This is a genomic window from Sphingobacterium sp. UBA7855 (assembly GCA_002500745.1).
GTDB lineage: Bacteria > Bacteroidota > Bacteroidia > Sphingobacteriales > Sphingobacteriaceae > Sphingobacterium.
In genome coordinates this window covers 1-57,671 of sequence record DLST01000021.1, presented here as the reverse complement: position 1 = coordinate 57,671, position 57,671 = coordinate 1, and the positions used below count along the sequence as shown (strand labels likewise).

Annotated in this window: 49 protein-coding genes and 5 tRNA genes; 23 read left to right on the top strand and 31 right to left on the bottom strand. The window is 37.9% G+C overall.

From position 1 onward, the window contains the following. The first annotated feature begins 23 nt into the window (after positions 1-23). The 3 genes from rpsF to rplI are packed head-to-tail and all read left to right on the top strand — an operon-like array spanning position 24 to position 1,114. Complete coding sequence (gene rpsF / locus B2107_RS21325) at positions 24-392, top strand: 30S ribosomal protein S6 (RefSeq protein ID WP_046671750.1); 369 nt, start codon at positions 24-26, stop codon at positions 390-392. Beyond that, positions 392-655 (top strand): 30S ribosomal protein S18, encoded by a 264-nt coding sequence (gene rpsR / locus B2107_RS21320; RefSeq protein WP_028071347.1) that lies wholly within the window; start codon positions 392-394, stop codon positions 653-655. The genes rpsF and rpsR overlap by 1 nt, the downstream gene beginning before the upstream one ends. Before the next feature lie 15 nt (positions 656-670). Beyond that, positions 671-1,114, top strand: a complete 444-nt coding sequence (gene rplI / locus B2107_RS21315) for a 50S ribosomal protein L9 (RefSeq protein WP_293957770.1) — start codon at positions 671-673, stop codon at positions 1,112-1,114. Between the two features lie 579 nt (positions 1,115-1,693). On the opposite strand, the gene trxA (B2107_RS21310) is transcribed toward rplI, so the two are convergent. Both trxA (B2107_RS21310) and dnaE read right to left on the bottom strand, forming a co-directional pair. Beyond that, positions 1,694-2,014 carry a thioredoxin gene (gene trxA / locus B2107_RS21310; RefSeq protein ID WP_104385830.1) on the bottom strand — a complete coding sequence of 107 codons (321 nt, stop codon included), beginning with the start codon at positions 2,012-2,014 and terminating at the stop codon, positions 1,694-1,696. Positions 2,015-2,136: 122 nt separating this feature from the next. Then, a complete protein-coding gene (dnaE, locus tag B2107_RS21305; RefSeq protein ID WP_293957769.1) occupies positions 2,137-6,555 on the bottom strand; it encodes a DNA polymerase III subunit alpha in 4,419 nt (1,472 codons plus the stop codon). Positions 6,556-6,882: 327 nt separating this feature from the next. Here dnaE and B2107_RS21300 point away from each other — a divergent pair, with 327 nt between their 5' ends. Further along, positions 6,883-7,701 carry a Cof-type HAD-IIB family hydrolase gene (locus B2107_RS21300; protein ID WP_293957768.1) on the top strand — a complete coding sequence of 273 codons (819 nt, stop codon included), beginning with the start codon at positions 6,883-6,885 and terminating at the stop codon, positions 7,699-7,701. Here the strand turns inward: B2107_RS21300 and B2107_RS21295 are convergent. Continuing rightward, entirely contained in the window at positions 7,698-8,300 is a 603-nt protein-coding gene (locus B2107_RS21295) for a hypothetical protein (protein WP_293957767.1), read from the bottom strand. The two genes, B2107_RS21300 and B2107_RS21295, sit on opposite strands and share 4 nt — an antisense overlap. Positions 8,301-8,345: 45 nt before the next feature. Between B2107_RS21295 and B2107_RS21290 the strand changes: the two genes are divergently transcribed. Continuing rightward, positions 8,346-9,248: a pirin family protein gene (locus B2107_RS21290; RefSeq protein WP_293957766.1), complete on the top strand. Its 903-nt coding sequence runs from the start codon at positions 8,346-8,348 to the stop codon at positions 9,246-9,248. Positions 9,249-9,393: 145 nt separating this feature from the next. Here B2107_RS21290 and B2107_RS21285 read toward each other — a convergent pair whose 3' ends face one another. Together B2107_RS21285 and B2107_RS21280 are read right to left on the bottom strand one after the other, a co-directional pair. After that, positions 9,394-9,993, bottom strand: a complete 600-nt coding sequence (locus B2107_RS21285) for a DUF502 domain-containing protein (protein WP_293957765.1) — start codon at positions 9,991-9,993, stop codon at positions 9,394-9,396. Between the two features lie 44 nt (positions 9,994-10,037). Beyond that, the gene (locus tag B2107_RS21280; RefSeq protein ID WP_293957764.1) at positions 10,038-12,479 is read right to left on the bottom strand and encodes a bifunctional UDP-N-acetylmuramoyl-tripeptide:D-alanyl-D-alanine ligase/alanine racemase; all 2,442 of its coding nucleotides are present in this window, start codon (positions 12,477-12,479) and stop codon (positions 10,038-10,040) included. A 78-nt stretch (positions 12,480-12,557) separates the two neighbouring features. Here B2107_RS21280 and B2107_RS21275 point away from each other — a divergent pair, with 78 nt between their 5' ends. The 3 genes from B2107_RS21275 (at position 12,558) to B2107_RS21265 (ending at position 13,321) form a co-directional block, all read left to right on the top strand. Then, positions 12,558-13,046 (top strand): regulatory protein RecX, encoded by a 489-nt coding sequence (locus B2107_RS21275; protein WP_293957763.1) that lies wholly within the window; start codon positions 12,558-12,560, stop codon positions 13,044-13,046. Positions 13,047-13,158: 112 nt separating this feature from the next. Beyond that, positions 13,159-13,231: transfer RNA gene (locus tag B2107_RS21270), tRNA-Gly, on the top strand. A 5-nt stretch (positions 13,232-13,236) separates the two neighbouring features. Continuing rightward, positions 13,237-13,321 (top strand) — tRNA-Leu (locus B2107_RS21265). A 222-nt stretch (positions 13,322-13,543) separates the two neighbouring features. Here B2107_RS21265 and B2107_RS21260 read toward each other — a convergent pair. Continuing rightward, the gene (locus B2107_RS21260) at positions 13,544-14,065 is read right to left on the bottom strand and encodes an OmpA family protein (protein WP_293957762.1); all 522 of its coding nucleotides are present in this window, start codon (positions 14,063-14,065) and stop codon (positions 13,544-13,546) included. Between the two features lie 96 nt (positions 14,066-14,161). Next, the gene (locus B2107_RS21255) at positions 14,162-16,348 is read right to left on the bottom strand and encodes a glucoamylase family protein (protein WP_293957761.1); all 2,187 of its coding nucleotides are present in this window, start codon (positions 16,346-16,348) and stop codon (positions 14,162-14,164) included. 160 nt (positions 16,349-16,508) lie between these two features. Between B2107_RS21255 and B2107_RS21250 the strand changes: the two genes are divergently transcribed. Then, the gene (locus B2107_RS21250; RefSeq protein WP_293957760.1) at positions 16,509-17,462 is read left to right on the top strand and encodes an acetyl-CoA carboxylase carboxyltransferase subunit alpha; all 954 of its coding nucleotides are present in this window, start codon (positions 16,509-16,511) and stop codon (positions 17,460-17,462) included. Between the two features lie 266 nt (positions 17,463-17,728). Beyond that, a tRNA-Lys gene (locus tag B2107_RS21245) sits at positions 17,729-17,801 on the top strand. A 773-nt stretch (positions 17,802-18,574) separates the two neighbouring features. Here B2107_RS21245 and B2107_RS21240 read toward each other — a convergent pair. Beyond that, positions 18,575-18,994, bottom strand: a complete 420-nt coding sequence (locus B2107_RS21240; RefSeq protein ID WP_286777194.1) for a SufE family protein — start codon at positions 18,992-18,994, stop codon at positions 18,575-18,577. A 13-nt stretch (positions 18,995-19,007) separates the two neighbouring features. Further along, complete coding sequence (locus tag B2107_RS21235; RefSeq protein ID WP_293957759.1) at positions 19,008-20,231, bottom strand: cysteine desulfurase; 1,224 nt, start codon at positions 20,229-20,231, stop codon at positions 19,008-19,010. Between the two features lie 185 nt (positions 20,232-20,416). Between B2107_RS21235 and B2107_RS21230 the strand changes: the two genes are divergently transcribed. Next, the gene (locus B2107_RS21230; RefSeq protein ID WP_293957758.1) at positions 20,417-21,412 is read left to right on the top strand and encodes an acyl-ACP desaturase; all 996 of its coding nucleotides are present in this window, start codon (positions 20,417-20,419) and stop codon (positions 21,410-21,412) included. Positions 21,413-21,470: 58 nt separating this feature from the next. Here the strand turns inward: B2107_RS21230 and B2107_RS21225 are convergent, their stop codons facing one another. The 10 genes from B2107_RS21225 to B2107_RS21180 all read right to left on the bottom strand — a co-directional run bounded on the left by B2107_RS21225 (position 21,471) and on the right by B2107_RS21180 (position 32,109). Next, complete coding sequence (locus B2107_RS21225; protein ID WP_293957757.1) at positions 21,471-22,958, bottom strand: peptide MFS transporter; 1,488 nt, start codon at positions 22,956-22,958, stop codon at positions 21,471-21,473. A gap of 54 nt (positions 22,959-23,012) precedes the next feature. Next, positions 23,013-24,785: a peptide MFS transporter gene (locus B2107_RS21220; protein ID WP_293957756.1), complete on the bottom strand. Its 1,773-nt coding sequence runs from the start codon at positions 24,783-24,785 to the stop codon at positions 23,013-23,015. Positions 24,786-24,921: 136 nt separating this feature from the next. Next, a complete protein-coding gene (locus B2107_RS21215; RefSeq protein WP_070566095.1) occupies positions 24,922-25,251 on the bottom strand; it encodes a helix-turn-helix domain-containing protein in 330 nt (109 codons plus the stop codon). Positions 25,252-25,317: 66 nt separating this feature from the next. Beyond that, positions 25,318-26,688 carry a Mur ligase family protein gene (locus B2107_RS21210; protein WP_293957755.1) on the bottom strand — a complete coding sequence of 457 codons (1,371 nt, stop codon included), beginning with the start codon at positions 26,686-26,688 and terminating at the stop codon, positions 25,318-25,320. A gap of 6 nt (positions 26,689-26,694) precedes the next feature. Continuing rightward, positions 26,695-27,534, bottom strand: a complete 840-nt coding sequence (gene prmA / locus B2107_RS21205) for a 50S ribosomal protein L11 methyltransferase (protein WP_293957754.1) — start codon at positions 27,532-27,534, stop codon at positions 26,695-26,697. Positions 27,535-27,543: 9 nt separating this feature from the next. After that, positions 27,544-28,311 (bottom strand): triose-phosphate isomerase, encoded by a 768-nt coding sequence (gene tpiA, locus B2107_RS21200; RefSeq protein WP_293957753.1) that lies wholly within the window; start codon positions 28,309-28,311, stop codon positions 27,544-27,546. Between the two features lie 11 nt (positions 28,312-28,322). Next, complete coding sequence (locus B2107_RS21195; protein WP_293957752.1) at positions 28,323-29,489, bottom strand: putative sugar nucleotidyl transferase; 1,167 nt, start codon at positions 29,487-29,489, stop codon at positions 28,323-28,325. 78 nt (positions 29,490-29,567) lie between these two features. Next, the gene (locus tag B2107_RS21190; RefSeq protein WP_209578846.1) at positions 29,568-29,816 is read right to left on the bottom strand and encodes a type B 50S ribosomal protein L31; all 249 of its coding nucleotides are present in this window, start codon (positions 29,814-29,816) and stop codon (positions 29,568-29,570) included. A gap of 463 nt (positions 29,817-30,279) precedes the next feature. After that, a complete protein-coding gene (locus B2107_RS21185) occupies positions 30,280-30,924 on the bottom strand; it encodes a carbohydrate-binding family 9-like protein (RefSeq protein ID WP_293957751.1) in 645 nt (214 codons plus the stop codon). A 78-nt stretch (positions 30,925-31,002) separates the two neighbouring features. Then, positions 31,003-32,109 (bottom strand): phosphotransferase enzyme family protein, encoded by a 1,107-nt coding sequence (locus B2107_RS21180; protein WP_293957750.1) that lies wholly within the window; start codon positions 32,107-32,109, stop codon positions 31,003-31,005. A 226-nt stretch (positions 32,110-32,335) separates the two neighbouring features. On the opposite strand from B2107_RS21180, the gene B2107_RS21175 reads away from it, so the two are divergent. Together B2107_RS21175 and B2107_RS21170 are read left to right on the top strand one after the other, a co-directional pair. After that, positions 32,336-33,682 carry a Gfo/Idh/MocA family protein gene (locus tag B2107_RS21175; RefSeq protein ID WP_293957749.1) on the top strand — a complete coding sequence of 449 codons (1,347 nt, stop codon included), beginning with the start codon at positions 32,336-32,338 and terminating at the stop codon, positions 33,680-33,682. A 142-nt stretch (positions 33,683-33,824) separates the two neighbouring features. Beyond that, the gene (locus tag B2107_RS21170) at positions 33,825-35,123 is read left to right on the top strand and encodes a hemolysin family protein (protein ID WP_293957748.1); all 1,299 of its coding nucleotides are present in this window, start codon (positions 33,825-33,827) and stop codon (positions 35,121-35,123) included. 92 nt (positions 35,124-35,215) lie between these two features. Here the strand turns inward: B2107_RS21170 and B2107_RS21165 are convergent, their stop codons facing one another. From B2107_RS21165 to B2107_RS21130, 8 genes are all read right to left on the bottom strand, one after another. After that, positions 35,216-36,805 (bottom strand): peptide MFS transporter, encoded by a 1,590-nt coding sequence (locus B2107_RS21165; protein WP_293957747.1) that lies wholly within the window; start codon positions 36,803-36,805, stop codon positions 35,216-35,218. An 83-nt stretch (positions 36,806-36,888) separates the two neighbouring features. Beyond that, the gene (locus B2107_RS21160; protein WP_293957746.1) at positions 36,889-38,463 is read right to left on the bottom strand and encodes a peptide MFS transporter; all 1,575 of its coding nucleotides are present in this window, start codon (positions 38,461-38,463) and stop codon (positions 36,889-36,891) included. Positions 38,464-38,700: 237 nt separating this feature from the next. Beyond that, positions 38,701-39,591: a sugar phosphate isomerase/epimerase family protein gene (locus B2107_RS21155; protein ID WP_293957745.1), complete on the bottom strand. Its 891-nt coding sequence runs from the start codon at positions 39,589-39,591 to the stop codon at positions 38,701-38,703. Between the two features lie 21 nt (positions 39,592-39,612). Next, positions 39,613-40,341, bottom strand: coding sequence for a (Fe-S)-binding protein (locus B2107_RS21150; RefSeq protein ID WP_293957744.1), 729 nt, complete (start codon positions 40,339-40,341; stop codon positions 39,613-39,615). 20 nt (positions 40,342-40,361) lie between these two features. Further along, complete coding sequence (locus B2107_RS21145) at positions 40,362-41,660, bottom strand: MFS transporter (RefSeq protein WP_293957743.1); 1,299 nt, start codon at positions 41,658-41,660, stop codon at positions 40,362-40,364. Positions 41,661-41,670: 10 nt separating this feature from the next. After that, positions 41,671-43,002 (bottom strand): D-alanyl-D-alanine carboxypeptidase, encoded by a 1,332-nt coding sequence (locus B2107_RS21140; RefSeq protein ID WP_293957742.1) that lies wholly within the window; start codon positions 43,000-43,002, stop codon positions 41,671-41,673. 111 nt (positions 43,003-43,113) lie between these two features. Further along, complete coding sequence (locus B2107_RS21135) at positions 43,114-44,850, bottom strand: RagB/SusD family nutrient uptake outer membrane protein (protein ID WP_293957741.1); 1,737 nt, start codon at positions 44,848-44,850, stop codon at positions 43,114-43,116. A 21-nt stretch (positions 44,851-44,871) separates the two neighbouring features. Continuing rightward, complete coding sequence (locus B2107_RS21130; RefSeq protein ID WP_293957740.1) at positions 44,872-48,066, bottom strand: SusC/RagA family TonB-linked outer membrane protein; 3,195 nt, start codon at positions 48,064-48,066, stop codon at positions 44,872-44,874. A 497-nt stretch (positions 48,067-48,563) separates the two neighbouring features. On the opposite strand from B2107_RS21130, the gene mqnC reads away from it, so the two are divergent. The 3 genes from mqnC (at position 48,564) to B2107_RS21115 (ending at position 50,573) form a co-directional block, all read left to right on the top strand. Next, positions 48,564-49,688 carry a cyclic dehypoxanthinyl futalosine synthase gene (gene mqnC / locus B2107_RS21125; RefSeq protein ID WP_293957739.1) on the top strand — a complete coding sequence of 375 codons (1,125 nt, stop codon included), beginning with the start codon at positions 48,564-48,566 and terminating at the stop codon, positions 49,686-49,688. A 9-nt stretch (positions 49,689-49,697) separates the two neighbouring features. Further along, on the top strand, positions 49,698-50,258 hold the full coding sequence (gene scpB / locus B2107_RS21120; protein ID WP_293957738.1) for an SMC-Scp complex subunit ScpB: 561 nt from the start codon (positions 49,698-49,700) through the stop codon (positions 50,256-50,258). Positions 50,259-50,411: 153 nt separating this feature from the next. After that, complete coding sequence (locus tag B2107_RS21115; RefSeq protein WP_293957737.1) at positions 50,412-50,573, top strand: hypothetical protein; 162 nt, start codon at positions 50,412-50,414, stop codon at positions 50,571-50,573. Positions 50,574-50,666: 93 nt separating this feature from the next. Here B2107_RS21115 and trxA (B2107_RS21110) read toward each other — a convergent pair whose 3' ends face one another. Genes trxA (B2107_RS21110) through B2107_RS21100 form a run of 4 tightly spaced genes read right to left on the bottom strand, consistent with a single transcriptional unit; the run spans position 50,667 to position 52,552 of the window. After that, complete coding sequence (gene trxA / locus B2107_RS21110; protein WP_209578861.1) at positions 50,667-50,963, bottom strand: thioredoxin; 297 nt, start codon at positions 50,961-50,963, stop codon at positions 50,667-50,669. Further along, on the bottom strand, positions 50,963-51,379 hold the full coding sequence (locus tag B2107_RS21105; protein WP_293957736.1) for a rhodanese-like domain-containing protein: 417 nt from the start codon (positions 51,377-51,379) through the stop codon (positions 50,963-50,965). Before B2107_RS21105 ends, trxA (B2107_RS21110) begins: the two co-directional genes overlap by 1 nt. A gap of 1 nt (position 51,380) precedes the next feature. Further along, positions 51,381-51,695: a rhodanese-like domain-containing protein gene (locus B2107_RS21990; RefSeq protein WP_409529658.1), complete on the bottom strand. Its 315-nt coding sequence runs from the start codon at positions 51,693-51,695 to the stop codon at positions 51,381-51,383. Between the two features lie 8 nt (positions 51,696-51,703). Then, positions 51,704-52,552 carry a glycoside hydrolase family 25 protein gene (locus tag B2107_RS21100; RefSeq protein WP_293957735.1) on the bottom strand — a complete coding sequence of 283 codons (849 nt, stop codon included), beginning with the start codon at positions 52,550-52,552 and terminating at the stop codon, positions 51,704-51,706. Between the two features lie 67 nt (positions 52,553-52,619). Between B2107_RS21100 and B2107_RS21095 the strand changes: the two genes are divergently transcribed. From B2107_RS21095 to B2107_RS21065, 7 genes are all read left to right on the top strand, one after another. After that, positions 52,620-53,504: a bestrophin family protein gene (locus B2107_RS21095; RefSeq protein ID WP_293957734.1), complete on the top strand. Its 885-nt coding sequence runs from the start codon at positions 52,620-52,622 to the stop codon at positions 53,502-53,504. A 95-nt stretch (positions 53,505-53,599) separates the two neighbouring features. Further along, positions 53,600-53,684 (top strand) — tRNA-Ser (locus B2107_RS21090). 264 nt (positions 53,685-53,948) lie between these two features. Beyond that, a complete protein-coding gene (locus tag B2107_RS21085; protein ID WP_293957733.1) occupies positions 53,949-54,845 on the top strand; it encodes an alpha/beta fold hydrolase in 897 nt (298 codons plus the stop codon). 4 nt (positions 54,846-54,849) lie between these two features. After that, positions 54,850-55,344: an RNA polymerase sigma factor gene (locus B2107_RS21080; protein ID WP_293957732.1), complete on the top strand. Its 495-nt coding sequence runs from the start codon at positions 54,850-54,852 to the stop codon at positions 55,342-55,344. Next, on the top strand, positions 55,331-55,927 hold the full coding sequence (locus B2107_RS21075; protein ID WP_293957731.1) for a hypothetical protein: 597 nt from the start codon (positions 55,331-55,333) through the stop codon (positions 55,925-55,927). Before B2107_RS21080 ends, B2107_RS21075 begins: the two co-directional genes overlap by 14 nt. A 279-nt stretch (positions 55,928-56,206) precedes the next feature. Next, positions 56,207-56,291: transfer RNA gene (locus B2107_RS21070), tRNA-Ser, on the top strand. A gap of 651 nt (positions 56,292-56,942) precedes the next feature. After that, positions 56,943-57,479, top strand: a complete 537-nt coding sequence (locus tag B2107_RS21065) for an ExbD/TolR family protein (RefSeq protein ID WP_293957730.1) — start codon at positions 56,943-56,945, stop codon at positions 57,477-57,479. The last annotated feature ends 192 nt before the right edge of the window (positions 57,480-57,671 follow it).

Sequence of the window (57,671 nt, the reverse complement as noted above, 5' to 3'; positions counted from 1 at the left end):
AAATAACAAAATTAATTAACACAATGCAACAGTACGAATCTGTAATCGTTCTTACCCCGTTGCTTTCTGATGATGCTGCGAAAGAAGTAATCGCAAAATTCAAAAACATCTTAACAGAAGGCGGAGCCGAGATTGTCGCTGAAGACAATTGGGGTTTGAAAAAATTAGCGTATCCAATCCAGAAAAAAACTACTGGATTTTATCACTTAACTGAATTCAAGGCTCCAGGTGAATTAATCAATAAATTAGAGGTTGAATACAAACGTGATGAGCGCATTATGCGTTTCTTGACTGTAAGTTTAGACAAACATGCCAAAGCTTACAACGAGAAAAAACGTAGCGGTGCATTCAACAAAAAAGCTGAAACTAAAACTGAGGAGGGCGCAAACTAATGGCTAACGAAAATATCCAATACGTAACTGCTCCTAAAGTAGAGGACAATCGTAAAAAATACTGTCGTTTCAAAAAGAATGGTATCAAATATATCGATTATAAAGATGCTAACTTCTTGATGAAATTTGTAAATGATCAAGGTAAAATCTTGCCTCGTCGTTTGACTGGTACATCTTTGAAATTTCAACGTAAAGTAGCTCAAGCTGTTAAACGTGCTCGTCACATCGGCTTGTTACCTTACTTAGCTGATGCAATTAAATAAGGAGGACGATAGAAAATGGAAGTAATTTTAAAACAAGATATCAAAGGCTTAGGTGAGCAAAACGATATCGTTAATGTAAAACCAGGTTTCGGTCGTAACTACTTAATCCCTCAAGGATTTGCAATCCAAGCGACTGAATCTGCAAAAAAAGTTTTAGCTGAGAACATTAAACAAGCTCAGTTTAAACAAGACAAAATCAAAAAAGACGCAACTGAATTAGCTGGTAAATTAGAAACTATCAAACTTTCAATTGGTGCTAAAGCAGGTGAATCTGGTAAAATCTTTGGTAAAGTAAATAGTATTCAAATTGCTGATGCATTGAAAGCGAAAGGTTTTGACGTTGATCGTCGTCGTATCACTTTCGAAGTAGAACCTAAAGAAGTAGGTGAATATATCGCTAACTTAAACTTACACAAAGAAGTGAAAGTTCAAGTTCCTTTCGAAGTAATTGCTGAGTAATCCTATTTATTTAGTAAACAATATAAAAACGGCTATCCTTTGGGATAGCCGTTTTTTTGTTTCTAACCTTATGCATACCTCAAAAAAAACTCGCGTTACGGAGAGTAACGCGAGGCATAATCTAGGGTATTTGAAAGGGAAAATCTTTATCTAATTACGTTTTTATGTAAAAAACACTCAAAAATAGAGTTAAAAAACTAAAAAAAAGTAAGTAATACCGATGAAATCAATTTTTTACTCATTTTTCATACTCAAAGAAAGTAAAAAATATGCATTTTCACAAATAAAATTGATTTTTTTTATAAAAAAAACATAAAAATCAATAAAAAGCAAAAACATAAGGCTAATTATAAATAATTATATAAAAATCAAGATAAAAAGAGTGATGAAATCATATAAAACCAAAAAAATACTAATAAAAAAAGTGGAATCACATTTTATTAGGAATTAACAGGATAAAATTCAAAAAAACAAAAGAAAAAAACACATACATCTTCAAAAAAAACAATTAAAACGAACTGATCAAACAAAAAAAAGCCCGAAATATGAATTTCAGGCTTTTTTGGTCTTTATAGTTCGTTAAGCCAGTTGCTTTTCTAATTTCTCGTTCAAAACAGACTTTGGAACAGCACCGATTTGCTTATCAACAATTTCTCCATTTTTGAAGAATAACAAAGCAGGGATATTACGAATTCCATAACGTACTGAAATCTCTGGATTCTCATCCACGTTGACTTTCCCAATAACCGCTTTTCCTTCATAATCCTTCGCCAATTCCTCCACTACAGGACCTACCATACGACATGGTCCACACCACTCTGCCCAAAAATCGATTAATACTGGTTTGTCTGCTTTTAAAACAACTTCTTCAAAGTTGCTATCTGTAATTTCTAATGCCATAATCTTTTAATTTTTATAAACCGAAGTTAGATGTATATTTTTTAATTGCTAAAATCTATAAACAAAGATAATAACAACTATTAATGAATTTGTAATCTTAATTACACAAATTCCAATCCAAACTAGTTCAGTCGATAATTTACACCTTCAAACTTATCGATGCAATCCAAAAATTCATTTGTAAGGTTTATTTTCAAACTTTTAGCTGGCATTTCGACAGATATCTCATCCTGCGGATCCCAAATTTTAAACTTCAATTGACAACTTGGCACAACACCCTCAATCTCGTTTTGCGCAAGTATATCCTTAATTCCATCTAAAAATGCTTCGTTCAATTTAGGCAATGGAATATTAATCGTAAAACTTTTAGCCATCTTTTCGCGAAGATCAGAAAGCAATTGTACACTGCGTAGTTCAAAGCCCCAATTTCCGACTTGTCTAAAGCGCTCCTGTACTAAGCCTCTTAACTGCACAAAGTATCCCTCCTGCAAATATCCCTTTAACTTCACATATTCTTCGCCAAATACCGCCATATCATAGGAATCACTATAATCTTCAATGATAAAAGAAGCAAAGGGCTTACCATTCTTTGTCAATCGATGATTCGCAGAAGCTATAATACCCCCTATTACCAATTCCTTGTTTTTGATTCGATTGAACTCAAGTAAAGTCTCTTCATCAACCTCTGTCGCCTTAACCTTATTGATCAATGCTAAGTCTGAAACTGAATTCTGACAAAAATGCTCGATCTCAAAACGATAGGTATCCAACGGATGACTAGTTAGATAAATACCAATGACCTCTTTTTCATATTTAAGCTTTTCAATTAACCCCCATTGTGGACATGGCGCCAACACGGGCTCCGGCAATTCAGCTCCACCATCACCACCAAAAAGACTTGCCTGGGCTGAACTTTCATTTTCCTTATAGCGCTGTCCGAAACGTATCGCCTTTTCCATGCCGGTTGAATTTTCGTCGGAGTGGAAATATTGTGCACGATGTGTATTTTCGAAGCTATCAAATCCCCCAGCATAAGCTAAGCTCTCAAATGCCTTTTTATTGACAGCACGTAAATCAATACGCTTCGCCATATCAAAAACGGATTTATATAAACCCGATTGCCTTGTCTGAACAATAGCATCCACGGCCCCTGCTCCAACACCCTTTACAGCGCCTATTCCAAAACGAATAGCGCCTCGCTCATTCACTGTAAATTTATAATAGGATTCATTCACATCAGGTCCAAGTACTTCTAACCCCATACGCTTACATTCTTCCATAAAGAATGTTACTTGCTTGATATCATTCATATTGTTAGAAAGTACAGCCGCCATATATTCAGCAGGAAAATGTGCTTTCAAATAAGCTGTCTGATAGGCTACCCATGCATAACATGTAGAATGGGATTTATTAAATGCATAACTCGCAAAAGCTTCCCAATCGGTCCATATCTTCTCCAAGACCTTGGCATTATGCCCCTTCTCCTCGGCCTGCGAAATAAACTTAGGTTTCATCTTGTCAAGTACAGCCTTTTGCTTCTTACCCATAGCCTTCCGCAGAACATCGGCATCACCTTTCGAAAATCCAGCTAACTTTTGAGATAAAAGCATTACCTGTTCTTGATATACTGTAATACCATAGGTTTCTTTTAAATACTCCTCACAGGCATCCAAATCGTAAATAATCGGATCTATGCCATGCTTACGCTTAATGAAACTGGGGATATATTCAATTGGCCCTGGACGATAGAGTGCATTCATCGCAATCAAATCTGCGAATACCGTAGGTTTAAGGTCACGCATGTACTTCTGCATCCCTGGAGATTCATACTGGAATACACCAATCGTTTCTCCACGTTGGAAGAGCTCATACGTAAGCTCATCATCAATTGGAAACTGATCTGGATCCAGTATAATACCATGGCTTAATTTGACATTCTCGACGGTATCTTTGATCAACGTCAGCGTCTTTAAACCTAAGAAGTCCATTTTTAGCAAACCAGCACTTTCCACCACGTGATTATCAAACTGCGTTACATAAAGATCAGAGTCTTTTGCTAAAGAAACAGGAACAAAGTTAGTAATATCGTCGGGTGTGATAATAACGCCGCAGGCATGAATACCTGTATTCCGCACAGAACCTTCTAATACCCGGGCTTGCCGGATTGTTTCGGCTTCCAGCCCCGCACCATCGGCAATAGATTTCAATCTATTGACGGCTTCAATTTCCTCTGTCCTAAGCTTCTCCTTTAAACCAGCGTCATCTAGCGTAAAAATTTTGGATAATTTAAGATTTGGAATCAGCTTAGCAATTTCATTAGCATCACCTAAAGGTAAATCAAGTACACGGGCTGTATCTTTAATGGATGATTTAGCAGCCATTGTACCGTAGGTAATAATCTGGGCAACTTGACTTGCACCATATTTATTGATTACATATTGCATGACGCGTCCACGCCCCTCGTCATCAAAATCGATATCAATATCGGGCATAGATACACGGTCGGGATTTAGGAAACGCTCAAAAAGCAAATCATACTTAATCGGATCGATATTTGTAATCCCAAGACAATAGGCCACAGCTGAACCAGCAGCAGATCCCCGTCCAGGCCCCACCGACACCCCCATCGCTCGTGCGGCTGCAATAAAATCCTGCACAATCAAAAAGTAACCAGGATAGCCGGTTTTCTCGATAGTAGCCAACTCAAAATCTAGCCGCTCACGAATATCATGCGTGATTTCTTCGTAACGTTTTTTAGCACCTTCATAACAGAGGTGTGCGAGGTATTTATTCTCGCCTCGTTTTCCGCCATCTTCAAGATCCGCTTCTACCTGAAACTCTTCAGGTATATCAAATTTAGGCAGAAGAACATCGCGATTTAGTTTAAAAATCTCAACTTTGTCAACTATCTCCTGAATATTCAAAATTGCTTCGGGAAGATCCTTAAACAGCGCCTTCATTTCGTCAGAAGACTTGAAATAATATTCCTGATTCGGCAAACCAAAACGGAATCCCCGGCCCCTACCTTTTGGAGTCGAAAGCTTCTCCCCATCTTTCACACACAATAAAATATCGTGCGCATGGGCGTCACCTTTCTTTTCGTAATATGTATTGTTGGTCGCAACAATTTTAATCTGATATTTGCGGGAAAATTTAAGCAAGGTTTGGTTCACACGGTCCTCATCTTCCTGGCCATGGCGCATCAACTCGAGATAAAAATCATCACTAAAATGCTCTTTCCACCATAGCAATGCCTCCTCGGCCTGGCTCTCCCCTATATTCAGTACTTTATTAGGAACTTCTCCTTGCAGGCTTCCTGACAAAGCGATAACATCCTCCTTATATTGAAGAATAAGATCTTTATCAATCCGGGGTACATAATAAAATCCTGCAGTGTAGGCGTAAGAAGCGAGCTTCGCCAGATTATGATAACCGCGCTTATTTTTTGCCAACAACACAATCTGATAACCATTATCTTTTCTGGACTTATCTTTGTGGTTTTCACAGACAAAAAACTCACACCCCACAATGGGCTTTAAGAGCTGACCAGTAGGTTCTTGTCCATTCTCAATAGCTTCCGCATTTTGAGCTTCAATTTCCTTGTTATGACCTATAACGCGAGAAACAAACTCAAAAGCTCCCATCATATTGCCATGATCCGTTAATGCAACAGCCGGCATATTATCCTTGATCGCTGCCGAAACCAATCTATCGTACGACATCGTTGACTGAAGGATTGAAAACTGAGAATGGTTATGTAAATGGGCAAATTTAGCATCCTTTAAGGCTGCCAATGCTTCAGCATCCACAACAACTCTATTCTCTTCAGGCTCGGATTGCCTTCTAATTTCATCAGAGGCGGCTTTTAAGTTTACATGCTTTAGCCCCACCGTAGGTATAGGACCCGGATTATTGATTTTAAAATCAACGAAGTAACCCGTGTCCACCTGAAGATCTTCGGCCGTAAACACTTGTCTTCTCACCAGCTCCAAAAAACAACGTGCTGTCGCCTCTACGTCGGCAGTGGCATTATGTGCTTCGGCAAATGGTACTCCAAATAAATAGGAATGTAACTCGGTCAAATTGGGCAACTTAAACCGCCCGCCACGACCACCAGGAATCTTCAGTAGTTCAGCGGTTACTTCCGTACAGGTATCTAAAACAGGCATATTCGCCATATCGGTTGTGATACCATAGCGATAAAATTCGCAGCCCATGATATTCAAATCAAAACCAATATTCTGACCAACGACAAACTTGGCTTTATTTAATGCGATATTGAATTTCTCCAGAACCTGCTGAATTGGTACCCCTTGCTCTTCCGCCAAGGCAGTGGATATACCGTGTATTTTTTCAGAGTCATAGGGTATATCAAATCCATCTGGCTTAATTAAGAAATCTTGATGTTCGACCAGATTCCCCATCTCATCGTGAATCTGCCAAGCTAATTGAATACAGCGAGGCCAATTGTCGGTATCCGTAATTGGCGCGTCCCAACGCTTAGGTAAACCCGTCGTCTCCGTATCGAAAATAATATACATAAAATTATAACTCCTTTTAATCCAACACATTAAACACAATACAATTTGCATTTTTTTGGATTTGAAATTTACGAAATTATTAGAGAAGATTGTGTCAGATTTTTGCGAAAATAAACTATCAAGATAGCGCATTACACAAGAAGGCTTCTTAAACTAAACATTAACAAAAAGCTGAATTTAGATCTATCTATCGCAAATAATCAGTCTGTCATCGTATTTTTTTTCTAAGTGGGAATGCAAACATATCCTTGCTCAAACCTTCTTAAAAACAATCTTCCTATAGGGATAAATACATCAAATTCAATACTGTAATAGTTACACTATCCTATGGATTTAGTATATTTGACTTTGACCCATAAGTTCATGATTAAAGCTATCTTTTTTGACATCGATGGAACTTTGCTAAGTTTCAAAACACATCAAGTTCCCGAATCTACTCAACGTGCATTTCAATTATTAAAAGAAAAAAATATCAAGGTATTTGTATCAACAGGAAGATCCTACAATCAGCTCGAGCATATTCATTATCTTAATTTTGACGGTTACATAACCTTCAATGGCGGATATTGCGTTACAAAGGAACAGGAAGTTATCTATAAAAATAATATTCCTGAAAATGATATCCGCTCCTTATTGCACTATGCCAAAAAACATGAAGACTTGACTTTTTCATTTATGTCAGAAAAAGAAATTTCATTAAATCGGGCTACACCTGAGGTGTTAGCGATGTACAAGCAGGTTAATGTCCCTACTCCACCTATTCGCGATTACGAACGGGATTTTGATCTAGACACGGTGATGCAGATTAATGTTTTCATCAGTCCGGAAGAAGAAGCCGAATTTATGAGAAACGTGATGCCGAACTCAATCGCATCAAGGTGGACACCAATTTTCGCCGATATTAATCCGATGGGGCAGAGCAAAAAGATAGGAATAGATGTTTTTTTAGATCATTTCAACTTCACCCGGGAAGAAACCATGTCGTTTGGCGATGGAGGCAATGATATCACCATGCTAGCACACACACATATTGGAGTTGCTATGGGCAATGCAAATCCCGAGGTCAAAGAAATTGCAGATTATATAACTGACAGCGTCGATGAGAATGGTATCTGGAATGCACTAAAACACTTCGACATCATCTAAAATAGCTGGACCGACAATGTCATTCGAGCGGTATTGCTGTTACTGTTAAATAATAAATTATATTTTTGAGGAAACAGATAGGCTAGTCGCTTTTGGAAATCGCCTAATAATGTGCCACTAAACTGATCTTCGAAATAATGGTTTACGCGATAGCTAACTTCCAGTGTGAGCACCGTTGATGAACCCGATAGTCGAATACGGACAGGATGGGAGGACATCGTATTATAACCATTTTTGATAGCATGCTGTATCATAGGAAAAAAAATGAGTGGTGGCAGCCTAATCTCCTCGTCGCATGGAAGTTTATTTTCCCATTTCACGGAAAAACCTTCCGCGACAACATGTTCTATTAGCTTCAAATACTTCTTCAACAAGTCAAGCTCGATGTGGATCGATTCAAACCGATCGACCTGTAGCTCAAGCATCTGTTTTTGAAAAGCAAAATATTCATCCAAACTTGTTTTATCACCTTTAAAAAAATGCTCCATCAAAAAACTATCGAACTGACTATTCCTAAAAGATAAGCGATCCGCAAGCGGCAAAAGTTCCTCATTTATTAAGACTTTTTTGCCAAAAAAACGATTTATTATACCAGACATTTGTTAAATTGCTGTAGATTCCAAATACAAAAATAAAAAAACATTATGTCAAATATTGCAATAGTTATTGAAGAAAGGGCTGCCGATATAGGCAATTTCCTGGTTGGACGCCTTCTTCCCTTCCGGCAAAAACGCATGGTGGGCCCTTTTATCTTTATTGATCATATGGGACCCGACACGATTACCGAACCGCACTTCATGGACATTGCCCCACATCCACATATCGGCTTATCAACGCTGACTTATCTGTTCGAAGGCAATATTATGCACCGTGACAGTCTGGGAAATGCCGTGGAAATCAAACCTGGCGCGGTAAACTGGATGACAGCAGGAAAAGGTGTTACACACTCCGAAAGAACGCCGCAACAATTGCGATCCACATCCCATAATTTGCATGGACTCCAAATTTGGGTTGCTCTACCTAAAGAGCTCGAAAAAATGGAGCCTAATTTTGTACACATCGAACAACCTCAGCTTCCCCAATGGACTGAAGATGGGGTGTCCTATCGGTTAATTGCCGGAGAAATTAAAGAACATCACTCCGAAGTGCCCGTTTACAGTCCGTTGTATCTGATCGAAATGAAAGCGGAAGAAGACGCGACGATTAAACTAGGGGATAATCTCTACGGCGAAAGTGGTTTATACATCTTGGATGGAACTGTAAAAGCAGAAGGTCAGGAATTCGGACCAAAACAAATTTTGGTCGCCAAAGATGCAAAACTATGCGAATTCCAAATGAAAGCAGGTACTTCGGTATATATTTTTGGCGGAACCCCATTTCCGGAGCAACGTTATATCGACTGGAACTTTGTCGCCTCGGATTTAGAAACGCTGCGGGAGGCAAGAGCTAAATGGGAAAACCATGAATTCCCAAAGGTTCCGGGCGACAATGGCTATATTCCCATCCCACCGGCAAATCCTAGCTTGGGCAAAAAAAAAGATCAGTAAAATCATACTGAAAATAAAAATATCGTTAAATTCAACGAGATCAGCTCAACATGCTGAAACAACAAATATTTACCCGAAAAGGCTTGAACTCATGAATCAATTCCAGCCTTTTCTGGCGTGGATCCCAAATAAACTGAAAAGACAGCTAATGGTCGATCCCACTCACACCGCCAGAAACGACCAACTTCATCGCATCTGTGGGAGACATCTCCAATTTTTTCACCTTATCCGCACTGATAATGACCACCTGGCCTGCAAAAGAATACGAGTATGGAAAATAGACCATCACTTCGTCTTTAAGACCTATACTTTTCAAATCATGCTGCGTCAAAAATCCGATCTTCTTCAGACCAAATTCATTGACAGTCACCAATACAGGCTCATTAAATTTCTTTGCATCGCCAACAAATGCCTCAGTAAAGTCTTTTATGGAGGTGTACAACGTATTTAAGAGTGGTATCCGTTTGATTTGGTGGTTAATCCAAACTTTAATTGGATCGGTAACAAAATTTGTAAATATAACACCGGCCAAAACCAGTACCAAAATGACAGTCAAAATACCTATACCCGGAATATAGAGCGGATGTCCCTTTTCATCCTCCAAAAAATGCTCGGTCAGATTTAACGAAGAATCAATTGATGCCACAATCCAGACAATTAGAAAGATCGCACCGGCCAATGGAACAACAACCAAAATCCCGCGAATCAAATAATTAATGAATCCCCTAATCAATTTACTAAACATGATCTCAAAATAAAATACTATTCAAAAATGCAGAATATCCTTTACTATTCATAAAAATATACTCTTTTTACCCGCTGAGAAATACTCGTGAGCAATTCATAGGGGATAGTCCCGATTGCCTTGGCCGACGATTTGATATCGGGATATACGATAACTTCGTCTTCCTCACCTACCTCGACATCGGTTACATCAAGCATACACATATCCATACATATATCTCCTATCGTAGGAACCAAAACACCGTTAACCATCATTTGACCTACGCCATTCCCAAAACGCCTATCGTACCCGTCTGCATAACCGATTTTTATCGTGGCAATCTTACTATCTCTATGCAGGACGCCATGACGATTATACCCAACGGTCTCACTGGCTGCAAGGTATTTTATTTGTGTTACATTGGTTTTTAGTATGCTTGCCTCACGGATTGGCAAATCATGGCGCTCAATATCAACTCCATAGAGACCGATCCCCAACCTGACCATATCAAAATAAGCATTTGGCCACAATTCGATACCTGAAGTGGCAGCAATATGACGGAGAAAAGAATATCCTATACCATCCTGCAGACGTTTTGTGCACTCATTAAGCAGATCAATTTGTCGCTGAGTAAATTCGTTATCCCTTTCATTTCCTGCAGACGCTAAATGGGAAAATGCCGATTTTACTTTTAAAATGGATGCCGTGTTGAGAAAAGTTATCAATTGATCGACCTCATCAGGCATAAATCCGAGGCGGTGCATCCCTGTATCAATCTTAATATGAATTGGGAAGGAGTTTACCTGTTTACCCTTCAAAAAATTCAAAAAGGAGAACAAAATTCTAAAACTATAGATTTCCGGTTCAAGATTATATTGCACGATGGACTCGAAAGAGCTTTCGTCGGGACTCATCACAACAATCGGTAGTGTGATGCCAGCGCCCCGCAAATCAACTCCTTCATCGGCAAAAGCTACGGTAAGATAATCCACACGGTTAAATTGCAAAAGATTGGCAATTTCAAAACTGCCACTTCCATAAGAAAAAGCTTTTACCATGGTCATAAGCTTCACATGCTTTGGCAGTAATTGTCTGTATACATTCAAATTATTTTCCAGTGCATTCAGATTAATTTCAAGTACTGTATCATGTGATTTGGCCACTAATTGCCCACTGATACGCTCAAAATGAAATTCCCGCCCTCCTTTCAGCAATACGGTTGCATTCTCAAAAGAAACGGATCTCATATCAGCTAAGAAAGCAGTTGTGTCCACATAAGAAATAGAAGGTACATCGAACTGCGACGCCAATTTCGGCAAAACCTCACCAATCAATATCAATTGATCCAAGTGGTACTCGCTAAGCAGACGTTTTAGCTTGGCCAAACTTTTGACATCATCTATACTGACACCTGAGATATCTGATAAAATCAACATCTTAAATGGATGTTGGCCCTGCTGATTCAAAAACTCGAGCGCAATTTGCAGTGCATCCAAGTCATTACTATAGGAGTCATCGATAATTGAACTATTATTTTTCCCCTTTTTTAACTCGAGACGCATGGCCACGGGTTGCAGGTTCTTAATTCGAGCAGCAATTACCGCACCCTCGTATCCAAACCGCAACATAACCGCGACACAGTTAATTGCATTTTCTACATTTCCTTTGTCCACAAATGGCACTTCAACAGCGAAGGTACGACCCGCATAATAGAAGGTAACCAGTGTAAATCGATCATTGATCTGCTTGATCGAATAAACCTCTAAAGAAAGTCCTTCCTCAAACCCCCAAGAAAACTTACGCGGTCGATAAGGTAACTGAACATTTTCGAGATAACTGTATGGAAAGATGATGGTTTCCACATGTGTAAATAGCTGAAGCTTTTCATCAATCTTCTCGGCTTTCGATTCAAAACCTGTCTTATGGGCGACACCTATATTGGTCAATACACCAATGGTAGGTTTGATCATCTGCTCAAGACGTGTCATCTCACCTTTTTCAGAAATCCCAGCTTCGATGATAGCGAGATTATATTCATCGGATAGTCCCCAAAGTGACAAAGCCACGCCAAGTTGCGAATTGTAGCTCTTGGGGCTTCGATAGATTTTATATTCTGGTGACATCAACTGGAAAAGCCATTCCTTGACAATTGTTTTACCATTGCTACCTGTTATGCCTATGAGGGGATAATCAAATTTTTGTCGATGAAAGGCCACTAATGCTTGCATGGCGACCAAACTATCCTCAACCCAAACAATATTTGCTCCCGATAACTCTACTTCCTGCTGTTCGTCAACTTGCAATACGAAATTCCGAACGCCTTTAGCATAGGCCTCTTTCAAATAATGGTGACCGTCTCTATTTTTCTTTAATGCAAAGAAAATCCCATGATCAGCCTGGACGATCTTACGGCTATCGTAAAATAAATGTTGGACAAAAGAATTGGGATCCGTTATAAATGTGCGATTAGGATGAAAAATCTGAACGATTTCGGATATTTTGTACATTCCTTTGATATTTCTTTAATTGTATCAAAACTGAACATTTTTTTAGTTATTTCATATTATTTTTGAAATTTTGACATTATGTTTAACGAAGAGAACAGAAAGAAAAAGATATTGACACAACGCCAGGCGCAGTTAAAGGCGGAGAGCTATTGTGCCTATCAGGAACGTGCCCAACAGGAAGTTCGCGATAAACTCTATAGTTGGGGACTGAGCGAAGAAGAAGTTGAAAATGTGCTCGCCGATTTAATTGCTGAAAACTTCCTCAACGAGGAACGATTCGCCATTGCGTATTGCAACGGAAAACTACGTATGAAAGGTTGGGGTAAAATAAAGATCAAACAGGCGCTGAAATTAAAAAGAGTATCCGAACCATTAATAAAAATTGCATTTAAACAGATCGACCTAGATGAATATGAGCAGATATTAAGTGACCTCATTAATAAAAAACGGCGTGAAATAGGTAGCAAGGATTTTTATACTGTGAAAAATAAGCTTTATCAATTTGCATTATCTCGTGGTTTTGAAAGTGATTTAATTTTTTCTGTACTGAATTCAAAGGAGTTATAAAAAACACTACAAGAAAGTACATAAATATTTTGCGATATTGATTTTTCGCTCTATATTTGCATCACCAAAAAGGAACGCAATGATCCTTTAAAAATTGAAATAAAATTCCAATGCGAAAATAGCTCAGTTGGTAGAGCACAACCTTGCCAAGGTTGGGGTCGCGAGTTCGAATCTCGTTTTTCGCTCACCTGCCTAGGTGGTGGAACTGGTAGACACGCAGGACTTAAAATCCTGTTCCCGTTAAGGGAGTGCGGGTTCGATTCCCGCCCTAGGTACAAGAAAGCTCATCTAACGATGGGCTTTTCTTGTTATAAACGTAGCGCTTCTAGGAGATTTCGCCTATAGCTAGAAATTCATTCAAAAAGAATATTCCGATTCCTATTGCTTAACATATTTTTTTTCACGGAGATGATCTAGGAATAATAAAAATCGATAGGCATAAAAAAGCGGAATATATAGGATATTCCGCTTTCAATACACTAAACAGGCTTGAACTACTATTTCTTATCCAAAATAGTAACTTCTACCCTTCTATTTTTTTGACGTCCATCAGCAGTTTTGTTATCTCCAACTGGATTTGACTGACCGAAACCTTTAGCAGTGATGCGAGACTCCGCAACACCTGAATCTACCAAGAATTTCTTTACTGACGCAGCTCTTTTATCAGAAAGCCACTGATTATACTCCACAGTGCCAGTGGCATCCGTATATCCATCAACTTTGATCTTATTATTGCTTTCTTTCAAAATCAAAGCCAACTTGCTTACTTCAGTTTTTGCCTTTTCAGATAAATAAGAAGAGTTTGTTGGGAACAATAGATCGGAAGATATACTAAATTTAATTCCTTCATCCGTTCTTTTTGCATCATTAAAATCCTTTCTTACATTTTTCAAACCATCATCAGTGCCATCTTTTGTTATAACTGCACCTGGATTGACTACAATAGCTTGTTGTTTACAAGAAAATAACGATAAACTTGCGCATAAGGTTAAAATTCCCAAATTTATTTTTCTAAGCATGTCGTTTGTTACGTATTTAATATCCATTTAAGCAAGTAAATATAGCGAAAAAAGTCAATAAGACTACCTGGTTATTCCAATTCTAACGTAACAAATCTATTTCTTGGCATATACTTTTTCTAAGGTCTTTTTGATCTCAGGGATATTCTCATACAATTTCCAGATCATACCCGAATTTGCATTCTCAATCATCACCGCGATTGAAGCTTGATTTCTTGCACGATAGCTTTCAGAAACATCGTTGTTTTTAATATCAATCCAGCTTCTGAAGCCATACTGTGTAAATAACACATCGGCATATTCTTCATAAAATTTACGCAATGCTTTTAGACCTATCTCTTTTTCAAATGGGTAAGCTGCTATCGATATCGCGGGATTTACCAAAAAACCTTGATATGAATCTTCAACTTTTTCCACCCCCCAAATATCTGTAAATCGCGTTCCTATACTCATTTCATTGTCTCTGCGTTTATAAGCGAGGATATAGTCCGACAAATACTTTTTATAATCTACAAAATCATCTACTTTACCCTTTGGATCCATAATCAAGAAGGGACGATAGACAGCCATTAATGATTCATTTAAACTCCCACCAGCAATATTTTTGGCAAAAATGACTTTATCATCGGAATAGATCGAAGCCCCTGCATTTCCTACATTACTCATTAACGGATTGGCGCTTATTGAGTGTGCTAATGAATCATTTAACTTCATTTTAAGCTCTGGGGCCAAATCATTGGACTCATCCCCAAAATAAAGTTCATTCCCTGTATGTTTGGTTGCAAATCCATTGATATATGCTGAAATCGGCAAGGGATGAGTAGGTGAAGACATCGCAAGCAAGTAGGTGCCCAAACTTTCATTAAATCCACCCATCGGCCGGGATCGAGCAGTACTATCCACCGGAGACCACTTATCCCAGAGTACATCTGCATTCTTTGCATCAGTAAAGTAGCCCCAATTTATACGCTCCCAAAGTTTTGTAATATTCATTCTTAAGTTCTGCTCGTCTGGATTATCTTTAGCAAAATATTGTCGAGCGATTAACAGCGACTCCATGATATGAGAAGTACCGCGTAAGTCATAATTTGGAATTGAATCGCGATAGTAAGGCACTCCAGACCGACCATCGTAAAGCGCGGTAAAGACACCTTGGTGCTGTTGAACACCACTCAGAAATTTCACAATCCGCGTCAATCTGCCCAATAGAGCCTGCCTCGATATTAAATTATTCTCTCCTGCAACAAGCAATCCCAGTATGGCATAGCCCGTTTCATTGGTGGATACAACTGCTTGTCGATTTCCTCGATCAGACAAAAACATACCACTGTTTACATCATAGTTGTCTATAAAATAATTGACATGCGCATTCCGAATAAAATTTAACATCTCCGCATCCGTTCCCTTTTTTGTCTGTACCTCTCTAACTTCAGAGAAAGGCGATTCGACATAATTATAGTCTACCCATGCGATTTTGTAATAATATGGTTTGTTATATTCGTCCACCCGATCCAGGGATTTTTGTACATAGATTGGCAAAATTGCTATGGGTTGATAATTAAGCTTGTCTTCTGAGCGATAAATTTTCACGTAGCGAATACTTGGTGTCAGAGGCAATTGCCATACCAGCTCAACTTGCTTATCTACCGAACTTATTTTAGACAAGATGGCAGCGGATGATAGTTTTACTTTCGGAAAGTTCTTGGGCAAAAATTCAATTTGATCTATAAATAATTGATTGGTCTGCGAAGAACTTCCATTTTGTTCGAGGATGAAGGCCGATACAGATTTGCCGATTGAAATTCCAGCAAATTTAGCCACCGGAATAGATACGTTAAGCCAGGTATCATAAGCAAAACCATCGATATAACTGGCAATATCCACAGCATTCGTCCGTGTATCATTTTGTTGCAACGTGACTTTAGGGAGTTGTCCCTTCTCAGTATTGCTTTGAATAAATAGTTTGAATGTCAGATGGTCATCCTTAGTAATTAAGTAAGGAAATTTCTGTTTGTCGTTTAAAATACTTGCTTCCCATTTCCCATTGGGAGAAGAAACGTACCGCAGTGAAAGTGAATTACCCGGTGTAAAAAATAGACTGTCCGACACAGGTAAGCTATAACTTACATTCTGTATCCATGACTCACCGGTATAATGTGCAATACTCTTAGCATAGCTTCCGTTGATAACGCTATTGTCAAATAAAACTTCAGGATAACTTTCGGATCTGGCCAAAGAAGGCAAGATCAGTAACAAAATAAAGTAAAAATATTTTTTCAGCATAAGTCAACATTTTTCACAGGGCTACAATCAAAAACTAAGCCACCACTACGTTTATAACGCAAATGTAACAAAGGAATTCCAATGATATTATCCTAGCTAATTTTAATTTCAGAAAAAATGCGCTAAATTAGCCCCCTGAATATTTTCATAAAATAGATATATGAAAACCACGTTTGATTTTGAAAAGCCAATTGCGGACTTGCAATTGCAAATTGAGAAGGTAACTCAAGTTGCCGAAAAGACTCAAGTTGACATGAGCGCAACGGTTCGTGAACTGGAGGAAAAGCTTGCTTCGACCGAGAAAGATATATACGGCAATTTAACCGGATGGCAAAATGTACAGATGTCACGCCACCCTGATCGCCCGCAGACTTATGATTACATAGAAGCTATATGTGATGAATTCATCGAATTGCATGGTGACAGGAATGTTAAAGACGATAAAGCGATTGTCGGGGGGATGGCCTCAATAGACGGTAATGCGGTTATGATCATTGGCCATCAAAAAGGCAAGAATACAAAAGAGCGTCAATACCACAATTTTGGAATGGCCAATCCTGAAGGCTACCGTAAGGCATTGCGTTTGATGAAAATGGCTGAAAAGTTCAATAAACCCGTTATCACATTAATTGATACGATGGGAGCCTATCCAGGATTGGAAGCTGAAGAACGCGGACAAGGAGAAGCGATCGCACGTAACCTAATGGAAATGGCTGTATTGAAAGTGCCAATTATATGTGTTGTTATTGGCGAAGGAGCTTCAGGTGGAGCTTTGGGCATTGGTGTTGGAAACAGAGTCTACATGATGGAACATACGTGGTATTCGGTCATTTCCCCAGAGTCCTGCTCTTCTATCCTCTGGAGAAGCTGGGATCATAAAGAAAAAGCTGCTGAGGCTTTAAAACTGACATCTAGAGATATGCTTGGCAATGGATTGATCGATGGTATTATTCCCGAACCTCTAGGTGGTGCTCACCAAGATCCAGCCGCAGCTGCTGCTAACCTAAAAAATCAATTGCTAAAAGATCTTACCGAATTAACGGTTAAAGATAGCGATACATTAGTTTCCGAAAGAATCGACAAGTTTAGTAAAATGGGCGTTGTGACCGAATAACATCTGTCAACACTCCTCTAATCATATAAAGTCAGCTAACCACTGACTTTTTTTTTTGATTATGCTCCCCAATAAAACGAGCATTTTCAAATATAGAATAAGCTTCACATCGATCAACTATTTCTGCTAATTCTTAAACTGACATAATGAATAAAAATTAATTCTTTAATTTTTAAACAGTTATCGTAATTTCAAAAAAAAAGGTAAAAAAAATTGGCACAAGGAATTTATTTTCCTACCTTTGCATCACTTTCAAAAACAGAAAGGATTCCGTAGCTCAGCTGGTAGAGCAATACACTTTTAATGTATGGGTCCTGGGTTCGAATCCCAGCGGGATCACTAAAAAAAGCTAATCAAATGATTAGCTTTTTTTGCTTTAAAAAAGATACTCTGTCCTATTCTATCTTTGTCTCAATACATGCTGCGAAAACATCGATCTTTTTTTGTTAGGTAGGTGTAGACCCTTCATTTTTTCTTAAATTCTTAGTTTTAGAAAACCATAACCAAATGGGGAACAATTTAGCTTTCAGCATTGCTTGTTCAGTGCTCGTCCAGTGCTTACTCACTGATCCCTCAATTGATACCGAACAATCAATGGGCAAGCACTGTCTAAAAATTAATTTAAAATTGTGGTTAGGTAAAAGTTGGCATTAGAATACATAGATTTTATTATTTATCTTCTTATAATCATTTTAATGGATTAAATAGAATTTTGAGGATTCCGATTCCGCTCAGGACGCGTGCTCGGTATCGATTTAAAAGGTCATATTAACATATCTCATAACTTAGAAGGTAAAAGATCAACAGTCAGCTCCATATTGTTAGATGAGCTTAAATTTGCCGCAGTGGGCTATGGCATCAGAAACTGTAATCGTCGGAGGTGCACATGATTTATTAGAATTTTCAATACAAAAACTTTACGCCATTAGGGGGCATTTCTTTGCGTGTGGAACGCATTTTCTTTATACTGCGCTATGGTAAGATTGCAAGTTCAAATGATTATCAGCAAGGATAGTGGTCTGTTACTGGGAACATTTATTTAGGATACAACAATTGGCCGGGTACAATAATACGAGTTTTTAAACAATAAAAAAGGGGATACTCTCCCCTTTCTATGCTTTTGCCTGCAAAGCCAATGCGTATAATTTCATTTGCTTAATCATAGATAACAGTCCATTTGCTCTTGTAGGTGACAAATGTTCTTTCAATCCTATTTGGTCAACAAAATATAAATCAGCATCAACGATTTCTTTAGCAGTGTGTCCAGATAGCACTTTGACCATTAAACTCACCAGCCCTTTGGTGATAATAGCATCGCTATCCGCTTTAAAATATACCTTTCCATCTTTTATCTCTGGAAAAAGCCAAACTTTGGATTGACATCCTTTGATGATATATTCATCTGTTTTATATCGTTCATCAATTAAAGGCACCTCTTTTCCGAGCTGGATGATATATTCGTATTTTTCCATCCAATCTGTGAAAAAAGCAAAATCCTCAATCAATTCATCCTGTATTTCATTAATGGTCATACTTATTTTTATATTAAATCAACATATTGACCGCGCGCTGAATTCCCGCAACCAAAACATCTATTTCCTCCTTTGTATTATAAACGGCTAAAGAAGCACGGATAGTCCCCGGTATTCCAAACCGGTCCATGACAGGTTGCGCACAGTGGTGCCCAGTACGGACAGCTATTCCGAGCTTATCTAAGATAACCCCGACATCATAAGGATGTGTACCTTCTATTACAAAGGATATCACAGAACACTTATGCTCGGCTGTACCTATAAACCGTATCCCCGAAACTTCAGATAGCTTCTCTGTGGCGTATTGCAATAATTCAAGTTCATAGGCTTCAATACTTTCTAGACCAATTGAATTGATATAATCTATTGCCTCATTTAAACAGATACCAGCTTCAATGTTAGGTGTACCGGCCTCAAATTTAAAAGGCAATTCATTATACGTCGTTTTTTCAAAGGTGACCTCTTTAATCATATCTCCGCCACCTTGATAAGGCGGCATTGCGTTTAATAAATCTTCTTTACCGTATAGCACCCCCACTCCTGTAGGTCCATACATTTTATGGCCTGAAAACACCAAAAAATCAACATCAAGATTCTGAACATCAATTTTTAAATGTTGGACGGCTTGAGCTGCATCAACCAACACGACAGCTCCGTACTGATGGGCCATTGAAATAATCTGACCCACTGGATTGATTGTCCCTAGCGCATTTGAAACATAGGTCACTGCAACTAGTTTGGTTTTCTCATTTAACAAGTTCTCGTATGCAACCATATCGAGCTCACCCTTGTCATTCATTGGAATCACTCGGATTTTACAGCCCTTTTCGTCACAAAGCATCTGCCAAGGCACAATATTAGAGTGGTGCTCCATTGCTGAAATAATAATCTCATCACCAGCTTGGATAAAAGCTCTGCCATAACAAGTAGCAATTAGATTAATACCATCTGTGGTCCCTTTAGTGATAATAATCTCCCTGTCCTCTGCTGCATGAATAAAAGCTTGAACTTTTTTTCGAGTTATTTCAAAAGCGTCCGTTGATATCTGACTGAGATAATGCACACCGCGGTGCACATTACTATTCATATCCGTATAATAGCGAACAATCGAATCGATAACAGCACTTGGTTTCTGTGTTGTTGCGCCATTATCCAAATAAACCAATGGCTTACCGTTTACCTCTCTTTTGAGAATGGGAAAATCAGCACGTATTTTATCTATATTAAATCTTTCCAACTTTGTCTAAATAATTTATACAAAGTTAATAGTATTTTATAGAATACAGGATGGTCAATCTATTTTTTATGTCATTATCGAAAGCATTCTAGGTACGCTATCGAATAAAAGAGCAAATTTGCCGTTTTAACAATTATAGTTAGCTTTTATAAATTATAGATGCTATTTAGTACCTTTGTAATAATATGCAAGAATTACCTCTAAATTTACCAGAAGGCTCACGTAAAGAAGTGATGGCCTATTTGGAACCGTTCATGCTCAATGAGATGAGCGAATACCTGAAGCCTGTTGAAGAAATGTGGCAACCTGCCGATTTTCTTCCCGATTCTTCTAGGGATACTTTTTTTGAGGAAGTAAGAGAGTTGCAGGAAAGTGCAAAGGAACTCTCTTATGATTTGGTCGCTGTATTAGTCGGAGACACCATCACCGAGGAGGCTCTTCCGACTTATGAATCCTGGTTGACTATGGTAGAAGACGTCGACAAAAACGAGCAGGGAGGATGGATGAAATGGGTACGCGCTTGGACAGCTGAAGAAAACCGTCATGGTGATCTTTTGAACAAATACCTTTATTTGTCAGGTAGAATAGACATGCGCCAATTTGAAATGTCTACCCAATACCTTATTCAAGATGGTTTTGATATCGGTACTGGTGCTGATCCATACCGGAATTTTATTTATACTTCATTCCAGGAATTGGCAACCAATGTTTCCCACCGTCGTGTATCCGGCCTTTCCAAAAAAGGTGGTGATAAACTTTTGGCAAAAATGTGTGGTGTCATCGCCTCTGATGAAGCTCGTCATGCCAAAGCCTACATGTCTTTTATTTCAAAAGCATTTACTGTAGATCCAAGTGAAGTCATGATCGCATTTGAAGACATGATGCGTAAAAAAATAGTTATGCCCGCCCAATTTTTAAGAGAAGCAGGCGAGCCTCAAGGAGAGGCGTTTGCGCATTTCTCTGACGCCGCACAGCGTTTGGGGGTATATACAGCTTTAGACTACGTTGATATCTTAAAAGAGCTGAATAGAGAATGGAACATTGATCAGATAACAGGACTGAATGATAAAGGGGAAAAAGCGAGAGATTATCTCCTCAAACTACCCGATCGTTTGATTAGACTGGCAGACCGTATGAAGGTTCCGGAAAAAGATTATAAATTCAAATGGATTTACGGATAATATAAAAAAAAAGCTTGATTTAAATAATCAAGCTTTTTTTTATGTCTAATTTTATGGATTAGTGTACTTCCTGCATTAACTTTTTCACTAATGAAGAGAAGATAATTAATATCACCCCAGCAATCAATGCAGATATTCCTAACGTTTTATAGCCATCTGTGTAAGCCAATAGTTTAGACGACAATGTGCCTCCGGTATTTGCTTCCGACATTTCTGCGCCGATTTTACCCGCGAAGAACTGTCCATAGGCACTTGCCAAAAACCACATGCCCATCATCATACCAAACAGACGTTGTGGAGACAACTTCGTGATAATGGACATTCCAATAGGCCCCAAACAAAGTTCACCAAAGGTGATAATCAACCAGGTGAAAGTGAATAGATTTAAAGATGACTTACCATCTTCATCTGCAAAAAATCGCAAAGAGTAAAAAAGAAAAAAGCCTAACGCCAGAAATAAAAATCCAATTCCAAATTTAATGATGGTATTCGGTTCTAGTTTCTTTTTAGCAAGCCATACCCACAATAAACCAACCAAAGGGCTAAATACAATAATGAAAAAGGAATTTGAACTATTATTGATAATATTAGGGTCTATTTTAAAAAACAGTAGGTTGTCCACCAAATTATCCTTTGCAAACAATGAAAGGGATCCGCCGCTTTGTTCATAAATTGTATTAAAAATTAAATACATAATAATGAAGATCAATGCTGCAATCACTTTCTTACGGTAACTATTATTCAATTTCGTCAACTCAAAGCCCAAATACGCGATTGCAGCAAAACCGATTCCATACATAAAATAGTCCGTAAAATTACTATTGTGAATTAGTACATAAATAATCGGCAACATGACGATAGCCCCAGCAATGACTAAACTTTCCTTGATTGTACGAGAAGATCTTGAATGATGTGCTAATGGAGAATTCCCTATCGGCGCAATAGACCTCCGAATTAAAAAATAAGTCACTAATCCTATGATCATCACAATGGCAGCGGCTAAAAAGCATAGGTTCCAGGAATAATTTTTCCCTAAATAAATACACAGTGCTCCACCTAACAATCCACCAATATTAATTCCCGCGTAAAACATCCCATATCCAGCGTCACGACGAACATCACCTTCTTTGTAAAGCTCACCTACCATTGAGGAAATATTAGGCTTAAAGAAGCCCGTACCAATAATAGAACAAGTAATACCAAAATAAAAAAGGTCGTGTGGATTATAAGCTATGATAAGATTGCCGATTGCCATAATCAATCCGCCAAAGATAAGGGATTTTTTAAACCCTAAAATCTTATCAGCAAAGATACCGCCAATGAACGTAAAGGCGTATATAAAAGCCTGTATGGCACCATATTTAAGATTGGCATCCTTCTCAAACAATCCAAGTTGATCTGTCATAAAAATGACCAAAACACCTCGCATGCCGTAAAAACAAAATCGCTCCCACATCTCGATGGTAAATAAATACCATAATTGCTTAGGATACTTTCCTTCAAAATTTCGAATCTCTTCTAGCGACTCCCTTGTACTAACCTCCATACTAATTTATATTAATCAAAAAAGCTTCTTTCATAGAAGAAGCTTACATATTTATTATTTAATTCCGTGCATCAATCGTTTAATCAAAGGATTAAACAGCATCACTAGCAAGCCTGCCAAAGCTGGAATTGCCGTAAACAAGAAGAAAAAGTAGCTCAATGAGTGTTCCTCTTGAATGGTCTCTACCTGTCCTCCTAATACGGCCGCAACCTTCTGCGCAATGGCGATTGCCAAATACCAGATTCCAAACATAAAAGCAAGCATCCGCGCGGGCACTAATTTCGACACATAAGATAGACCTACAGGCGAAATAAATAATTCACCCAATGTATGGAACAAATAGGTTAGTACCAAAAAAACCATCGAGATTTTAGTACCTTGACTTATTCCCATCGATCCTAATCCAATAATCAAAAATCCAATCGCAACCAAGATCAGACCAAAGCCATATTTAAAAGCCGCAGATGGATTGTATTTGGACTCCCAAATTTTGGATACGGTAGAAGCTAGTGCAATAATAAAAAATGAGTTTAGGATTGAAAACCAAGAGACTTTAATTTCTGACGCCTCCTTGTTAAATTCTTTATATAACATCCAAATAGCAGCACCCCAAATCAAGCCAAAACAAATGAACAATACGATATTGGAGATCGCGATTTTATTCCAGGTTACTTTTGCCAATTTGATCAGAACCCAAGTAATAATTGAGAGAGGGACGATGGTTAACAAGCCATTCACCACATTAAAAGTTGTCAACGCAGCTCCGCTAAGGACTCGATCAATGTTATCCCTTGCCACAATAACCAATGAAGTTGCTCCTTGTTCGAAACTCATGAAAAAGAACACAAGGAAAAAGGCTAGTAGTACTACGGCAAACATACGGTCTCTAACCACTTTATCATAACGTAGTATACGAGTAACAATCAGATATACAAAAAGAATCAACGCTACGATTACCATGATATACTGCCCTCTTAAAAAAGGGGTATCCAAACGCGAAAATACGTCCACAATACCATTCTTAGACAATGGATCATTAAAAGCGTATACGAACCCAATAATAGAGACTACAGCTATCAATACATAATCACGCAGGGTAAATGGATTTCTGGTATCGGTATCTTCCGTAACAACTTTCTGCCCTTCAGCCACAGACTTATTCAAAACACCGAGATTGCCCATTAGCGGTTTTGCGAAAACGAACTGCAATGTTCCTAAAAGCATAAAGATACCAGCCAATCCAAATCCCCAGTGCCAACCATACGTTTCAGCAATATATCCACATAACATCATGCCAAAGAAAGCCCCAGCATTAACTCCCATGTAGAAAATAGTATAAGCACCATCTTTTTTCTCTGGCAGATCTTTATACATTTCTCCAAGAATAGAGGGCATGTTGGGTTTGAAAAAGCCTGTTCCGATAACTAGACAGACCAACCCGAGGAAAAACATAATAGAGGTATCAAAAGCCATAGCAGCATGCCCAAGCGTCATCACAGCTGAACCAATGATAACTGCTTTACGTGATCCGATATATTTATCTGCAATGATCCCCCCCAGAATGGGAGTTAAGTAGAGCATCATAGCATATGTACCATAAAGGGCCCCTGCTTGTTGAGCTGTCCAGGACCATCCCGAGAATGGACTACCTTGAATGACAGCTGCAGTTAAAAACTGCATTAAAAGGACGCGCATTCCGTAGAATGAAAAACGCTCCCACATCTCAGTAAAGAATAGGACAAAGAGTCCCGAACGCTGTCCTAACACATTTGATTTAAAAAAATCAATCGACGGGCTATTAGCAATGTCCCCGTTTAATCTCCCCATAAATAATCAACCTTTATTTTTTGATAAAATATTTACAAAGAAACAAAAACAAAATCACTTTTGACCAAAATAAAGTTGCATAAACAAAAAAAGGCAACCCTACGGATTGCCTTTTCAGTAACAATTTTAATATGTCCTATCTCTTGTGCAATTGTTCATAAAGGTCAATAACTTTCTTCTGCAGTTCAATCACTTCGCCATCGCGTTGCTGTAATTTTTGCGTCAAAGCATTCACCTCATTTACATACTCCTTATCTTCTTCAGAATCTGAAGTAGATAAAAGTTGAACAACTGTCAAATTGAATAATTTTGAGATTTGATTCAGGCGAGACAAATTTACGTCTGTAATCCCTGTTTCAATTTTAGAAAATGCTGGGATTGAGATATCCAATCGCTTTGCAACATCCTCTTGACTCCACCCTTTTTGGTGTCTAAGTAATCTGATTTTTTTTCCTAATGCATTCATCTGGTAGATATTTTAAACAAAAATAATAAATTACAACTTAATTTACATTAAATTATATTTTTTTCTCTAAAAATCCCTAAAAAATCGATCAGCAAGCACCGATAGATTAACCCCATTATAATTATTTAAACTCATAAGAAGTAAATTGTACCCCTTTGACTTGACACCATCCAAAAAAGAATAGAGTCCCTCCAAACTTACAACAACCTCTAAATCAGGACTATTAAAACTATCCTTGATATTAATCGGGACACTTTCTATATCTTTATTAAGTTCTTTACAGGAATTTATATTCACGTAAACTACAGATACATCCGACTCTCTCATAGAGTCCGCATATTGTAACAAAAACGATGAATCTAAACTATCATACGAGTTTAATTCGATAATTGTAACCAACTTCTGATTAGGAAACTGCTCTTTTACGGCATGAATACTTGACTTAACTTTATCCGCGTTACATGCATAATCCTGATACACGACAGATCCTTCAGAACTTGCAACAAACTCCAAATAGCGAATCGAAGTATTAAAGCTTTTGATCGCTTCAAAGAATTCTTTCTTTTTAATTCCCAACCATTCACAAATCGTATATGCTCCTGCAATATTAGACAGGTTGTGCTTACCGAACACCTGTAAAGGAACATCCCCATCCGGCGTATTGATATACGTTACCCCTTTATTAATCGTATAATCAGGAATTTTATAACCATGTCTATTGATCTTACAATCTTTCGTATCTTGCAGAACTTTTTGTAAAACAAGATCTTCCTTATTATATATTAGCGTACCTTTAGGCGGAATAGAGTCAATAAAATCTTCAAATTGTTTAATATATTCCTCTTGAGATATTTTCGAATTAAACTCATTCCACATAATACCCGAAATCAGGGCTATGTTGGGTTTATAATATAAGAATTTAGACTTAGGGTCAATCTTAGATGAAACATATTCATCTCCTTCGATAATAATAATCTTATTATGTTTGGTGATATCTACCAACTTATCAAAGCCTCTTAGCTGTGCTCCTACTAAATAGTCAAATTCTTTTCCTAAAAATCGCATCACGTGCATGACCATGCTCGTGATCGTTGTCTTACCGTAACTTCCAGCAATAACCACTCTAATTTTATCTTGCGAAAGCTCTTGAATAAATTCTGGAAAAGAATAAATTTTAAGACCTAATGCTTGTGCCCGCTTTAGCTCGGGATTATCAGCTTGTGCATGAGCTCCCAAGATAACAGCATCGATATCCTCAGTTACTCTTTCGTCAAACCACCCGAGTTGATCAGGAAGTAACTCTGCTGCAATTAGATGAGAACGAGAAGGCTCCACGATCTGATCGTCTGAACCTGTTACTTGATGCCCTTGTTTTGCCAATGAAATAGCAAGGTTATGCATCACACTACCACCTACCGCTATAAAATGAATCCGCATAGTAAATTACCGCTTCACAAATTTGGCTGCACACCAATTGTTTAAAACCTTATTGGAGATAAACTCAAATCCTAATGATGTTGCTGCATCTATTAAGATTGGTAAATCTTCTTGCTCATAGAAACCACTTAAGTATAACTCTCCCCCTATGTGGATACTCAACGCATATTGGGGCAATTGCTCTAACAATATATTACGATTAATATTTGCCAAAATTACATCAAAACTCCGACCTTCCAATAGCTCGTAGGATCCACAGAGAGCCAGAATATGCTCAACATGATTAAGTGCTCTATTTTCAATCACACTTTCCACACAAATTTCATCATAATCTACCGCTAATACAGCATCAGCTCCCTTCTTAGATGCCAGAATTGCTAGGATCCCTGTACCACAGCCCATGTCTAAAACTTGTTTTCTACTGAAGTCATTCTCCAAAATATACTCGAGCATCATCGACGTTGTTTGATGGTGACCTGTTCCAAAAGACATCTTGGGGTCTATAATAATTTCGTATGGAAATTCCGTTCTCGCCGCATGAAAAGTGGCGCGCACGTAGCATTGTCCACCAACCTCAATGGGGTTAAAGTTACTTTCCCAGAGTTTATTCCAATTCTGACTTTCTATTTCCTGCACTTTATAATCGACCTCTAGACCTTCATACGGCTGTATCATCAACGTTTCTAATGCCTGCAAGTCAAGATTTGCAGCCGGAATATAGGCTGCAAATCCAGATTCGGTATCCTCAAAAGTATCAAAGCCAATATCAGCTAAATCAGATATCAACAAATCCTTTTGCCACTCTTCACCTGATCGCATTTGAAAGATAACCTCTATGTATTTCATTTCTAAAAATTAGCCGTTAAATACTTTAGCGATATCAATAAAATCTCTTGATTTTAAAGATGCCCCTCCAATCAAACCACCGTCAATATCTGCCTGAGCAAATAGCTCTTTTGCATTGCTAGGGTTACAAGAACCTCCATAAAGAATGCTCGTATCATCAGCAACCTCGTGTCCGTAGTGATCAGCGAGAACCTTACGGATGAAATTATGTACTTCCTGCGCTTGCTCCGGACTCGCTGTTAATCCTGTACCAATAGCCCATACAGGCTCATACGCCAAGACAACTGCTCCAAACGCTTCTTTCGACAAGTGGAACAAGCCAGCAGCCAATTGCGTTTTAATAACATCGAAAAAAGCACCAGATTCACGTTCTTCCTTTGTTTCTCCAATACAAAAAATTGGAATTAAGCTATGTTTCAGAGCAATATCCACTTTTGATGCCAATAACGTATCTGTTTCACCAAAATAAGCACGTCTTTCGGAATGGCCTAAAATAACATGTGAAGCACCGACTGATTTTACTTGTGATGCTGAAATTTCACCTGTATAGGCTCCAGACTCGGCTTGATGAATATTCTGTGCCCCGATATTTACATTTGCCACATTTTTAGACAATTGTCCAAGACTTGACAAATGAATAAATGGGCTGCAAACAACCAATTCTTGATTTCCAATCACTTCATCTTTGGCCATATTGATAATTTCGGAAAATAAACTTAATCCTGATTGATAGTCCAAATTCATTTTCCAATTACCAGCTACGATTTTTTTACGCATGATTTTACGATTTAATTATATTTCTTGTTAAGTTGAATCAATTTATCTTTTATCTGCTCTGTGAGCACCTTCCCTTTCGAAGCATATAATGCCTCCAGATATGCTATGAATTTATCAAATTCGTAGGTCTCTGTACGTCCGCCAAACACCCAGGCAAATGACGGTACAAATTTAGCATAAAAACTTGTATCTGCCAGCATGCTTGCAAGACCAATTACAGTACCCGTATTTAAAGCCGAATTAATACCGATACGCGTATAATCACCGATAAACGACCCACATTTTAATAGCCCCGTATCCCTGTCGCAATTTAATGCATAATCATAAATAGCGACCGTTTTTAAGTTATTCTTTAGATTAGAATTGGAAGTTCCTGCCCCCAGATTACACCAATCCCCGATAACTGAGCAGCCTAGATAACCATGATGCCCCTTAGCCGAAAAGTCACCAATAACCGAGTTACCGATCTCTCCACCGACCACCGTCTGCTCTCCCACAGAAACATTACCATAAATGGTAGTTCCCATTTTTACAACCGCCCCTCTCCCAAGGTATAAAGGACCACGTAAATGAGCGCCTTCCATGATTGTAACACCTTCATCAATATATATTGGACCGTGAAGTGAATTAAGTGTTGCACATTCCATGTTAACATTATGCGCAATAAACATATGATTACCCAGCAGTTGATTTGTCTCAGATATATAGGGCAACTTAACATCTTCGATCAACAAATCGAAATCCTTTGTTATCTCTGGACCAATCAATAAAAAAAGGTCTTCGACTCCTTTTAAAATACTAACATCACACCCTATTTCCTTTACGCGGTAAAAGCCAGTACAGGTATAACGATAACATAATACATAGCCATCCTTCACTAGTACTTCACCAATATCCATTCTTTTTAGCGCTTCCATTAATGCAATTGAAGGGATAAGATTTTCGGATACAAATATACCCCCTTCCTCATTATCCCAGTTGACAACGAACTGAACACTATATGTAGAACCTATTTTTTTCCATTTTTCTCGTAAAGTGAGTACACCGACCCGCAGATCTAAACAAGATTTAATGAAAGTGAGAGGATAAAGAGTCTTTTTATTGAAAGTAGTCAAATTGGAGGTAAGCCTGTCCAACGTCTGGATAGCATCAAAGCAGTCGGTAAAGAAGATTTTCACAACCTAAAAATAATAAAAAAAACTCGACAAATCATATTTATCGAGTTTTTAATATTGTAATATACAGATCTGCTACAATTATTTTTTGTTGTAACGGCTACGGAATTTGTCAATACGACCGGCAGTATCAACCAATTTCATTTTACCTGTATAGAAAGGGTGTGATGTGTGAGAAATCTCTAGTTTTACAACTGGATACTCATTACCATCTTCCCATGTAATAGTTTCTTTAGTATCAACACAAGATTTTGTAATAAAAGCATAGTCATTTGACATATCTTTAAATACAACTAATCTGTAATTTGAAGGATGCAAATCTTTTTTCATTATTATTATGATTACGTATATTCAATTATTGAGGTGCAAAGATAACTTATAAAAATGTATTTTACAACAATTACCAAGAATAATTAGTTGATTTTTTTCACATTTTCATTAACAGCACTCATCAAGGTCACAAAAGTAACATTCTTTAATCTAACCAAAGAATAATTTTGGTTATCAACTTCTTCACCCAGCACAAAATACTAATAAACAACATTTTTTGCAAAATCAAATTAAATTGAAAAGAATTACCGCTTATACTGTGGTGCTAAAAAAGCTGGTTGAATGAAACATTTATTTCCAAATTAACAAAGATCAAAAGTAACAAAGGGAATAGCTCCTTCCATTTACACTACAGATTTCGAGACAATTGCTACATCAGACGCTAAATAGCATAGCTGGGTCAAACAAAATTCTACTTTAAAAAGCTGGTGCTAAAAAAATCGACCGGAATTAGATTCTACCCCTAACCAAAAACCATTTCGCCAAAGAATTGAGGAAGATGAAAATTAGGAACTGGATTTTCTATTTTATTCCAGGAGATAAAATGTGGCTGTTTGAGGTGATCACCACATTTATAGAAATTACCATGAATTTTTTTACCTTTCAAGTTTACAAGTTCGTCAAACTTAAATATAGAAAGCGGGATTACCTCAATCATCGTCCATCGCTGATCACTACCATTACGCATTATGAAGGAAAACGTACGAACCGTTTCTATCTCACTCTTATCTAACCTATTTCTCGCTGCTTTTTCAGCAGTACCATAACCGATCAATCCAGTTCCGATTAAATTAAATTCTAAATTGTAATAATGCTTACAACCATCAAATGAAACAAAAAATTCCACACAACTATCTTCCCATACATTTTGATTGGCTTCAGAATGGTTGCCACGAAGCTGTTCTTCGATGACCTCGTATTGCAATACTAGATATTCCGCTGTGTAACCAATTTTAAATTGTACTTCGGGTTTGTATGGGAAGGATTCGCTCCAGTTGTTACAACTCAGCGACTGCGTTTCGAGATCACTCATTAGCTCTGACAGGGTCTTATAATCAAGATCCTTGGTCAAATCAGCTGCAATAGGCAAAATAGTCAATTTTTTCATTTAACTCTGTTTTTTTGGAAAAAAGAAGCTTCATCGAATTGATGGAAGCTTCCGCATATGATTAAAGGTATAAAATTGTTAAATGCAATCAAAAACAACCTTACGCATAAATGCCTCATTCCTTTCCATCTCTTCTACCAGCTTCAGTTGTGTGTTTGTACGCACGAGATTGTGATCCTCATACTTTGTTTTGTAATAATGATCGCCTTCCAAATAGTCAGTCAAAAAACGTACGCCCTGCATAAAAGGCAATAGAAAAGCTCCGTCTACCAATGTTTCTTTTTCCAAAGTGGTCAAAAAGTCGTTAGCTTCTTCGAGATAACCTTCCGCATAAGCTTTATACAAAGCCAAATTAAGGCTGATTTTAGATACATCTATTTCGTCTTCCGCAACAGGATTTATAATCGTCCGGATAGCATCACCGAAGTCGTATGCAACATAACCGGGCATTACCGTATCCAAATCTATCACGCATTGCATCTTATCATGATGATCCAAGAGCACATTATTAAACTTGGTATCATTATGAGTTATGCGCAGGGGAAGTTTACCCTTGCTACCTAGTTGAAGAATGGTCTGCATGCGATCTTCGCGGCTAAAGATAAAATCTAATCTGTCTTTCACCAATGCTACGCGTTTACAGGTGTCTTTAGTAATCGCTTTCCGAAGATTTTCAAGTCTAAAATCTATATTATGAAAGTTAGGAAGAACTTCAACGATCAGTGACGCATCCAGATCCGACAACTGCTTTTGGAAAAGACCAAAAGCACGCCCACCCTCAGCTGCTTGAAATTCAGTTTCTACAATATCATAACTCTTCGTATCCTCAATTAGGATAAACATACGCCAATAATTTCCAGGCTCATCTTGGATATACAAATTCCCGTCTCTAGTAGGAACAATGGTTAATACATGATCACTGACTCTTTTGCCCTTTGCGACTTTAACTTTTTCGCTAAGATGTTGGGTAACTAGCGCAATATTGCGCATTAATCCATCCACATTAGGAAAAACATGGTGATTGATCCGTTGCAATAAGTACGATACCTGGGTATTTTCAGTAGTCATTACCCGGTAAGTATCATTGATATGACCAGAACCAAATGGTTGCACTGAAATGATATCTCCTTCTAATATGAATTGTTTTGCTGCGCTCTCTATTACTAATTGGTTAAAATCAGACATTAAACTATGTTTTTAAATCATCAATGTGCTTGCAATATCACAAATTGAATTAATAAATGATAATTTTTATTTCAATCAAACGTTTGCATGAAATTTATTAAAATTAAGCAAACGTTTGCACATTCATTTATCGCAAATGAAATAATATATTTGTTTAGCATAGCTAGTCCAACAAACTGTTTTAATAAAAAATAACTAATATACAAACTCCCTATATCTCAAAACAATGGATAGAAGAAATTTCATAAGATCGACTGCCATCACTACAGCTGGAATCGGTATCCTTTCAAGTACAGACTTATTTGCCCAAACAAATAGTAAGATAAAAATTGCCTTTATTGGCGTAGGTCTTCGAGGACGTAATCATGTGCAAATTGCGCTAAATAGAGATGATCTAGAAATTGTGGCAATCTGTGACACTCAAGAAGAATCCTTAGCCCAATGCCGTAAACAATTTAATGCAAAGGGAACCAAACTTCCAAAAGAATATACAGGCGGAAAAGAGGCTTACAAAAAGATGTTAAGCAACGAAAAATTAGATGCCGTTATTATTGCCACTCCTTGGCAGTTTCACAAAGACCAATCCATTGACGCCATGAAGGCAGGATTATATGTAGGCTGTGAGGTTATTGCCGGTTTAACTGTGCAAGATCATTGGGACGTTGTCAAAGTTTCTGAAGAAACCGGAAAACCTTACATGACATTGGAAAATGTAGCGTTTCGGCGCGATGTACTTGCTGTATTAAACATGCATAGACAGGGGCTTTTCGGTGAATTATTACACCTTGAAGGGGGCTATCAACATGATTTACGTGAAGTGCTTTTCAACGACGGAAAAAATTATTACGGTCACGGTGTCGAGTATGGTCCAAAAGCAATTTCAGAAGCGCAATGGCGCACACAATTCAACATCGACCAAGACGGCGATCTTTATCCTACACACGGTTTAGGCCCGATCATGCAATTTGTTGACATTAACAAAGGAAACAGATTCACTCACATTACTTCTTACTCAAGTAAAGCGCGTGGATTAGCCGCGTATGTCAATAAAGTTTCTCCAGGACACCCCAATGGTAAAATCAATTACAAAAATGGGGACATCACACAAACAATGTTACAATGTGCAAATGGAGAAACCATGTTATTGACGCACGACACACACTTACCAAGACCCTATTCTATCGGTTTTCGCATACAAGGAACAGATGGAATTTGGATGGATGTTGCCAAGGGCATACATATCGAAGGTAAATCTAAACCGCACACGTGGGATCCTGCAGACGAATGGGTAAAGAAATATGACCACCCAATTTGGAAAAAATATGAAGAATTAGCAAATGGTTCTGGTCATGGCGGTATGGACTGGTTTGTATTCAATGCGTTCATTCAATCTGTGAAACAAAAGGTACAGACGCCAATTGATGTATACGATTCTGTAACCATGAGTGCAGTATTCCCCTTATCCACCGAGTCTATTGCGAAAGGAAATAAGACCTTGGAATTCCCTGATTTCACGAAAGGAAAGTGGAAAACCAAGAAAAACACTTTTATGTTAGATGATAGTGGAATGTAATTAAAAAGACACGCTTACTATTACAAAAGCCGTATTGAAAGAAATACGGCTTTTTTTTTTGAACGTTTTACATAATCACAATAATCCTACTATTTAGCTGGTCTTTTACGTAAATTAGCCCTAGCAAAAACTTCAACTCATTATGCTTACCGAAGCAATTATTATTTTAGCCCTGATTATTCTAAATGGAATACTTTCGGCATCAGAAATATCCATCGTGTCCAGCAGAAAAGCAAGATTACAAGCTGAAAGCGATAAAAGTAATGCAGCAGCCAAAATAGCGCTAAGTCTAAAAGAATCGCCCAACAGCTTTCTGTCTACTGTACAAATCGGTATTACCCTTATCGGAATATTAACAGGATTTTTTTCTGGCGGAAGTATATCATCGTACTTAGTAGAAGTCTTCAATAAATCGAGTTTTATCGCTCCATACAGTGAGCAGCTCGCTGTAATTATTGTTGTCTTTATTATCACCTATTTTTCATTGGTACTTGGAGAGCTAGTACCCAAACGCATAGGTATGGCCATTCCAGAAAAGTATGCCATGCTTATTTCTTATCCGATGAATCTGCTCAGCAAAATCGTTCGGCCGTTTGTGTGGCTACTCAGCGTGTCAACAGAATTTATTGTCAAAATACTGAACATTAAAAGCAGCGGTAACAGCGTCACCGAAGAAGAAATAAAAGCCTTGGTAGATGAGGGTGTAGATAGCGGAGTCATTGAAGGGATCGAACATGATATCGTGGACCGTCTGTTAAGTTTAGGGGACAAAAAAGCGGTTAACCTGATGACTCACCGCAAAAATATTGTGTTCTTGGACCTCGCAGAATCCTTTGAAAAAAACCGCAAGATTATACTAGATAACGATTATTCCATCTACCCTGTCTGTGAAGGCGGACTTGATAACATTAAAGGAGTTGTTCATGTAAAATCATTACTTCGGCAATGCCTCCAAAACGAGCCTTTTGACCTCAGAACACTTATACTGCCCATCAAATTTGTGAACGAATTTAGCTCCTCCTACAGTATCATGAATACCTTGCGGACATCCAGTATTCATCAAGCGGTCGTCATAGACGAGTATGGATCAACACAAGGAATTATTACGTTACGCGATATTGTTGGTGATTTGGTAGGGAACATTTCAGAAAGCGATCTCAGTGCCCGTCCAACAATACGTCAATTAGAAAATGGAGACTATGTTGTAGACGGACAATATCAGATCGAAACCCTTTTAGATGAATTTGAAATAGGACTTTCTGAAGAAGACGAAGATGAGATTAGTAATGTCACTACCGTAGGTGGCTTAGTGTTCCTTAGGTTAGATCATGTACCCAAAGAAGGGGAGCGTATCCAATTTAAAAACTTGATTTTTGAAGTTCTTGATATGGATGGAAACCGCATCGATAAACTATTGATGAAAGTGACAGACCAGATTTAAATATTCCAACTCCCTATTATCTAAAAGGAAGCGAGGGCTGATGATCATGATCATCAGCCCTCGCTTCCTTTTAGATGAATTCCCTCAGGGAATTAATTGATACCGTGCATCATTTTTTTCAATATTGGATTGAACGCTATCAATAAAAGCGCGGTAACACCAGGAACTATAGCAAATATCATAAAGAAATAAGACATAGAATGTTCCGCTGTGATTTTATCAATATAAGAACCTAAAAATCCGCCAATGAAATTAGCGATTGCGGAAGCACAAAACCAACATCCAAACAAAAGGCCCAAAAATTTCTTCGGAGAGAGCTTACTTACGTAAGATAGCCCAACAGGTGATAGACAAAGTTCTCCTGCAGAATGGAAAAAATAGGCTACAACAAGCCAGATCATACTGACTGATGCTGTTTTAGCACCTTGAGGAATGTCATTCGCGCCATAAGCCAGCGCAGCAAATCCAATACCGACTAATATCAAACCCAATGCAAATTTTACGGGCCCTGAAGGATTCCATACCTTTTCCCAAAATTTACTGAATGAAGATGCAAGAGAAATAATAAAAAATGCGTTTAGTATTTGAAACCACGAAGCACCAACTTCCGAGCCCGTTATACCGATCTCCCGAAATATTTTCCATAAGCCCAAGCCCCAGATAATGCCGAATGAAATTGCTGTGAACAAAATTGTCAACGGATATTGTTTATATATTTTTTTAGCCAATGCTGTCAAAACAATCGTTACAATTACGATGGGTACAATGGTCAAAATTGTATCAATCCATTTAAATGTAATCGCAGAACTTCCTGACAAGACACGCTGCGTGTAATCCTTCGCAAATATTGACATTGAACCGCCGGCCTGTTCGAAAGAAAGAAAGAAAACCACGCTGGCCAACATAAATATTGTGACGACGATAAGGCGGTCTCTAACAACATTTCCGGGAATAACTTCATCAATATCTTCCTGATTTTTGACCTTTTCGTCATGATGAGCCTGTAACGCTTTGGGCGTATTACCGATAATACCAAATATGCGCTGTGCAAAATAGAATTGTAGCATACCGAAGAACATAAATACTCCCGCCAGTCCAAACCCATAATGCCAACCTATTTTTTCACCGATATAGCCACATAGGAGCATCCCTAAAAATGAACCAGCGTTGATACCCATATAAAAAATTGTATATCCTGCGTCCTTCTTTGAACTTTTGTCTGGGTATAAATTTCCTACCATCGAAGAAATATTAGGTTTAAACATCCCATTCCCTAAGATCATTAAGAGTAACCCTAAATAGAAGAAATTTGAGTGGACAGCTTCAAACGCCATAGACAAGTGTCCTAATGTCATAATCAATGCGCCAATCAAAATAGCTTTCTTAAAACCAGTCAATTTATCCGCAATCATACCACCGATCAATGGGGTCAGATAAACAAGACCAGTATAAGTCCCATACAACTGCATCGCCTGCGCATTGCTCCATTCCCATCCACCGTCAGCAATCGTACTGATTAAAAATAAGGTCAATAAAGCCCGCATACCATAGTAGCTAAAACGCTCCCACATCTCCGTGAAAAATAGTACAAATAATCCGGCGGGATGCCCACTCACCATCTTGTCATCTATACCCTGCTTGGCCAGATGCGCTACAAGAATTTGATCTTTTTCTTGATTCATATAATTTCAATAATTGTTTTATAACTCAGGTTTCGTTTTTATTTTGATAAAAATCGCTTGAAGTTACACTAATTTTCTATGAATTAGTCAATTCCATGCATCATCTTTTTTATTTTTTTATTGCCTAAAATAAGTAATACTGCCGCTATCATCGGTATTACTGTAAATACTGCGAAGAAATAAGACATGGAATGAGATTCGGTAATCTTATCGATATATGACCCAATAAAGCCCCCTATAAAATTAGCAATAGCATTGGCGCAAAACCAAAAACCAAACAGTAAACCAAGGAATCGCTTTGGAGACAGTTTACTAACGTAGGACAATCCAACCGGACCTATACATAATTCGCCTACTGTATGAAAAAAGTATGCTAAGATCAGCCAAATCATACTCACTGAGGCTGCTTTTGCACCAGTAGGAATTTCCGAACTACCAATTGATAAAGCAGCAAAGCCGACGCCGACCAATGTCAAACCCATTGCGAATTTAATTGGCCCTGAAGGATTCCACACTTTTTCCCATATCTTACTAAATGAAGTCGCCAGTGTAATGATAAAGAAAGAGTTCAACATGGGAAACCATGATACTGTAACTTCAGAATTAATACCATAATATTCGCGATAGACCTTCCATAAACATAAGGACCAAATGATCACAAAAGAAATACCCGAAAAAAGAATAATCAAGGGATATTTGCGAATGATTTTTTTTGCTAAGACAAACAAGACACCAGTGATGACTACAATAGGCAACACAGTCAACGCAGCATCAAACCATTTAAATAGCACCGCTGCATCCCCACTCAACACCCGCTGTGTATAATTTTTAGCAAAGATCGTCATCGAGCCTCCCGCCTGCTCAAAGGCTAAATGAAATACAATGCTTGATATCATAAAAATAACAATCACCAGCAAACGATCTCGAACGACATATTTTGGATTTTCTACCCTATTTACTGCCTCATCATTAAGTTCTTCCTTTCTTTCGGGGGTATTTCCTATTTCTCCAAAAATTCGTTGGGCAAAATAAAACTGCAACATACCCAAAAACATAAATACTCCTGCTAAACCAAATCCATAATGCCAACCAACCTTTTCGCCGATGTAACCACAAAGCATCATTCCTAAGAAGGCTCCTCCATTTATTCCCATATAAAATATGGTATAACCGGCATCCTTCTTACCGCCTTTATCCGGATATAACTTACCAACCATGGATGAAATGTTCGGCTTAAACAAACCGTTTCCCAGAACAATAAGCACTAGACCTGCTAAAAAAAAGCTTTTATTAAACCCTTCTAAAGCCATAGCAACATGTCCTAAAGTCATAATTATCGCACCGACCATAATGGATTTTTTATATCCTGTGAAACGATCAGCAATAATTCCACCAAATAGCGGAGTTAAAAACACCATTCCGGTATAAAGGCCATAGAGTTGCATCGCCTCTGAATTAGTCCATCCCCAACCAGATTGTGCGATAGTAGAAACCAAAAAATTCACTAAAAGCGCCCGCATACCATAATAGCTAAAACGCTCCCACATCTCCGTGAAGAATAATACGAATAATCCGGCGGGGTGCCCTTGTACCAATACATGCTCCGCCCCAACTTTTTCCAAATGGGTTTCTAGAACAGCATTCTTTTCAAAATTCATGTGTTTTAATAGTTGTTTTTCAAAATGTGGTAGTGCAATTTCCATTTACTATTTCATCATCAGCAAATGGAAAACTTGATGATTCTCTTTATTACCTTAATCTCATAAGACCAAATAGGTATCAGACAGGACAATGTCTAATTTAAGCCCAGTTAGACACAAAGAGGTAGATGATTAAACATCCTTTATAATAGTCAAGTTCTTTCCATCTATTGAAAAGAACTTGACTTGTTCCTATTAAATTAAAGGACGTAAACGCTCCAGCAACCTTTTAGTCGCAAAGATCCCCTCTTCCTCGCTCAACTTACTTCCTTCATATTCAATACCAATGTATCCTTTGAATTTTGCTTTCTTGATAATCTTTAACATACGCTCATAATCAATTTGTGTTTCGTTGCCATTGGCATCAAAATCATGTGTTTTGGCACTTACACCATGCGCATAGGGCATCAAATCTGTTACGCCCTGATAACGATCATATTCATAGAAGTTTCCAAGATCAGGTAAACTTCCACAATACTTACTGCCTACAGCTTTGAGTGTCTTGGCCAACCAATCACCATGTGAAGAAATACCACCATGATTTTCTACAATAATACTGATTCCTGCTTTTTTGCCTATATCTGACAATGCGGTTAGGCTTTCAACAACACGTTTACTCACTTCATCAGGCGATCCTTTACCGGCAGCATTAACGCGTATGGCGTGACATCCTAGAAAATTAGCTGCAGAAATCCATTTGTAATGATTTTGCACAGCTTGTTTTCTCTTCGTTTCGTCTTCATCACCTAGATTTCCCTCACCATCAATCATAATAAGTACATTACGTACACCATTATCTTTAGCACGCATATTCAGCTCAGTAAGATAATTATTATCATTCGCCTTATCTTTAAAAAATTGATTCACGTATTCTACACCATAGATACCATATTTTTTTGCAGCCAAGGCTGGAAAATCCAAATTATTCAAATCTCCTTTGAATAAAGATTTATGCAAAGACCATTCCGCCAGGGAAATATCAAACCAATCTTTCTTAGGTGCTGTAAAGCTCTCCAACGAAGGAGCCAATGCAATTCCAGCAGATGCTAATGCAAGGTTTTTAAGAAAATCTCTTCTTGAATTCATGTGTTTAGATTTATGTGTTATTTAAATATTTCCCCAGCCAGTACTCAATACGTCAACCAGGTGCATGGTCTGGATAGGTAATTTATGTTTATCGATATAAGATTGCAACTGCAGTAAGCACGATGAATCAGTCGATATAATATAATCTGCATGCATATCCAAAGCATTCTGCACTTTCTGTTCAGCCATCGCAGCCGATATACCTTCGAATTTTACCGCAAAACTACCACCAAAACCACAGCATGTCTCACTATCTTTTACCTCTACCATCTCCAATCCCAAAACCTTACTCAGTAATATTCGGGGTTCATCTTTAATCTTGCATTCCCTTAATGCCGAGCATGAATCGTGATATACGGCAACTCCCTCCAATTCAGCCCCAAAATATTCCTTTTTCAGTATGTTTACCAAAAAGTCAGATATTTCAATAACCTGTTGTTGTATTTTATGACATTGATGGGAATCTGCAGAATTAGCGAAAAGATCGTTGTAACCGTGCCTTACCATCCCAGTACAAGAAGCGGACGGAGAAATAATAACATGTTCGCCTGAAAAATCTCCTAGAAATTTCCGTCCAACCTGCTTTGCATCTTCCCAAAACCCAGCATTATATGCCGGTTGGCCACAGCATGTCTGCTCGGGATTATATACAACCTCACAGCCAACTTTTTCCAGTAAACGAACAGTATTAAACGCTGTCTCAGGATAAAGCTGATCTATAAAACAAGGAACAAAAAGTTCTACTTTCATATTAAAATTGATCAATAAAATTAAGATTTATTGGATATTAATATCCGTACCAAAAGTAACAATCCAATTACAAAAAATAAAGAAAGAACCAATGCTGAGTACCGTATATTATGTGTTATTTGTTCGATAAGCCCAAATGAAAATAACCCAATGACAATGGCTACTTTTTCTGTAACGTCATAAAAAGAGAAGAAAGCGGTGGTATCTTTGATATCAGGTGGAATTAGTTTTGAATAGGTTGAACGTGAAAGCGACTGAATTCCGCCCATGACTAGGCCTACCAGTGCGGCAATAATATAAAACTGAAGCGGAGTGGATAAATAAAAAGCTGATATGCAGATTCCGATCCAAATCATTACTACCACTATCAATACTTTAATATTTCCAAACAGTGTGGATAAATAAGACATTAAAAATGCACCTAAAATGGCTACAAGCTGAATAAGAAGAATCGTAGCAATCAATCTTTCCGCACCTAAGTGCAAAATTTTCTCACCGAAGGAAGAAGCGACAATCATTAAGGTCTGCACTCCAATCGCATAAAAGAAAAATGCCGGCAGAAATTGTTTAATTTCAGGAATACCTTTGATCTTTTGAATTACGTGTCCAAATTCATCCCCTACGTTCTGAATAAAGCTTCTACCTGTAGTATTACCAGTAGCCTCAATTTTGGGTAGATATTTAAATGGAATCATCGAGAACCCAAGCCACCATAATCCAACCATTAGAAACGATATGCGTGCCGGTAAAGAAGCGTCTGTAATACCAAACCATTCTGGTTTAAGAACGACTATAAAACAGAGAATCTGTAATATAACGCAGCCAACATAGCCATAAGCAAAGCCCTGTGCACTCACTTTATCCTGTTGATCAACAGTAGCTAAAAGTGGCAAATAGGAATTATTAAACAAAACACCGCCTATGTAACCCATTGCAGCAAGCACAAAACATATGATACCGATTTCCAACGTATCAAGCTTAAAGAAAAATAGGCACATACATGCCATCGCGCCCATATAGGTAAAAAATTTCATAATCTGCTTCTTCTTTCCCTTTGCATCGGCGTATGAAGAAATAAAGGGCAAAGAAAAAGACATCAGCAAATACGCAAATGCTAAAGAAAAATTGGAAAGTGCGGTATTAACCACTTCAATTCCAAAGAAACTGACAACATCTCCATGTTCTTTCGTCGTAGTAATTGCTGTATAATAAACTGGAAATATTGTGGAAGTAATAACAAGGTTGTAAGCAGAATTGGCCCAATCAAACATGGCCCAAGAACGAATCAATTTTTTGTTGTTTTTTACAATTGCTTCCATTTAAATTGGCTTAATAAGTTTGACGAATATAAGTAATAATTTTAGCCATTTCTTTACGAATTGCACTTGCCCGATCATCTATATAATTATTGTTCATAAAAGAAAAGGCCATTCGTCTTCCTTTCCGCGTAATGAGATAACCACTTTGATTATACACAGAGGTAATAGTTCCGGTCTTAGCAAAAACAAAGGGTTCACCAAGATCTTTGCTATAGGTTCTTCTCAGCGTACCATCAACACCTCCAGCTGGAAAAAGGCGAAAGCGGTCCTTCTCAATAGGTAATTTATTTTTCAGGAGAACCAACAGATCCACATTATTTTGTGGAGTAACCTTATTATAGGAAGAAAGACCTGATCCATCAAATAGGGCAACCTCGGATGAAAAGTACTTATAAACGTTATTCTTCATCCAATCCCGCACCAAATACGTATCAAATTGACCAAATTGCTTCCACGAGCACATCATTAAAAACTGCTCAGCAATAAAGTTATCGCTGGGTAGCATCATTTCACGAATAAGATTTTTGGTTTCACCTGAATACAATATTTTTGTATCGTTTGGCTTTATATAGTTCAGGCGATTTACCTGCTTACCGAGTGTATCCGACAACAATTTCACAAACAAGCTATCCGAATAAATAAAAGGCACTTCATTGACATAATCATTTGGTACTGCCCGTTTTGACATCCAGAAACTATTGCTCCGAAACGAGCGTGAAAGCTCGAATTCACCTTTTTTAGCCTCAGGCAAAAAATCCAGGTCTTTCTGAAAAATCCTGGGAGAGGTATTTAAATGATTGTATCCCCTTTGACGGAAAGTAACCACGTTTCCATAGATGGGAAATGTGCTTATTTCAGGCTGATAATATGCTTCAAAATCCTCCATTGCCCAACCATGTGCGTAGAATTTATTTCTCATAGTACCAGCAACGAAGTAGATCGTTTTATTTGTTCTTTTCAAAAAATCATACACCACCCTTGTATCCAAACGATTATGCAAAAAAGTCGGATCTCCTGTTCCCCAGATTAACAGCGAATCTCCGCGTTCAACATACTCCAAGCCTGGTATCGAATCACCTAGCAGCGCTAAAGCAGCATAAGTAGTATACATTTTAGTATTGGAAGCAGGTGTAAAATGCTTACTGCCATTCACATCCATGACAAACTTATCTGCATTTAAGTCATACAATGAAAATCCGTAGAAATGATCATTTAAGATTTTGGATTCTTGAAGCATATGGTAAACGTCTTCAAAATCCTGGGACTTAACAACAAAGGTCGAAAATGGGACAAGGCAAAGCAGCAATAGCGTACGCAGGAAATATTTCATTGCTGTAAACATACAAAAAACAGCAATAAATCCATTTCTCCTCCTGCCAAAATTCAGATACAAATCCTATAAAACAGCAAAAGGAGGAGACTAATCCTCCTTTTGCATTATTTATATCAACTATTAGTAGCCTGGGTTCTGTGTGAGGCTACCATTACTTTTATTTATTTCCTCTTGTGGAATTGGGAAATAAGCATTTTTATCCGCATATGTTTTGCTCTTAAATACAGGGAGTATGCCGCCTTCAAATTTTGCATAATTTGCAATAACCTCTTTCGCTATACCCCAGCGTACCAGGTCGAAGAAACGATGACCTTCCATGGCTAGCTCCAGTCTTCTTTCAAATCGAACAGCTTTTCGCGCTTGATCCGCACTTGTGAATGCTGGATAGGGTTTAACCTCATATTTCGCAGCGGCGACTCCGCCCCCAGTAGTCTTCGATGGCAAGTTTGCCGCACGAAGCCGAATAGAGTTAACGTATTTTAAGGCATTTGGCAGATTACCCAATTCAACCTCACATTCCGCAGCCATTAAAATTACGTCAGCAAGTCGAATAATATTTACATCAAGATCGGTCACATAAGCAGCACCTGCCTGTGTATGAGCAGCATGTTGACTTTTTGGAATCATCGTTTTAATACCCGTAAATGGGCCACCATGCGGACGGCTTCCTTCCTCTGGCCTTAGCCATGCGTCACCAGGAAACTCCCCATAATCCAAGAAATTGACACCTCGGCGACCAACGGTGTAGTCAAGCCGTGGATCAAATTTTAAGTTCAAATCCAATTTATAATTTGCTATAGCTGTTTTATCTGTCAACAAGATATCAGAAGTATATGGATTCGTACGATAGGAATCATCTAGCATCGGAAGTCCATTTGCATCTACCTTATAAGCATTAACGAGATCAATTGAAGGCTGGTAGAAACCACAGCAACCAACAGGGTTAGTGCCATTAAGGCCACTGAGCATATCTCCCACATTCGCATTATCCCCACCACCATCGGGATTGATGGCATGCTTAGCCACTAAAAGCGCTTCGGGGCCATTTTCCTTATTTACATCATAATTATCCTGGAAAGGCATTGTTGTGATGTCACGGCTTCCAATGACATCTTTAAATAAAGTCAGAGCTTCAGTATATTTTTTTTGATAAAGGTATAGTTTCCCCAAATATGCTTTGGCAGTACGTTGATCCATGCGTCCACCTTCACCATTGATCTTGCTATCCGGTAAATTCGCGATGGCAGTTTTTAGATCACTTTCGATCATAGGTTGTACATCCTTATCATTTTTGACAACTTTTGCCTCTTCGATGCTTGTATTTTCGTCTACATATGGAATATTTTTAAAGATACGCCACAGGAAGAAGTAGTAGTGGGCGCGCAACAATTTCGCCTCACCCTCAATTTCTTTAGCACGCTCTGCTTTAATCGTTTTGCTACCGCTTTGATCTTGGCTCAACAATCGCAGCGTAGTATTTGCACGAAGTATACCTTCATAATACACCTGCCACATGGTACTCAGGTTGTCGTTAGAGGAAATCGTAGTAAAAGACTCGATCATATTCATATTTGGCTGATCGGTGATCACTGATCCCTTGTGTGCATTATCGGATGTAATTTCTCCGAAAATCCATTGGCTTGGCGCCGAACCATAGTTCCCCCAAGTGCCATTTATATTACCGTTCATAATTGCATAGGCACCAATCAATGTCGCTTCTACTCCTTTCTTTCCCTCAATCTGCTCTTCGATCAATTGCCCTTGAGGATTTTTTTCCAAAAAGCCTTTACTACAGCCAAGCATGCCTAAAGTCGTCAGTCCTAACAAACTGTATAATTGAATAGTTCTCTTTTTCATTTTAATTGCTTTATAATTCCGTTAAAAACCTAAACTTACGCCCAACATATATTGCCTAGATTGTGGGTAAACCCCGAAATCAACGCCAAGTGCTGGATAATCCGATGGTGTTGCCGATACCTCCGGATCAAGACCTTCGTATTTTGTGATGGTGAATAGATTTGTTACTCCGACATATGCTCTTAATCTTTTCACGCCTGTATTTGCACCAAAGAGTTTATCTGTAGAGAAATTATAACCAATCTGTAAGTTTTTCATCTTAAAGAAGCTTGCATCCTGTACGAAATAGCTAGAAGAAGCATACTCATTAGCCGAAACTTCTTCTTTTGTTTGCGATGGAATCATACTTGATGTATTGGTAGGACTCCAAGCATCCAATACGCGCACACTCTTTTGACCATCAAATACTCCAAAGTCTGTAAAGTAACGTGTTGCCTCATAATTCTCATTTCCCTTCGAACCATAGAAATACATCATGATATCGAAATTTTTGTAATTGGCATTGAAATTAAGCGAATACGTAAAATCCGGGTGAGGGCTTCCGATAACGGTATTATCTTTTGCGTCAATAATACCATCACCATTCACATCTTCAAATCTAAACCCGCCAACACGCGCTTTCTCGTAAGAAGGATATTGAGTCAACTCCGCTTCGTTTTGATAAATCCCCGCTACCTTAAATCCATAGAATGCACCAAAAGGTTGACCTGTTCTTAAAATGGACGTTTCCATGCTTCGGAAAGCACCGTATACAACATCGTTGATACCGGGTGCCAAACCGACAATTGTATTTTTGTTTCTTGAAATATTTGCTCCAATATCAAAGTTGAATTTGTTCGGGTCAGTTTGTTTATGATGATAATTCAACGAGAATTCCACCCCTTTATTTTGCATATCACCAATATTTACATAAGGCGAAGCCGCCCGGCCAACAGCTGTTCCCGGCAATGGCAATGCAAATAACATGTCTGATGTTTTCTTATTGTACCAATCAAAAGCACCATCAATCTTTCCTCCCAAAATTGAAAAGTCCAATCCTAAATTTAAAGAAGCAACCTGTTCCCATTTTACATTCTCATTTTGATAGTCACTGACCCAAAGACCACTTACTAATTCATTATTTATTGGATAAGAAGCCGAATTAATAGAAGTTGCATAACGCTTTAGATATTGATATGATGGAATACGTTGGTTTCCTGTAATACCGTAACCTACTCTTAATTTTAGATCATTTAACCAGCTGGCACTTTTCATAAATTCCTCTTGGGATATCCGCCACGCACCACTCACCCCGGGGAAAGTACCATACTTATTTTTTGATCCAAAGTTTGACGAGCCATCCCTCCTAACTGTTCCACTTAAGATATAGCGATCTTTGTACGAATAATCGACCTTTCCAAATATGGAAAACAAAGATCCCAACGCACCTTCACTTGCTGCCGAATTTTTGGAAGCCTGGCTCACATAAAAGAAATCCGTGCTGTTTGTAATAAAGTACCCATTGCCATTTCCTTGAACCTGGCGATAGGTATTATCAATAGCCTCCGTTCCCAACAATACATTTAAGCTATGGGTGTCATTAAAGTTAGCCTTATAGTTCAAGGTATTTGTCCAAGTCCATTCCGTATTATAACCCGAGGTCTCTGACGATGCACTGTTTGCACTACCCTCTGTAAATTCCAGATTCGGGTACGTATAACTTAAATTGTAATAATTTTCATATTTGACACCAAAGCTTGTTCTAAATGTTAACCCTTTTAATATATCATACTCTCCAAAAGCATTGCCAAAGAAGAAATTGCTTTTGTTCACATTATCTTTCGCGCGGTAAGCAATTGCTACAGGATTCTCACCATTTCCCCAGCCACCTCTAGAGCCTGCAAAGTTTCCGCCTTCATCGTATACCGGAATAATATTCTTAATACGGTAGGCAAATCCGATCGCACTTCCCTCACCAATATAATCGCCGGCTGTATTTGTATTTACACCAACACCGTGTCCTTTAGTCATGCTATACTGCATATTTTCACCAAAACGCAGTTTTTTATTAAAAGCGGAAAAATTCGTATTTGATCGTACATTGAATCGTTCGAATCCCGTATGGATAACTGTTCCTTTTTGTCCCAAATATCCTCCGGATACGGCATAAGAGGCATTTTCACCGCCCCCCACTGTATTTAACTGATAAGATTGTGTCGGCGCGTTCTGACTCAATTCTTTGAACCAGTTTGTTCCTGCCTTATTCGCTTTAGTAATTTGATAAAATTCCTCTTTGTTATCCGCATAATTATATTTGGACATATCGGCATCTGCTGGCGTTACTTTGTTGCCCGAGACATCACCAGCCAACAAATAATCAGGCAGCGGATCTTTATTATCATTTAGGTTATAAATCTGCTGTGGGCTTAACATTTTTGGGAAACGGCCGCTATTAGGCACCTGAACACCATAATACGCATCAAAATTAATCTGTGGTTTGCCAGATTTGCCAGATTTTGTGGTAATTATGACTACACCATTGTTGGCACGTGAACCGTAAATTGAAGCTGCCGATGCATCTTTCAAGACCTGCATTGTTTCAATATCGTTCTGATTTAACCAGCTCAATTTTCCTTCAAATGGAACCCCGTCAATTACATAAAGCGGTTCGTTATTATTAATGGTACTATAACCTCGGATTTTAATCTGAGGAGTAGAACCTGGAGCACCATCGGTCACAACTTGAACCCCTGTCGCTCGACCTTGTAAAGACTCTACCGCACTTGCAGCGGGAGTAGTTTTTAATTGGTCCGTATTGACTACAGCAACAGATCCCGTCAGATCCTTCTTACGTTGTGTAGAATAGCCCGTCACCACGACTTCCTCTAATGCGTCTTGGGAGGCAGTTAACGAAATAGCAAGATCAGCTTTCGACGAAACAGTTACCTCAGTACTTTTGTACCCGATGTAACTTACAATAAGCACATCGCCCACTTTTCCCTGAATGGTAAATGCACCGTTCTCGTCAGTCGACGTGCCAGTGCTACTCCCTTTCACTTTAATAGAAACACCTGTGATACCTTGACCTGTCGAAGCATCTTTCACAACCCCTTTAATAGGCGTCTGTTGTACGCTTTTGGTTTTCATCAATGAAACGACTTCAACTTTGCCATGGTTGGTTAATCCACTGGCAAATCCATGAGTGGTTATTCCTCCCCCAACGAGAAGAGAACTCATAAGCAGAAACCTCGTATTGAACTTTTGGCGCAATATGAGATCAAAACAATTTTTGTCCGCTTTTTTCATCATAATTTTACTAAATAGGTGGTTTGAAAAATTTATGTTTATTCTTTAGTTATTTAAATTGATATTGGTTTATATTTAGTTTTTGGTTATTTTTTTAAGCACAACAAAAGCGATAGTACGTTCTTGCTATCAGATTTCGATCCCTTGGTTATTTATTTTTTACTAATTTGGTTACCGAATAAAAATGTTAAAATCTGTTAAATAAATGTAAAGAATAATAAATGTAAAAAAAAAATAAAAACACCAATTAATTTACAAAACACTATAAATCAAGTTATTGTATTTTATACACTATCTAATATTGCAATACTTTCGTTACACAAATATGTAGTTCTCTTTACATCCTCCAATTCTGTAAAATTCAATCTCCCTGTCAAATATTCTACAGAAGATATAAATAAGCTAAAAGCTCCCTATATTTGTTATTGATGAATGTAAGTAATTTATTAGAACGGGCGCTCCGATTTGAGTTCCTATCCAAGGAAGAGGGCATTTTCTTATATCAAAATGCACCTACAGCTGATTTGACTTTCGTAGCCAATGAATTGCGTAAAATACAAGTACCCCATGGTAAGGTGACCTGGCAAATCGATAGAAATGTTAATACAACAAATGTGTGTATTGCAAATTGCAAATTCTGCAATTTTTTCCGCCGTCCCGGCCATGAAGAAAGTTACATCACCGATATCGAAAGCTATAAACAGAAAATAGAAGAAACTTTTAAATTCGGCGGCGACCAATTGCTACTGCAAGGTGGTCATCACCCCGATTTAGGTATTGAGTTTTACAAGAATCTTTACAGGCAGTTAAAGGCGCTTTATCCTTCACTAAAACTCCATTCTCTTGGACCTCCGGAGATTGCGCATATTTCCAAATTAGAGAACATGAGCCATATTGAAGTATTGACTCAATTGAAGGAAGCGGGTTTGGATTCTCTACCTGGAGCAGGGGCTGAGATCCTTAATGACCGTGTTAGACGTTTAATCTCAAAAGGAAAATGTGGAGGTAAAGAATGGTTGGACGTGATGCGGGCAGCACATAAAATTAATTTGCCTACTTCAGCGACTATGATGTTCGGGCACATTGAAACAATAGAAGAACGTTTTGAACACTTGGTATGGATTCGTGAGGTCCAGGACGAAAAGCCAAAAGAATCACATGGATTTATAGCATTTATTCCTTGGCCATTTCAAGATGACGGAACTTTGCTAAAGAGACTCCGCGGCATTACTAATAACGTAACAAGTGAAGAATATATCCGTATGATTGCTTTAAGCCGGATTATGCTTCCTAATATCAAAAATATACAGGCTTCTTGGCTCACAGTCGGAAAACGCACCGCACAGTTATGTCTGCACGCCGGAGCGAACGACTTCGGGTCAATTATGATTGAGGAAAATGTTGTTTCTGCAGCTGGTGCGCCACATCGGTTTACATCAAAATCTATACAGGAAGCAATTTTGGAAGCTGGATTCAGTCCCCAACTACGAACACAAAAGTATGAGTTCCGTGAATTACCAGCTCATATGGTCGAACAGGTCATTAACTACTAATACGCTACATTGAAAGACGTCATAAGAAATATTGAAGCAATTATATTTGCTTCTACAGAAGGAATCGATCTTGCCGATATCAAACAGGTTTTGCAGGAAGCTTTAGCCATCGAAGTATCCAGAGACGAACTGCGTGACTTGATAAAAAAAATTGAAACCAAGTATCAGGATGAAGATGCTGTACTCGAGTTACGCTACATTAACAATTCCTACCAGTTTTTGACAAAGGCGGTGTACCACGAATCGATTCAGCAACTTCAAAACCACAACAATAAACGAAAATTAAGTCAATCGGCGCTGGAAACACTCGCGATCATTGCTTACCGACAGCCCATCACAAAACTGGAAGTGGAACAAATTAGAGGTGTCAGCTGTGATTATTCTATTCAAAGACTTCTTGAAAAGAAATTGATCAAAATCGCCGGAAAGGCAGATAGTATAGGAAAACCATTACTTTATGCCACTAGTCAGCAGTTCATGGATCACTTTGGAATCAATGGTGTTAGAGATCTTCCGCAAATGAAAGATATCGTCACAGAAGACAATGCTATCGGCGAAACAAATGAATAAATAAAATGAAATAAATTTTTATTTTCAAAATACGATTCAACACACTGATTAACAGAAAAATAAATGACTATATTTTTTTAAAAAAAAGTTTTAAAAAATAGTTTTCTTCTCTAATTTTACAGCATTGAATAAGGAACAATAAAGTATTATTTTATGAACACGGCAACTTTAGCTAACGAAGATTTTGAAGAAGTAAAATTCGCATCTTTCAACGGTCCTGATGACGATGATGATGATTTCGATGATGATTTCGATTTAACTGAGATCGACCCGATTGGAGGATTGGATGACTTCGATGATGAAGATGAATTTTAATATTTTAGTGTACTATATCACTACCTATTAAAAACACCAAAGTATCATTAAAAGATAGGGCGTCCAATTTGATTGGACGCCTTATCTTTTGATTTACTTTACCTGATCGATCAATTTATGTAACTCCATTTTGGGAATCATTCCGCTCTGTCGCCATACTTGCTGCCCATCCTTAAACAGCACGAAAGTAGGTACGCCACTCACCTTAAAAATAGAAGCAATTTTTGAATTCTTGTCCACGTCAATCTTTATGATAGACAAATCGTCTTGATAAAATTCCTTAAGGTCCTGTAAAATCGGCGCCATAGTCTGGCATGGACCGCACCAAGTGGCAAAAAAATCCACTAGAACCAGCGAATTTGATTGAATAATCTGGTCAAAAGTAGCCATTATTGATTCTCCTTTTCTTCATTTTGCAATGCTTTATACCCGCCTTGGATATTGCATATATTTTTAAATCCTTTCAAGCTTAAAATAGATAAAGCTACTGTACTCCTGTATCCCGATTGGCCACATATATACAGCTGCTGATCATCTTTTCTAAGCTTAAAATCAAAATTAACTAAAGCTGTTAAGGGAATATTCATTGCATTGTCAATATGTCCACTTTTAAATTCTTTCTCTGTCCTTACATCTACAATATGACCCTGAACTGATTTTTTATCAAATTCCTGTGCTCTAATGTTACGTATAGACGCTACAGTCTCTTTACTCTTCCATGTTTCAATCCCCCCTTCCAAAACTCCAACAATATGGAAATACCCTAATTTTATCAAATGATCGATGACAGCCTCACTATTTTCCAAATCAGTGATTAGCAAAAACTTTTTGGTCTTTGGTGGGGAAAACTTGCGTGAGAAAATGATCAAACGGGCCTTCAAAACTAATATTAATAGAATTTGGGACGAATCCCTCCAAAAACTCGTCGCACGATCGGGTATCAAGCATCTGAATATTTTCAACATTACACAGCTTTTTAAACTTATTCAGTGTTAATAGGGGCGGATTGGAAGGGAATTGTTGTTGGATACCTTGGCGTAATTTTGGTTTTGCCTGCAATTGCCTTTGATTAAACACGGATAAAAAACAAATGCAAAATAGTGAGATAAAAAATCTATACATATATTCTTTTATTTAAAAGGAATAAGGAGCTTTTCCAATTCCTCAATTTTACCATTATATATATTGAGATCAACATTTCCCTGAATCCCTTGTACGGTACCTTTTTCAGAAAATTGCCAGAAAGTCCAATGCTCTTTGGGGTTCTCGACCCAAAAATTGTAATTTGCAATCCACAAGGTATAAGCTGCAAATTCCTTTTCCAGAAAATCACTATAAAACTTATCTCCGGAATAAAGAATTGGTTTTACCTTATAGTGGGTTTCTACTTCATCAAGCCAACGTCTTAGCCCAACTTTCAAACTATCCATAGATTGTTGTTTGGGATGCTCCTCAATATCCAAAACTGGTGGCAGGTCTCCAGGTTGAAGTTTAACCTTTCGAATAAAATTTTTAGCCTGCTTCACTGAGTTCTCGTTGGGTCTGAAATAATGATAAGCTCCTCTCAAAATCGCCCTATTTTCTGTTTTACTCCAGTTTCGGCTAAACTTATCATCAATTCCTTTTTCACCCATTGTCGCCCTGATAAACACAAAGTCTATCGGAAAGTGATCATTAATGGTGTTTACATTTTGCCAATCTATTTCTTCCTGATAGGTAGACACGTCTATGCCAAACACCTTATCATCGTGCTTGCTCATAATCTCAATATTACGAATATCATATTTAGCTTCCTTCGTCAAAGACTTGTCTTTGGAAGTAGCCATGCGAAAATAGTATATAATTCCAGCCCGATAATGCCACACAAAAAAACAGAGGAAAAACACCACCATTCCTGCTATCATCCAAATCCACCTTGTTCCACTAACCTGACTTCCTTTTGTACTTGTTTTCTTTCTTTTTGATCGCTGTTGTGCCATAGCACGATGAAGTTACGGCAATAGCAATTAACTCGCAAAATTTTCGCAACAATTTATATTTTTGTGTATGATCGTATACAACCCCAAAGACTGGCTTTCGGCAACTTTCAAATTGCATAAATCAGATACTTTCAAAAAGTTACTGCCATTCCTTATTTTAATTGCTTTTTATTCCTGGGCGATAGCCTTTGTAGAATTGGAATTCCTTAAATTAAATGAAAAGAGTTGGGTAAAGAATATTACCATCGTCCACAATCTCCTTGGTTTTGTCATCTCGCTCTTACTTGTTTTTCGTACAAACTCGGCCTATGACCGTTGGTGGGAAGCCCGAAAACAATGGGGTAATTTAACCAATGTCAGTAGAGCCTTGTCCTATAAATTGAATGCAATGTTAGAAACGGATGATAAGGTTAACCGAAGTTTTTTCAGAAAAGCAGTACCGCTATTCGCTGAGACACTTTATGATTTCTTAAGATCGGACTACACCAAGTTTATGCTAGATGAAAATGAACATCCCGAATTGAAGGCATTGGATAATAAAAAGCATGGACCAAACCAAGTGTCAAATATGATCTTTCACAAAATCAACGATCTTTATAAAGCCAAAACAATAAGTGGCGATCAACTTATTATCCTAAATGAGGAAATAGTTGCAATGACGCATGTTTGTGGCGCCTGTGAACGAATTAAAAACACGCCGATTCCTTTGGCCTATAGTGCATTTATTAAGAAGTTTATTATTTTCTATACCATGACCCTGCCTGTAGGTTATGTTTTTTCGATTGGTTATTTTGTTGTAATTGCCGTCCCCTTTATCTTATATGTTTTGGCGTCTCTTGAATTGATTGGAGAATCCATTGAAGAACCATTTGGTATAGATCAAGACGATTTACCTATCGATAAAATTGCTGCCAATATCCGAAAGCATTGCCTTGAAATTATACCTGCATAAGCTTTTAGAAAAATAATCTAGCTCATTTTCAAACGCTAAGCCTATCTCCGAGAAATAAGTTTTGTAAATCTATTCAGAATTTCTACTTTTGTCGCGGAGAGTTGGCAGAGTGGTCGAATGCGGCGGTCTTGAAAACCGTTAACTGTCACAGGTTCGGGGGTTCGAATCCCTCACTCTCCGCATAAAAAGCCTTTCAGAAATGAAAGGCTTTTTGCTTTTGCTCCTTTATTCTCCCCCATCAAAAGATCAATTTTCTTATCGTACCATTCCATTCGAATTATCAGAGCGTTACCTACAAGAAAACAACATTTCACACAACTCTTCCTAGCCACATGCAATCTTTTTCACTTTTTTCATTCCTTTATGTAATAATCTGTAATTCATAACATCTAATAGGCACAATATTCTAGAAAACCATAATTACTAATTTTAAATTCAATGCTTATGAAAACTATTGTTCTTCGCATCAATAAAGATCTACCGAACTATTTAAGCCATTTCACCAAAGTCGGTATTTCAATACTTTTACTCATAATTTGCGGATCGGCATTTGCACAAAAAAAATATGATTTTCAAGTCAGCATCTATGGAACAAGAACACCAATCATTCTTACTCCAGGATATAGCTGTAGTGGAACCGTATGGAGAGAAACTGTCAATCACTTAAAAGATAAATACGAATGTCACGTGTTTACACTTCCTGGCTTCGCAGGACAAGCAGCGATTAAAGAAGCATTGCTTGAGACTATGCGCAATGAAATCATAGCATATACAAAGGCAAAAAAATTGCAAAATCCGATTCTTCCAGGCCATAGTTTAGGAGGCTTTTTGAGTCTCTGGATCGCAAGCAATGCACCCTCCCTATTTCAAAAAGTTATCGTTGTGGACGGAGTACCGTTCTACCCGGGTATGCAGACCCCAAATACAAGTGTAGAGGAAGTGAAAAAGTTTGTCGATAAAGATGCGCTTATCGCACAATTTACTTCAATGGGAGACCAGCAACTTAGTGTAAATGCTGAAAATATAACACGACAGCTGGTATCCGATTGTATAAAAGCCAAAACAATAGCCGAATGGCAAATACAGAGCGATAGAGTTACATTAGCATCTGCTTTTTATAAAATGATGACAACGGATATCCGTCAGGATCTTGCTAAAATTACCATAGCCGTTTTGGTACTGGGTAGTAAGTACGAAACGCTGGAAAAATCGCAGCAGATACTTTCCAAGCAATATAAGTATGTGAAAAAGCTACCTTTACACAATACCAACAGTAAGCATTTTATTATTCATGATCAGCCAATATGGTTTTTTAAAGAACTAGACACATTTTTAAAATAACCCGATGACCAACAAAGAAAACTTTGAGATTATTTACAAAGAATATGCACCGGCCATCCGCAAGCTATGCCTCAGTTATACTGGAGACCGAGATAATGCAGAAGATTTAATTCAAGAGACCTTCATTACTGTATGGAAAAAACTCGACAGTTTTCGCAACGATGCCAAATTGGGTACCTGGATCTACAGAATAGCGATCAATAATTGCTTGACGAGTATGCGAAAAAAACATCAACATTTAAAAAAAATGACCGACACAAGCTGCATCGAAATACCAGAGGAATCATCGTATGACAAAGTACAGCAGATTGATATGCTGTACAAATGCATCAGCAAACTAAAAGAAGCTGATAGGGTACTAATCACATTGGTATTAGATGAAAAACCTTATGAGCAAATAGCAGAAATTACGGGAATTACAGAGAATAATCTCCGTGTAAAAATCCATAGAATTAAAAAAGAATTAACCGAAATTTTCCATAAATATGCAAGACTTTAACGATTTACAACATCTTTGGAAACAGGATAGCAAACAAAATATCTTGTCTCCAAACCACCTGAGTAAGGTCAAAAACTTTCGTCAAGAATTAATAAGGAAAGAAATAGCCGGTGCTGTTTTATTGCTTGTAACAGGTTTAATTATTCTTGCTCTGGCATATTTTCTTGATTTTAGGCATAAAACGCTCTCATTGTACACATCGATGTTTATCGTATCCTTCCTTTGCTTTATACAGGCATACTTAATGTTGACTACTGCACGTAAAATCAAACAGATCAACGAAGCAGCTTTACCTACCGAACATTTACAACAGTGGCAAAAGTTTGATTCCTTTCGAAAGAAAAGAATTCATTGGAATATGCCGATTTATCATCTACTTCTCGGGATAGCGATCTCGATCTATCTTAGGGAAATCCTAGCGGGTGCTAGTTTCCAATATTATTTACTGACTTACCTTCCAACCTATAGCTGGATTCTATTTTCATACTTTTATCTGGGTAAAAGACAACTCGCTAAAATTGACCGATCAATCAACGAAGTTATTTTTGAATTACAGGAGTTAGAACGACAGTTCGGGAATTGAAAAATCGGATGATGTTTGCTCCTTAAAAATACGTTCATGATTACTTTTTAAATTGGAATAAATAACCTTAAAACAATATTATGATCGCATCTAAAAGCGGACATATCGTCCAAAGCAGAGTCCGCTATCTCCAATATGACATCTTAAGGTGGTCAACCACTAAAAATAACCAACTAGTATTCAGGTACATTTCTATTTAAGAGTCCTAAAACTGCTTTTAAACACAGAAAAATGTAAAATAAGTTTTGTAATTCTACCCAAAATTTCTACTTTTGTCGCGGAGAGTTGGCAGAGTGGTCGAATGCGGCGGTCTTGAAAACCGTTAACTGTCACAGGTTCGGGGGTTCGAATCCCTCACTCTCCGCAGAAAAAGCCTTTCAGAAATGAAAGGCTTTTGGCATTTTAGCCCAATTTATTCCCTTAGTCTTTCTTAAGAACTTACCTCAAGATATATCCTTTACCACGTATAACCGTGATTTTTATATTGGGAACAAACTCCAATTTTTTACTATGTTTTGGTTCGGAAAATTCTAATGAATTTCAACAATTGAAAAGTCTGAAAGTAAACGACAAAATAACTTTAAGGAGTCGTAGTGTCATTTACGCGCCTAAGTATTCGTATCCAATAGTAGCGGGCGACTATGTACAAAGAGATAACAAAACAATTTATAAACGCACCCCTGACCAAGGCGGTTGTTAAGTAACTACCCACCACTCCGCAAGAAAAGCCTATTAGCATTGAAGGGCTTTTTTGCACAGCACTAGAAAAACTTCGACAGCATAGCAAGCGCCCTAAATTGATTGAAAGGACAAAATGACAAGAGAATTGGTCAAATCGGATCAACAACTAACAAACTAAAACATAGCATAAAAAAAGTGATTAACAACAATTAAAAAGAAAAACGCAGTAAGTTCTTGAGAAAAATCGTAGTTTTTAAAAAATACTGTGGAATCTATTCTTCTTTGACATCATAATAGTGAGTGATAACAACGTGTTAACCTAAAAATGACAATCATGGCAGAATTAAACCAAAAAACGCAAGAAACGGGAAAGAAAAAAATAAGAAGCAGAAAAATGGCTCCTAAAGTAGATTTAACAGCCATGGTAGACCTCGCATTTCTTCTCATTACATTCTTTATGTTGACCACAACATTAAATAAACCATCTGCAATGGATATTGCTATGCCAGACAAAAGTAAATCAGATGTAGAAAGTTCGGTTCTTATTGATGAAAACCGCACGGCGACCCTCATTCTAGGCGAAGGAAAATTCATGTGGTATCATGGGGATTTTAAAAAACCGATCAGCTCTTCAAAAGTGCCGGTAGATATCGAGAAAGGGCTCTCAGGCGTTATTGCACAGTTAAAAGCTAAGATAAGCTCTATGCCCGATACAAAGGACATGATTGTATTGATTAAGCCTAGCAAAGAAGCGCGCACAAAAGATGTTATTCAGACGATCGATCAATTGAAGGGTCAGCATATTGCACGTTATGTGATCAGTAAAACACAAATCGAAGAAGAAAAGCAACTGCTCACTGTGCTCCAGTAGCATTGATTTCAGCAATGTCCTATCCATGCATTGAAACAAGCTATTGAGCGAGCCTTTCATAGGTAAAATCAATTAATTTCATCAAAAGACATGGGAATGATTTATATCTATAAAATAGACAATAATAAGTTTACCGAAAGGTCGTATAATCGATCTTTCGGTAGATTCCAGGGGAGTGTAAATTAAACTGTG

Coding starts and splice junctions, on each gene's coding strand:
- rpsF (WP_046671750.1), top strand. CDS start 24: ATGCAACAGTACGAATCTGTAATCGTTCTTACCCCGTTGCTTTCTGAT.
- rpsR (WP_028071347.1), top strand. CDS start 392: ATGGCTAACGAAAATATCCAATACGTAACTGCTCCTAAAGTAGAGGAC.
- rplI (WP_293957770.1), top strand. CDS start 671: ATGGAAGTAATTTTAAAACAAGATATCAAAGGCTTAGGTGAGCAAAAC.
- trxA (WP_104385830.1), bottom strand. CDS start 2,014: ATGGCATTAGAAATTACAGATAGCAACTTTGAAGAAGTTGTTTTAAAA.
- dnaE (WP_293957769.1), bottom strand. CDS start 6,555: ATGTATATTATTTTCGATACGGAGACGACGGGTTTACCTAAGCGTTGG.
- B2107_RS21300 (WP_293957768.1), top strand. CDS start 6,883: ATGGATTTAGTATATTTGACTTTGACCCATAAGTTCATGATTAAAGCT.
- B2107_RS21295 (WP_293957767.1), bottom strand. CDS start 8,300: ATGTCTGGTATAATAAATCGTTTTTTTGGCAAAAAAGTCTTAATAAAT.
- B2107_RS21290 (WP_293957766.1), top strand. CDS start 8,346: ATGTCAAATATTGCAATAGTTATTGAAGAAAGGGCTGCCGATATAGGC.
- B2107_RS21285 (WP_293957765.1), bottom strand. CDS start 9,993: ATGTTTAGTAAATTGATTAGGGGATTCATTAATTATTTGATTCGCGGG.
- B2107_RS21280 (WP_293957764.1), bottom strand. CDS start 12,479: ATGTACAAAATATCCGAAATCGTTCAGATTTTTCATCCTAATCGCACA.
- B2107_RS21275 (WP_293957763.1), top strand. CDS start 12,558: ATGTTTAACGAAGAGAACAGAAAGAAAAAGATATTGACACAACGCCAG.
- B2107_RS21260 (WP_293957762.1), bottom strand. CDS start 14,065: ATGCTTAGAAAAATAAATTTGGGAATTTTAACCTTATGCGCAAGTTTA.
- B2107_RS21255 (WP_293957761.1), bottom strand. CDS start 16,348: ATGCTGAAAAAATATTTTTACTTTATTTTGTTACTGATCTTGCCTTCT.
- B2107_RS21250 (WP_293957760.1), top strand. CDS start 16,509: ATGAAAACCACGTTTGATTTTGAAAAGCCAATTGCGGACTTGCAATTG.
- B2107_RS21240 (WP_286777194.1), bottom strand. CDS start 18,994: ATGACCATTAATGAAATACAGGATGAATTGATTGAGGATTTTGCTTTT.
- B2107_RS21230 (WP_293957758.1), top strand. CDS start 20,417: ATGCAAGAATTACCTCTAAATTTACCAGAAGGCTCACGTAAAGAAGTG.
- B2107_RS21225 (WP_293957757.1), bottom strand. CDS start 22,958: ATGGAGGTTAGTACAAGGGAGTCGCTAGAAGAGATTCGAAATTTTGAA.
- B2107_RS21220 (WP_293957756.1), bottom strand. CDS start 24,785: ATGGGGAGATTAAACGGGGACATTGCTAATAGCCCGTCGATTGATTTT.
- B2107_RS21215 (WP_070566095.1), bottom strand. CDS start 25,251: ATGAATGCATTAGGAAAAAAAATCAGATTACTTAGACACCAAAAAGGG.
- B2107_RS21210 (WP_293957755.1), bottom strand. CDS start 26,688: ATGCGGATTCATTTTATAGCGGTAGGTGGTAGTGTGATGCATAACCTT.
- prmA (WP_293957754.1), bottom strand. CDS start 27,534: ATGAAATACATAGAGGTTATCTTTCAAATGCGATCAGGTGAAGAGTGG.
- tpiA (WP_293957753.1), bottom strand. CDS start 28,311: ATGCGTAAAAAAATCGTAGCTGGTAATTGGAAAATGAATTTGGACTAT.
- B2107_RS21190 (WP_209578846.1), bottom strand. CDS start 29,816: ATGAAAAAAGATTTGCATCCTTCAAATTACAGATTAGTTGTATTTAAA.
- B2107_RS21185 (WP_293957751.1), bottom strand. CDS start 30,924: ATGAAAAAATTGACTATTTTGCCTATTGCAGCTGATTTGACCAAGGAT.
- B2107_RS21180 (WP_293957750.1), bottom strand. CDS start 32,109: ATGTCTGATTTTAACCAATTAGTAATAGAGAGCGCAGCAAAACAATTC.
- B2107_RS21175 (WP_293957749.1), top strand. CDS start 32,336: ATGGATAGAAGAAATTTCATAAGATCGACTGCCATCACTACAGCTGGA.
- B2107_RS21170 (WP_293957748.1), top strand. CDS start 33,825: ATGCTTACCGAAGCAATTATTATTTTAGCCCTGATTATTCTAAATGGA.
- B2107_RS21165 (WP_293957747.1), bottom strand. CDS start 36,805: ATGAATCAAGAAAAAGATCAAATTCTTGTAGCGCATCTGGCCAAGCAG.
- B2107_RS21160 (WP_293957746.1), bottom strand. CDS start 38,463: ATGAATTTTGAAAAGAATGCTGTTCTAGAAACCCATTTGGAAAAAGTT.
- B2107_RS21155 (WP_293957745.1), bottom strand. CDS start 39,591: ATGAATTCAAGAAGAGATTTTCTTAAAAACCTTGCATTAGCATCTGCT.
- B2107_RS21150 (WP_293957744.1), bottom strand. CDS start 40,341: ATGAAAGTAGAACTTTTTGTTCCTTGTTTTATAGATCAGCTTTATCCT.
- B2107_RS21145 (WP_293957743.1), bottom strand. CDS start 41,660: ATGGAAGCAATTGTAAAAAACAACAAAAAATTGATTCGTTCTTGGGCC.
- B2107_RS21140 (WP_293957742.1), bottom strand. CDS start 43,002: ATGTTTACAGCAATGAAATATTTCCTGCGTACGCTATTGCTGCTTTGC.
- B2107_RS21135 (WP_293957741.1), bottom strand. CDS start 44,850: ATGAAAAAGAGAACTATTCAATTATACAGTTTGTTAGGACTGACGACT.
- B2107_RS21130 (WP_293957740.1), bottom strand. CDS start 48,066: ATGAGTTCTCTTCTCGTTGGGGGAGGAATAACCACTCATGGATTTGCC.
- mqnC (WP_293957739.1), top strand. CDS start 48,564: ATGAATGTAAGTAATTTATTAGAACGGGCGCTCCGATTTGAGTTCCTA.
- B2107_RS21115 (WP_293957737.1), top strand. CDS start 50,412: ATGAACACGGCAACTTTAGCTAACGAAGATTTTGAAGAAGTAAAATTC.
- trxA (WP_209578861.1), bottom strand. CDS start 50,963: ATGGCTACTTTTGACCAGATTATTCAATCAAATTCGCTGGTTCTAGTG.
- B2107_RS21990 (WP_409529658.1), bottom strand. CDS start 51,695: ATGTATAGATTTTTTATCTCACTATTTTGCATTTGTTTTTTATCCGTG.
- B2107_RS21100 (WP_293957735.1), bottom strand. CDS start 52,552: ATGGCACAACAGCGATCAAAAAGAAAGAAAACAAGTACAAAAGGAAGT.
- B2107_RS21095 (WP_293957734.1), top strand. CDS start 52,620: ATGATCGTATACAACCCCAAAGACTGGCTTTCGGCAACTTTCAAATTG.
- B2107_RS21085 (WP_293957733.1), top strand. CDS start 53,949: ATGAAAACTATTGTTCTTCGCATCAATAAAGATCTACCGAACTATTTA.
- B2107_RS21080 (WP_293957732.1), top strand. CDS start 54,850: ATGACCAACAAAGAAAACTTTGAGATTATTTACAAAGAATATGCACCG.
- B2107_RS21075 (WP_293957731.1), top strand. CDS start 55,331: ATGCAAGACTTTAACGATTTACAACATCTTTGGAAACAGGATAGCAAA.
- B2107_RS21065 (WP_293957730.1), top strand. CDS start 56,943: ATGGCAGAATTAAACCAAAAAACGCAAGAAACGGGAAAGAAAAAAATA.